The following is a 57,671-nucleotide window of genomic DNA, read 5'->3' as shown; positions in this document are numbered from 1 at the left end:
TTCCATGGTAATGACCGGAACTGCTTGCCCGGCGTCCTGCCGGGCGTGTCCGTGGTTTACTGTTTTGGCAGGGAATTTTCCAGTTCGGCTACCCGCTTCTCGAGTGCGTCCACCTTTTCACGGGTCTTCAGCAGGACCGCCTGCTGGGCGTCGAACTCTTCCCTCGTTACCAACTCCAGGCGGGACAGGACGGACATCACGGTGGCCCGGGCCTGGGTTTCAAAATCTTCCCGTGCAGCGCGGGCCATGTCCGGTACAAACTGGCCAAACTGGCCCTGCAGCTGAGCAAAAATATCCTGTGGACCTTTCACACATCACCTCACACATTTCTGAAATATCCGGCTTCGACTAAAAGAGAGGGCCTGTTACCGGTTTGCAGGAGTGTATCACACCGCAGCCCCTGCCATACTGTAGGCGGTCGGCCCTATAATAGCGGTCGAACGGTCAGGCAGCCCGCTCCAATTTGGCTCACTGGCCGGCTACCCGCTTCATTTTGGTGCACAACTTTGCGCCATTCTGGTACGCGGATATCGTAGCCTGTTGTTTTAAATATATTTTTTTGCGTTGGCATACCCGATGCTAAAGCTCTCGTACGCAATCCGCACGATTGGTGTGCGAGGTGGCAGCATCCCGAGCTCAACAACCGGCCGACGGGCCCTCACTGTTGAGACGGCTTTACCAAGGAGAAAGCAATGAAACTTGTGACAGCGATCATCAAGCCTTTCAAATTGGACGATGTCCGTGAGGCATTATCCGAGATTGGCGTTCAAGGCGTAACCGTCACTGAAGTCAAAGGCTTCGGTCGGCAAAAAGGCCACACAGAACTCTATCGTGGCGCGGAATACGTGGTGGATTTCCTGCCCAAGGTGAAGGTGGAAGTTGCTATCGGCGACAACCTTCTGGACCAAGTTATCGAGTCCATCACCAAGGCGGCCAACACCGGCAAGATCGGTGACGGCAAGATCTTCGTGACTGAACTGGCTCAAGCCATCCGGATCCGGACTGGCGAAACCGGCGAAGAAGCGGTCTGAACCAGCTCTGATTTTTCGATCAGCCAACGCAAAAAAATTTATAACCTGAAAAGCCTCGTGCGGAGGGCTTCATATGGAAAGCAATCTTAATCACATTTTTGAACTCCAGTATGCGCTGGATACCTTTTACTTCCTGATTTGCGGTGCCCTGGTCATGTGGATGGCCGCTGGCTTTGCCATGCTGGAAGCCGGCCTGGTGCGTGCCAAGAACACCACTGAAATCCTGACCAAGAACGTGGCCCTGTTTGCGGTCGCCTGTACCATGTACCTGATTGTCGGCTACGACATCATGTACGACGGCGGTATCTTCCTGAGCGGTGTAACAACCGTTGCCGAGATGGACGACGCAGCGATCGCGGGCGTTATTGCAGCCTCCACTGAAGCCGGCTTCGGCGACATGGGCGAATACAGTGGCGCTTCTGACTTCTTCTTCCAGGTTGTTTTCGTTGCAACCGCCATGTCCATCGTTTCCGGCGCCGTGGCTGAGCGCATGAAGCTCTGGGCCTTCCTGGCTTTCGCCATCGTTATGTGTGGCTTCATCTACCCGATGCAGGGTTCCTGGACCTGGAACGGCGACGCGGTATTCGGCATGTACGAGCTGAGCTACAGCGACTACGCCGGTTCCGGTATCGTTCACATGGCAGGCGCAGCAGCGGCCCTGGCAGGCGTTCTTCTCCTCGGTGCCCGTAAAGGCAAGTACGGCGCCAAAGGCGAAATCCGTGCCTTCCCGGGCGCCAACCTGCCCCTGGCAACGCTTGGTACCTTCATCCTCTGGATGGGCTGGTTCGGCTTTAACGGCGGCTCCACCCTGAAGCTGGGTGGCATCGGTGTCGCCAACGAAGTTGCCAACGTGTTCCTGAACACCAACGCAGCTGCAGCCGGTGGCCTGATTGCCGCCCTGATCGTGGCACGCCTGATGTTCGGCAAAGCGGACCTGACCATGGCCCTGAACGGTGCCCTGGCTGGCCTGGTTGCCATCACTGCAGAGCCGGCGGATCCTTCTCCCCTGCTGGCCACCATCATCGGCGCCATTGGCGGCACCCTGGTTGTCTTCTCCATCGTAACCATGGACAAGCTGCGCATTGACGACCCGGTCGGTGCCATCTCTGTCCACGGCGTGGTGGGTATCTGGGGTATCTTCGCGGTTCTCCTGTCCGACGCAGACGCTACCTTCATGGGTCAGCTGGTCGGCATGCTCACCATCTTCATCTGGGTGTTCGTCACCAGCCTGATCGTCTGGGGCATCCTGAAAGCCGTCATGGGCATCAGGGTTTCCGAGGAAGACGAGTACGAAGGTGTGGATCTGTCCGAGTGCGGCATGGAAGCCTATCCGGAGTTTGTCAGCGGCAAGCAGTAATCGTTGACACGAGCAACGAAAAAGGGCGCCATCTGGCGCCCTTTTTTTGTCTGCTTTGTCTGCCCGCTTTCCCCTTAACCTTCTTCCGGACGGACCTCATCTTCCAGTGCATCCACCATGAACTGGGGCATCGCCAGGGCACCGTGATGAACCCCGGAATTATAGTATCGGGTCACGAACGGCCGGTTGTTGGCATCTTCCTCGCGGAAGTATTTGATCGGGTTTTCCTTGCTGGCCATGGTGCAGCTCCACCAGCCGGTGGGGTAGACCGGTTGCGGGAATGGCATGGTCTGCACATGCTCGAATCCGGCCTTACGCATGTCCTCGTGAATGCCCTTGATGATGCTGTCGGTGTGCAGCAGCGGTGATTCGCTCTGCTGGACAATAATGCCGCCTTCTCGAAGCGCCAACATGGCATCCCGGTAAAAATCCAGGGCAAACAGGCCTTCGGCCGGGCCGACAGGATCGGTGCTGTCGATAATAATGAGGTCGACACTGTTCGGCTCAATGTCCCGCATCCACTGGATACCATCTCCGAAGAAGAAATTGGCGCGCGGGTCACTGTTCGCTTCGCAAAGCTCCGGAAAATATTTTTCCGACATGCGGGTTACCCGCTCGTCGATTTCCACCTGCCAGGCTTCCTCAACGCCCGGATGCTTGAGCACCTCTTTCAGGGTGCCACAGTCACCGCCGCCGACAATCACCACCTTTTTGGGGTCCCGGTGGGTGAACAGGGCCGGATGGGTCATCATTTCGTGGTACAGGAAGTTATCGCGGGTGGTCAGCATCACGCAGCCGTCCAGAACCATCAGGTTGCCGAAGGTCTCGGTCTCGTAGATCTCCAGTTTCTGGAACGGTGTCTGCTCCTCGTGGAGCTTCTTTTTCACCTGAAGGGAGAACGCTGTCCCCTGATCCTGGAATACCTCGGTAAACCAGCCGTCATTGAGTGCTGTCATGTCTTGCCTCCCGATGTGGGCCATGGGCTGTGTTAAAAGGGCGTATTGTAGGGACGCCTTACCGTGAGCTAAAGCGATAATCGCGGCAACCGGCCAGATATTTTCCCTGCCCGGTTCTTTTAGCCCGTGGCGGGAATCCATACAATGTCGGCCAGAAGCCGGCTGCCGAACAATTCCCTGCCGGCCAGTGTTTCCTGACAGGATAGCAAGCATGAGCGAAGCCAGCGCCACCCCGGCCCACAAGGTTTACAACATTGCCCACTGGAGCGATGGCTACATAGGTGTCAACGACCAGGGACAGGTACTGATTCGTCCGGATCGGGGCCAGAGCCCGGCACGGATCAACCTACCGGAGCTGACCCGAACACTGACCGACTCCGGGATTCAGTTGCCGGTGCTGGTGCGCTTCGTTGATATCCTCCACGACCGCGTCAACAAACTGTGCAATGCCTTCAACAAGGTCGCAGAAGAACATGCCTACCAGGGCCGTTACACAGCGGTCTACCCGATCAAGGTCAACCAGCAACGCCGCGTGGTCGAGGAACTGCTGGCCGCCGAGCCCGCTGCCTCTAAAGGGCAGATAGGCCTCGAAGCAGGCAGCAAGCCGGAATTGATGGCGGTGCTGGCGATGTCACAGCAACCGGGATCGGTGATCGTCTGCAACGGCTACAAAGACCGGGAGTACATCCGCCTGGCCCTGATCGGCCAGACCCTGGGTCACCGGGTGTTCATCGTGGTGGAGAAAAAATCCGAACTGCCACTTATCCTGGAGGAGGCAAAAAGCCTGGGCGTTTCACCGCTGATCGGAGTTCGGGCCCGGCTGGCCACCATCGGCAAAGGCAACTGGCAGAACACAGGTGGTGAAAAGTCGAAATTCGGACTGTCTGCCAGCCAGGTCCTGGATGTCGTCGACACCCTGCGCGAGGCGGGTGCCCTGGACACCCTGCAACTTTTGCACTTCCATCTTGGCTCCCAGATTGCCAACATCCGTGACATCCAGACCGGTCTCCGGGAATGTGCCCGCTTCTACAGTGAACTGCGCCAGATGGGCGCTCCGGTGGGCACGGTGGATATCGGCGGCGGCCTGGGCGTGGATTACGAGGGCACTCGCTCACGCAGTAGCTGCTCCATGAACTACAGCGTTTACGAATATGCCTACAATGTCGTGCATGTTTTGCAGGCAGAGTGTGATCGCCACGGTACGCCTCACCCGGATCTGATCAGCGAATCCGGCAGAGCCCTGACCGCGCATCACTCCGTGCTTGTGACCAACGTGATCGACCACGAAGCACCGGAAAACCGGACACCGCAACAACCGGGGGCCACCGCCTCTGCGCCGCTGCACGATCTCTGGCGCGACCTTGAAAGCCTGCAGGACACAAACACCCCCCGCTCACTGGCTGAGATCTACCATGACGTACTCCACGCCATGGCCGATGTTCACGCCCAGTTCGCCCACGGCGTTCTGTCGCTCCAGGAGCGGGCGGATGCTGAAACTCTGTACACCCGCTGCTGCCGACTGCTCCGGGATCAGCTGGACAGCAGCAACCGGGCTCACCGGGAAATTATCGACGAACTCAATGAGAAACTGGCGGAAAAACTCTTCGTTAATTTTTCCCTGTTCCAGTCACTGCCCGATGTCTGGGGCATTGATCAGATCTTCCCGGTTATGCCGATCAACGGCCTGGATCGCCCCCTGAACCGGCGGGCAGTTATCCAGGACATTACCTGCGATTCAGACGGGCGTATCGACCGCTACGTCGATGGCCAGGGCACCGAAACAACCCTGCCCTTACCCGAAGAACGGTCGGGCGAGCCTTTGCTGATGGGCTTTTTCATGACCGGCGCGTATCAGGAAATTCTTGGCGATATGCACAACCTGTTCGGCGACACCCATTCCGTGGATGTCCGCCTGACGCCAGAAGGCGGTTACGAGATCAGCGCCCCCATCACCGGGGACACCGTCGCCAAGGTGTTGCGCTATGTGAACTTTGAACCCGAGGCCCTGATGGAGGCCTACAGGGGCAAGTTTGCCGCCTCCGCCCTGGCAGCGGAAACCCAGGCCGCGCTTATGGCAGAGCTGGCCGCCGGCCTGGATGGTTATACCTACCTCGAGGAATAGTTCTCGTCAGAGTTACTGATGCTCCCGACGCCAGGCACTGGGAGAAACGCCTTCCCACTTGCGGAAGGCACGGCCAAAGTTGGAGGGGTCACTGTAGCCCAGAGCGTCGGCCATCTCATCAATGCTCAGCTCATTGCGGCGCAGCAGTTCAAGGGCTCGGCGGTGGCGAATGGAATCCTGCAATTGCTGGAATCGCACCCCTTCGGAGGCCAACTGTCTGCGCAGCGTCCTGGTGGACATTTTCAGGTGTTCCGCCACATCCTCCAGGGCCGGTAACCGCTGGCTTCGCCCCGTCTCGAGCAGGCGCACCACCCGGTCCGAAACCGACGTGGAGCCCTCTATGAATCGCATTTCCTCCTGACACTGGGCTTCGGCAATCCGACGGGTCACCGGATTCGACAGTGACATGGGGGAGTCGAGAAAAACCCGTTTGAACCGCAGCTGGTTCACGCCACTGCCAAACGCAATCTGGCTTCCAAACAGCTGTCTATAGGCCGAGAGATCGTCAGGCTCAGGAAAATCCAGCAGGCATCGCCCGCCATCCAGTAGCCGATGGCCGAAAAGCAGGAGATTCACATCCATCAGTGACGCCATCACCACATCAACATTGAACCGGTACAGGTCCTCAATGCTGTGCGCCAGGTCCAGCTGGATCACGGCCTCATGTTCCTCCACGAAGAACGAAAGGCTCATGTAGACAAAGCGGATCTGGAAATATTTGATCAGTACCGTAAGCGCCTGCTCAAGGGTATCGCAACTAATGGCTGCCTGGGCCAGCGAGCCGTGGGTCGTAAACTTCAGCCGCTTTCCAAACTCAAGCCCGAGGGCTGGATCACCACTCTGGACAAGCGTTTCGCGACACAGGGCACTGAACTGCTCGACAGTAATGAAATTGTCCGGATGACCAAGCATGGATGGGCGAATACCGGAAGCCGACAATAGCCGGGACCGCTGCAGGCCACGGTCCTCCGCCAACTGGCAGAGGATATCCGCATAGTGCGCCCGGATAACGGGCAGGTTTCCGGTAAAGCCGGGAGCATTCATGGAGGTGTTTGTCGTCCGGAGTCGATTTATTGCTCAGACTAGACCGCTCTGCCGATTCCGGCAATCACCTGCGAGACGATCAAAAACCGTCGCTGGTGCCAGCTTTCTGTGTTTTTTTCCACACAGGCTGATCCAACTGATTCACCGATCCGTAAACCTAGACACTGACAAACCCGGGACGAGTGCATAGAATGATGACCAGAACAAGCTCAAATCATGCGACTGTCAAGGAGCGTCCGGTGACCACACTGGATCAAAAGCCAGCAAGTTCCGAGGGCCGCAAGGACCAATGGAGCCAAATGCTGCAGAAAGTGGGCAAGAACCAGGACCGCGAAGCGTACCACGCGCTGTTCGAGCATTTTGGCCCGCAAATCAAGTACTACGCCATGGCGAACGGTCTGGCGAGTCATGCGGAAGAGCTCGTGCAGGAAGTATTCGTGTCGATCTGGAGACGCTCATGCCTCTACGACTGGCGCAAGGCGGCGGCATCAACCTGGATTTTCACCATCGCCCGGAACCAGCGAATCGATATGCTGAGAAAGATGCAGCGTACCAGTGCTGAAATGCCGGTCGAGACAGAAGACCTTTGGCAGATTCCGGGTGAGAACGAAAACGAGCCGGTCACTTCTTTGCACCGTCTCATGTCCGAACGGCGAATCAGGGAATCCCTGAGTCATCTGCCGGAAGAACAGATTACGGTCATTGCCAAAGTGTACATGGAAAACAAGTCGCACCAGATGGTTGCGGACGAGTTGGACATTCCTCTTGGCACCGTGAAAAGCCGGGTTCGCCTGGCATTGAATAAACTGAAAGTGATTTTGCAGGACCAGAACGTATGACACGGCACCATCCCGACAGCCTGAGCCTGATGGAGTACAGCGCAGGTAACCTGAGCGAGCCCCATGCCCTGTGCATCAAGCTCCACCTGGACAAGTGTTCCCACTGCCGCAGCCGTGTGGACACGCTTGATAGCCTTGGGGCTGTGATGATGGAGCAGCAGCCAAAGGTGACTGTCTCTGAAAGCATGTTCGACAGCATTCTTTCAAAGATCGACAGCGAGCCGGCAGCTGAGCCTGCGGCAGCGGCTGTCCCGAGGGTCAGCGCCCTTCAGAAGCTACTGGGTGAAGATCTCAACAGCTTGCCGTGGAAGCGCCAGCTGGGCGATGTGAGCGTCCTGGACATCACCGATCGGTTCCCCGGTCAGAAAGAACAGGTTGTGCTCCAGAAGCTCGCTGCCGGCGGCAAAGCGCCTGCCCACACGCATCGCGGAGAGGAAACGACCATCGTCCTTCAGGGTGCGTTTGCAGACCAGAAAGGCGTGTTTAACCAGTGGGATTTCGTGGTCCTGAACGATGAGGACGAACACAAGCCCGTGGCGGTTGGTTGCGAGGACTGTATAACACTCTCCGTGTTGAGTGCTCCGGTGAAGCTCACGGGTACCTTTACCCGGATGCTCAATCCTTTTATTCGGTAACCTTCCACCGAATGACGGACACAAAAAAGGGGCGATGGAAATCGCCCCTTTTTTGTAGTCGACAACAGGGTTGCCCGAACTACCAGGGCAGCTCTGTACCATCCCAGCTCAGAAACTTTCCGTTATCATCCTCCCCCAGTCCATCGAGCACCTCCAGAAGGTTGGTAGCCGTCTCCTCTGGAGTATGCACGTTAAGCTTGGCGAGAGATTGGCTGAACGGTTCGCTCAACGCCGATTCGGTCGTGCCAGGATGCAGGGATACGCAGGCTAGCGGCTTGCACCGGCGCGGCAACTCAATGGACAGGTTGCGAACGAGCATATTCAGCGCCGCTTTTGAACTACGATAGGCATACCAGCCGCCAAACCCGTTGTCGGTTATCGAGCCAACCTTGGCGGAAATAGCCACCACCCGTTTGAATGCCCGATGTCGCAACCATGGCAATAGCGCCTGGGTCAGCAATCCGAAACCGGTTGCGTTGACAGCAAACGCACGCGCCATACTCTGCGGATCGAGGTCTTCAAGGCGCTTTTCCGGGAACATATCCGGCCCGTGAAGCAGCCCCGCGGCATAAATAAAGCTATCAATCCCTTCCTCCCTGTTTAGCAGCGATTCCAGTGCCTCAGCAATCGCACCGGGCGCGGCACTGCCTTCGGCATCCCAGGGCAGCAAAGTGATGCGCTGATGGCTGCGCAAAGCGTCCGGCGCATTCTCCGGATCACGGCACAACCCGATCACCCTGGTTTGGGAATCACGCTCAAGCAACCGGCTTGCCAAAGCGCCACCGATTGCGCCGGAAACCCCGGCTATCACCACTTGTTTCATTTGATACCTCCTTGGTTCAGGAGGACATACGAAAATTCTATCGTCCAGACTGCCAAAACGGTGAACCAGCGCATTAAAACGGGCGTATGAAACCAGTGTTCAAATTATCTTCGGGTCGCTGCCGAATGCCGCAGCGCTCCCGTTAAAACGGCGCACCTAGGAGAGTATCCATGCAATACCAGGCTCCGGCGAATGACCTTCGCTTTCTGTTGTTTGATGTATTGGGCGCAGACCGGCTGCATGAGCTGGAAAAATACGCCGATGCCACCCCGGATCTGATTTCCGCGGTCATCGATGAGGCTGGCAAACTGGCTGCTGAGGTTATCCAGCCCACCAACCAGGCCGGCGACCGCGAGGGCTGCACCTACGATCCTGAAACCCACTCTGTGAAAACACCCGAGTGCTTCAAGGACGCCTACAAGAAGTTTGTCGAGGGCGGCTGGACCGCGCTGGACGCACCCCTTGAATACGGCGGCCAGGGCCTGCCACACACCCTGAAGTTTGTGGTGGATGAAATGGTCTGCTCCACCAACCTGTCTCTGGGCATGTACCCCGGCCTGACTCACGGTGCCATTAGCGCCCTTTATGCCCACGGATCCGAGGAACTGAAAAAAACCTACCTGGAAAAGCTGATTTCCGGTGAGTGGACCGGCACCATGTGCCTGACCGAGCCCCAGTGCGGCACCGACCTGGGCCTGATTCGCACCCGCGCAACACCGAACGACGACGGCAGCTACGCCCTCGAAGGCACCAAGATCTGGATTACCGGTGGCGAGCACGATCTGGTGGACAACATCGTGCATCTGGTTCTGGCCAAGCTGCCCGGCGCGCCGGATACCACCAAGGGAATTTCCCTGTTTGTGGTACCCAAGTTCCTGCCGGAATCCGGGGAGCGAAACCCGGCCTTCTGTGGCGGCCTTGAGCACAAAATGGGCATCAAGGGTTCTGCAACCTGCGTCATGAACTTCGAGGGCGCCACAGGCTGGCTTGTCGGCGAGCCGAACGATGGTATGCGTGCCATGTTCACCATGATGAACGAGGCGCGCCTGATGGTTGGTATGCAGGGCCTGGGCCTGGCCGAAATGGCCTACCAGGAAAGCCTCGGCTTTGCCCGTGAGCGCCTGCAGAGCCGTTCACTGAGCGGCCCGAAGAACCCCGATGGTCCCGCAGACCCGATCATCGTGCATCCGGATGTACGCCGAATGCTGATGCGCCAGAAAGTTCTGAACGAGGGCATGCGTGCTCTGGCCCTGTTTGCTGGCCACCAACTGGATCTCTCTGTCGCCCATCCAGACGAGACCGTTCGGGAATCCGCGGACGATCTGGTTCAACTGCTTACCCCGGTGGTGAAGTCGTTCCTGACAGACGAAGGCTTCAACAACGCCAACACCGGGCTGCAGGTACTGGGTGGCTCGGGCTTCACCACCGACTGGCCGCTGGAGCAGCTGGTTCGTGACGGCCGGATCGCCAGGATCTACGAGGGCACCAACGGCATTCAGGCCATGGACCTCGTGGGCCGCAAGCTGAGTCTGAAAGGCGGTCAGTTGGTGCGCACCCTCTTTGGCACCCTGAGCGGATATCTGAAGGACAATCCGGAAGCGCCGCACCGTGAAGAGCTGAAAAACGCCATGAAGGCGCTTGAGACAGCCACCATGTGGCTGGCCAGCAACGCACCGAAAGATCCGGAGCAGGCGGGCGCCGCCGCGACACCGTATCTGCGCCTGATGGCGCTGACGGTCATCGGTTACCTCTGGTCCAGGATGGCAAACGTTGCCAACGAACAGCTTGCCGCCGGCGAAGGTAACAAGCCCCTGCTCGAGAGCAAGGTTGTCTCTGCCCGCTTCTACTTTGAAAAGCTGCTTCCGGAAGTCGACTGGCTGCTGGGTGACATTCAGAGTGGCAAGGACAGCCTGATGGCGTTCTCGGACGACCACTGGGCCGCGTGATCCGCTATCCGGCCAGTGCTCCCAAGGCCTGGCCGGAAATGACCGATCAATGACAGCTTGTGACCTTCAGGTGAATGCACTGGCCATTGATAATGATCACGTTGATTAGTGTCTCTGAACTAGTCCCGCCCAGCTCCCCGTCGGACTGGGCACTTTGAAAGCCACGCCCTGCGTGGCTTTTTTTATGGTCCTTTTTTGTCTGTGCGGTCACTGGGTTACAATTGCGATCTTTGATTCTGTCCGGTCTGCGACCGGACCTGCACGGGGACACCATGAACGCCGACGATTACGCTTTCCGCTTTGGTGGCATCGAACGACTCTACGGGCGCCGGGCCCTGGAAGCCTTTCGTCACGCCAATATTGCTGTGGTCGGTCTTGGCGGGGTCGGGTCCTGGGCCGCTGAAGCCCTGGCCCGAAGTGGCGTTGGTACCATCACCCTGATCGACATGGACGATGTCTGTGTGTCCAACACCAACCGCCAGCTCCACGCCCTGGAAGGCCAGTACGGCCGTACCAAAACCGACGCCATGGCAGACCGGTTGCGGGCGATCAACCCGGAAGCCGACATTCGGGTGCATTTCGGCTTCCTGACCACGAAGAACGTCAGCGAGCTGATCACCGAAGACATGACCGGGGTGATCGACGCCATCGACAGCGTCAAAGCCAAGGCCGCCCTGATTGCCCACTGCCAGCGCCGGAAAATTCCTCTGGTCTGTGCCGGCGGCGCAGGCGGACAGATCGACCCCACTCAGATCCAGGTGGCAGACCTCAGCAAAACAACCCAGGACCCACTGCTGGCCAAGGTTCGAAACCTTCTGCGGCGGGAATATGGCTTTTCCCGGAATCCAAAGCGGCGCTTTGGCATTGAGGCCGTATACTCCCTCGAGCAGCTGACGTATCCTGCCGGAGACGGGGAAGTGTGCCTGCAGAAACCGGCCACCGACGGTCCGGTGCGCCTGGATTGCGCCTCCGGCTTTGGCGCCGCCAGCCCGGTGACCGCCAGCTTCGGTTTATTTGCGGCTTCCCGACTCCTGAACCGGATTGCCCGGCGCGCCAACCAATAGATCAACGGAACTGAAACCATTATGCCAGTCAGCACTGTCCTGCTTCTTGCCAGCATTGGCGTTTTATCATTGTTCTGCCAGTGGCTTGCCTGGCGCGTGCGTATGCCCGCCATCCTGTTCCTGCTGGCTGGCGGCATTGCCGCCGGGCCTGTTCTCGGCTTCCTGTCCCCGGAAGTGGTTTTCGGGGACCTGCTGTTCCCGGTCATTTCCCTCGCCGTTGCCATCATCCTGTTCGAAGGCAGCCTGACCCTGCGCTACGAGGAAATCCGCGGCCACGGCAAGATGGTCCGCAACCTCATTCCGGTAGGCTCCATTGTCACCTGCATCATCGGCACCCTTGCCGCCCGGTGGCTGCTGGATGTCTCCTGGGCGGTCGCCCTGCTGTTTGGCGCCATCTCGATTGTCACCGGCCCGACCGTGATTGCACCGCTGCTGCGGTCCGTACGACCGGACTCCAAACTGGCCAACATACTTCGCTGGGAAGGCATCATCATTGACCCGGTCGGGGCACTGCTGGCGGTCCTGGTGTTCGAGGGGATTGTCTCCTGGGGCCAGGGCAACGTGTTTGGCCACTCGCTGTACATATTCGGCAAGACCCTGGCCGTGGGTTTCCTGATGGGCGCTGGAGCCGGTTATCTCAATGGCATCGTGTTGCGCAAACACTGGATTCCCCAGTACCTGCATAACGCCGGCACCCTCACCTTCATGCTCGGCGTGTACGCCATCTCGAACGAACTGGCCCATGAGTCGGGCCTGTTGACGGTGACGGTGATGGGCATCTGGATGGCCAACATGAAGCAGGTGCCTATCGAGAGCATTCTGGAGTTCAAGGAATCCCTGAGTGTTCTCCTGATTTCGGCCCTGTTCATTATTCTGGCGGCGCGGGTTGAGTTTGCGGCGATTGCCGAATTGGGTTGGGGCCTGGTGGCTGTGCTGGCCCTGCTGATGCTGGTAGCCCGCCCCCTGAGTATTTTCCTGTCGGCCATCGGCACCAACCTGAACTTGCGGGAAAAGCTATTTCTGAGCTGGATCGCCCCCCGGGGCATCGTCGCGGCCGCGGTGTCAGCGCTGTTCGCTTTCCAGCTGCAGAAGTTGGGTTATGAGAGTGCCGGCGCCCTGGTACCCCTGGTGTTTATGCTGATTATCGCCACCGTTACTCTGCAGAGCCTCACCGCACGGCCGGTTGCCCGCCTATTGAAGGTCGCGGAACCAGCGGAATACGGCTTCCTGATCCTGGGCGCCAATCCGGTGGCCCGTATGATTGGCATGGCCCTGAAAAAGTATGAGGTGCCCGTGACCCTGGCGGACACCAACTGGGAAAACGTCCGTCAGGCCCGCATGGAGAACCTGCAGGTGTACTTCGGCAACCCGGTTTCCGAGCATGCATCGACCCATCTGGACCTGACAGGCATCGGTAAGCTGCTGGTGATCTCCCCGTACAAGCACATGAACTCACTGGCCACGTACCACTTCCTGGACTGGTTCGGAAACAAGTGCGTGTTCAGCCTGGCCGAAGGTGATCAGGACCAGAAGGCCCGGCATCAGACGGCTGAAAAAATACAGATGACCCGGGGCCTGTTCGATGGCGTCAGCTACGCCAAGCTGGCCAGTCTGGTGAGCCAGGGCTACACCGTAAAGACCACCCAGTTGAGTGAGGAATTCGGTTACGAGGAGTTCCTGAACAAATACCAGAACCAGGCCCTGGTGCTGTTCACGTTCGACAGCAAGGAACACGTCGCCCCGGTTTGCAGCATGAAAGACCTGAAACCGGAAAACGACTGGATCCTGATCAGCCTGGTACCGCCCCAGGCCCGCAAGGAGCGCAAGGAGAAAGAGGGAGGAGAACCATCGGCCAGCCAGGATCAACCGGCCGATCAGGAACCCTCATCGACAATCTAGCACCAGCTTGCCGCGCACGTGCCCGCCTTCCAGCAGTTCGTGGGCCTGCGCGACATCGTCCAGCGCGAACGCCTTTTCGATGTGCACCTTGACGTCGCCGTCCTCAATCAGCTCGGCAATCTCATCCAGGTGAAACACGTCGGGACGCACAGTCATGCCATGGGCGCGTAAACCCATTTCCTCGGCAGCACTGATGATTTCGTCGGCGGTAACCGTCGGGATGGTCACGAGGACTCCATGTTCGCCGAGCGTGTGCAGGGAGCGTTTGCCGGTATCACCGCCAACAAGGTCCAGTACCACGTCCAGACCATAGCACTCTTCGGCGATATCCGTGTTGCGGTAGTCAATCACCTCGTGGACCCCGAGTTCCGCCAGGAAATCCCGGTTACCGGCCGAGGCCGTTGCAATGACATGGGCACCGCGCTCCAATGCAAACTGCACCGCAAAATGCCCCACGCCACCGGCGCCGGCGTGGATCAGGATTTTCTGCCCCGACTCAAGTTTCGCCATCTCGAACAGAGCCTGCCATGCGGTCAGTGCCGCCAGGGGCAAGGCACCTGCAGACACCAGGTCCAGTTCTTCCGGCACGATGGCCAGTTCATCGGCCGCGGCCAGGGCATACTGCGCATAACCGCCACCGCCGGCCGGGAATCCGACCATGCCCATGACCCGGTCACCGGGCGCCAGGGTGGTCACGTTGGCACCTACTCCGACAACCTCTCCGGCGACATCGTAACCGGGCGTCCACGGCAACGAATTCTCGATCTGCCGCGCCGCGAAACCAAGCCCCTTCCGGGTTTTCCAGTCGATCGGATTGAGCCCGGCACCGTGCACCCTGACGAGCACCTGATCGTCTCCGGGGACTGGCACATCGGCCGAGACCACTTGCAGGACGTCACGCTCACCAAAGCGATCGTAGATCACATGGCGCATCGTGGCTTCAGCGTTCTGATCGGCAGTATTTTCCATGAAGATCTCCGGACAACAGGTTAAACGGGATTGGCTTTGAACAAGATTAGCTGAAGTAAAGCACAAAAGACCTCGGGTGACCTACAGCCCTTTGCCTCCGGCTACCACAGCGGAACCGAGAATCTCGGCGAACTCTTTGGGCGCACGGGCAGGCCGCTGGCTTTTCAGATCAACACAGGCGTGAGTGGAAACGGCCCTGACCAGGGTTCTGCCATCCGAGGGACGAACGAGCTGGAACTGCCGTGCAGACCGGAACCGACCATCATAATCGGTGAGCCAGGTCCCCAGAACCAGTTGATCGCCGGCGTTCGCCGAGGCCAGGTAATCGATTTCCGTGCGGGTAATGGCCATCGCCTTGCCGGTTTTCTCGTGCAGCTCCCAGGTCATACCCAGGCTTTCTATGTGGGCCCAGCTGACGTCTTCCAGCCACCGTACGTAAACAACGTTGTTAGCGTGCCCAAGCCGATCGGTATCCTCGGGCCGCACCGCTATTTCGATCGTGAAAGGCGCCGGCAGATCCCAGTCAATATCGTGTTGCAGCATCAGTTGCTGTCCCCCAGACCCGGAATGGCCTGCAACGGTAGCCGACCAATACGATCATTGTGAAGTGAACCAAAGTACAGGTTGCCATCGTGAGGATTCACCGAGGTGATTTCCTGCAGATGGGTCCCCCGAGTGTCGTGGAGACTGGTAATAACCTCACCGTCCCGGTCGAACGCGATCACAAGACCATATTCTTGTGGCGCAGGTTTCAGGCTGCTCGGGAGTTTAGCCACCAGATCCTTGAGCCAGGGCCGGGGGTGCATGGCGTCCATCCTCGAATCTCTGAGGGTAGGAAACGCCACCCAGTAGCGCCCCTGATCATCCACCGCGAGGTTATCGGGAAAACCGGGCAGATTGTCGGCAAAGACTTCCGCCTGGCCGGCTTTGGGCCCGTGAATCCAGTATCGGAGGATGCGGTATTTCCAGGTTTCGTTAACCAGCACATAGTCGCCCTCCGGAGATACCGCAACACCATTGGCAAAATGCAGGTTGGCCAGGAGAACCTCGGCCTTGCCGGTTTTTGGAGAGTAGCGGAGCAGGCGGCCATGGGGACGCATTTCCAGAAGATCCAGCATGTATTCCGGCTGATGGAACTTGGAGCTGGCGTCGGTGAAATAAATGCGCCCGTCATCGGCAATGTCGACGTCATCGGTGAAGCGGAACAGCGTTCCCTCCGCCTCGCGGGCCAGTACGGTGATCTCGCCCTCAGGACTGATAGACAGCAGCCCCCGCCAGGAATCTGCAACGATGAGATTGCCCTGGCTGTCAAACACCACGCCCAGGGGCCGACCATCGGTGGACAACCAGTTTTCAACCCGGCCATCCGGGAACACCCGCACGATGAAGCCATCCTGGGTGCCGGTATAAAGCACACCATCCTCGCTCACGGCTGTATCCTCGGGGCCGTATACCTGGCCCCTGGCGATCAGGTCCGCAAGCCTCAGGCGCTCATTTGGCGCAACCTCACCGGTCAGCGGAGGCGGCGATGGGGGGTTCCAGGCTTTGCTGTCGACGGGCGAGGGAGTCAGCAGGAAACTGCCAAGCAGCAGGAAGACAACCAGCAAACCCACCATCAGCCATTTCATACACTCTGCCCGCCTGTTGTTGTGTCCATTCCGTGTGTCAGCGATTGGCCCACCTTAGCAGACGGGCCGGTGAGCAGGAAAATGCCCTACGCAGGACACCATCATTCATCGGCGCTGAGGAAACGGCGGCACAGGGCAGCAAAGGAGTCGGCTTTCTCAGCGTGCAGCCAGTGGCCGGTCCCCTGGATAATACGCAGCTGTGCCTGCGGGAACAGTCGCTGGATATCATCCCGGTGTTTTTCCTGGATGTAGGCCGAATCCGCGCCCTTCAGAAACAGCACAGGACCATCAAACGGGCCATCACCCTCCGGCGCCCTGGCCAGATGTTCATAGCAGGCATCGATAACCGGCAGATTGAGCCGCCACCGGAACATTGGCCCGCCCTCCTGCTGGTCTTCGCGGGGAATCCGTTCCAGGTTTTTCAGCAGGAACTGGCGAACACCCGGCTCTTCGACAAAATCTGCCATCAGCCTGTCTGCGTCCTGACGGGAACGCACACCGGTCAGATCCATGCTGGTCAACCCGTCCAGAATAGCATCGTGCCGGGGTTTGTAGTTTACCGGGGCAATGTCGGCCACGATCAGTTTTTCCACGCGCTCCGGAGCCTGGAGGGCAACCTGCATCGCCACCTTGCCACCCATGGAATGACCCAGCAGGCTCACCTTGTCCAGCGCCTGGGCGTCCATGTAGGCGATGACGTCGGCGGCCATGGCCGGATAGTCCATGGTATCCGTGTGGGGCGAACTCCCGTGGTTGCGCTCGTCCAGTGCGTGAATCTGCCACTGGTCTTCCAGACGGCGGGCGATACCCCCCAGGTTGTCCAGGGAGCCGAACAGCCCGTGCAGCAGTATCAGGGGCGGGCCTTCGCCGGTAATGCGGTGGTTCAGCGCAACAGTCATGGGCAGTCAGTCTCCGGATTGGTCTGCGTTCTCAGACCGGATACATTACCACTGCCAGTCTTGCGAGCAAGTGCCGGTATTAGCGGTCATTTTCCGTGGACGAAAAAAAGCCGGGCAAAGCCCGGCTTGAAGGTCATAGACGTGACGTCTGAAGGATCAGCAATAGAAGATGCTGTTCAGATACTCGGCAAGCTCAATCACGTTTTTACGCTCAAGCTCGGTATGAGGTACGAAAATTTCCTGTTCCATAAAACACCTCCTGATTGCTTTTCCATTGCTTCAACCTGATACGTTGATGCTATCGTTAAAGCCACGGGTAACCCTTGACAGGCGGTTGCACCCACTTGACATTTTGTATCAGTCATCATGACAGGTCGTTAACTATCAACGTGACATCTGCCCAATCAGACTCCACCAGCGCACCCCTGGTCGCTGCCTCCAGCACGCTGGCGCTGGTTCACTATCTGGAACGCCAGGGTGTTCTCAATGCGCCACGGGTGGAACAGCTGACCGGGCTGGCCATGTCGGAGCTCACCGACCCGGACCGGCGCGTGCCCGCCGATGCCCATTACCGGCTGTGGGAACACGCCGAGCTGGTAACGGGCGATCCGGCTGTCGGGCTGCACGCCGGAAAAGTGGTGGATCCCGAGCGGATGGGACTGGTCGGGCATGTGTTTTTCAACTGTGACACCCTGGGTGAAGCCGTTACCCAGTACGTGCGCCTGCATCGGCTGATCAACGAGTCGGTATTCCTGAGCTTCGAACAGACCGCCGACCAGGCCATTCTCTGCTGGCAACCGGACATGGCCGAACATTACTGCCGGCAGGATATGGACCGGACCCTGGCTGCGGCCATCACCCGCACCCGCCACTTCATTCATCCGGGCATCCGGGCGGAATGGGTAGAGATCGCCCATCCGGCGCCGGTGTACGCCGACGAGTACGAAAAGCTTCTCGGTGGCCCGGTGCGGTTTGATTGCGGTATTACCCGGCTGGCGTTCAACAGCCGGCATCTGGGGCACCCGATACCACGCCGCAATCCCTACGTGTATTCGGCAGTACTGAAGCAGGTCAATACGCTGCTGGCGAGGCTTCAGAGCCGCCGCTCGTTCGGCCGCAGGATTCGCCGACTGATCTCGAAGCAGATGGCGACCGAAAGAATCGATGCCGACAGCCTTGCCCGGCAATGCCATATGAGCCGCCAGACGCTCTACCGCAAGCTCAAGAAGGAAGGCCTGAGCTTCCATGGCCTGGTTGAGCAGGTTCGCCAGGACAAGGCGCTCAGGTATGTTGCGGCCGACCAGTACGCTCTGGGTGAAATTGCTTTTCTGCTGGGTTTTTCAGAGCTCAGCGCCTTCAGCCGGGCGTTCAAGCGCTGGACCGGCACCTCACCGGCAGAGTACCGGGCAAGGCATCTGGCCACATCGGGGCCCTACGGCCACCAGGCAGATGAGGGAGCGCAATGATGGACGAGCTGTCTCTCGTTGCACTGGTGGTCGGGGCCGTTTACCTGGGCGCATTTGCCTGTATTTACCGTATTCTTCTGACCTATCGGACAACACAGGGTGCCATTGCCTGGGTCATTGCCCTGATCGGCCTGCCCTACCTGGCTGTGCCCATGTTCGTGCTGTTCGGGAGGCATCGGTTTGGCGGCTACGTGAAAGCCCGACGGCTTGGCGACGAATCCCTGACCAATCTGCTGAACCGGTTCGAGCAGCAAACAACCTCCATACCCATCCCCGCCAGCGAACGGTTCACCGACGAACTTCAGGTGCTCTGCCGACTGGGCCGGCAGCCGTTCACCGATGGCAACCGATGTACCCTGCTCAGGGACGGTGAGGCCACGTTCGAGGCCCTGTTCGAAGCCATGGAAGACGCCGAGCACTATATCCTGCTGGAATTCTACATCGTGCGGTCAGACCGGGTTGGCCGCCGGATCAAGTCAATTCTCGAGCGCAAACTGGCCCAGGGTGTGGAAGTCTGGTTTCTGTATGACGACATTGGCAGCGTCTGGCTGCCGCGCAAGTACCTGAACCAGCTCGCCGCCGCCGGCGCCCGCGTGGCCTCGTTCGGTAACGGCAACATCCGCCGGAGGCGGTTCCAGATCAATTTCCGGAACCACCGGAAACTGCTGGTCTGCGACGGCAAGATCGGCTTTGTGGGTGGCATCAACCTGGGAGACGAATACCTGGGCACTGCCATGGACCAGGAACCCTGGCGCGATACCCACTGCCGGATTGAGGGTCCGGCCGTCACCGGCCTGCAGCTGGCATGGCTGGAAGACTGGAACTGGGCCAGCAACGATTTTCCCAGCCTCGACTGGGCGCCGGTCGACAACCAGCCCGGCGACGACGAGGTGCTGATGCTGCCAACAGGACCCGCGGACAGCTGGGAAACCTGCACACTGTTTTTCCTCAATTGCATCAATAATGCCCGCACCCGGCTCTGGATCGCCTCGCCCTATTTTGTTCCGGATTTCCAGATCATGAACGCCCTTCAGTTGGCGGCGCTTCGGGGCGTGGACGTACGAATCCTGATTCCGGAGAAATCGGACAGCCGCCTGATTGGCCTGGCGGCTTACTCTTACCTCGTCCAGGCCTGCAAGACCGGCATCGGCATCTATCGCTACCAGCCTGGCTTCATGCATCAGAAAGTGATCCTGGTGGATGATCGATACGCGGCGGTGGGAACCGCCAACATGGACAACCGCTCGATGCGACTGAATTTCGAGATCACCGCCATAACCACCGCAAGGCATTTCATCCGGAGTGTGGAATCCATGCTGGAACACGATCTGGACAATTCCCGCCTGATGATCGAGAGCGACTACAAGGATCGGTCGATCCTGTTCCGCCTGTGTTGCCGGGCCGTCCGCCTGCTGGCGCCACTGCTATAGGCCATCCGCCCACTGGCTCCGGAATAGCCGATGTGCGACTATGCCAGGACGATTCAGCCAGTATGCAGTAGCGACAGATCACCATGAATGCCTTCAAGCCCAGAGAAACACTGACCGAACAGGTCGCACGCCACATCGAAAACCTGATTGCCTTTGGCCAGCTGCGCTCCGGTGAACGGATCTACGAGGGCGCCATGGCGAAACAGATGGACGTCAGTCATGGATCCATACGGGAGGGCTTGCTGCTGCTGGAGAAGCGGCATCTGGTCCGCAACGTACCCCGCAAAGGCGCGTTCGTGACTCCGCTGGATGAATACTTCGTTCGCAGCCTGTACGAGACTCTGGAGCTCTACCTCACCCACACCGGTCGCAAGCTGGTGCGTCACTGGCAGCCCGAGGACATGGCCCGGCTGGAGAGCCTGTATGAGCAGATGCAGGCCTGCTACAGGAAAAACGATCTTATGGCGTTTCTGGAGCTGGGCATTGAGTACACCAAGGCATCGCTGGCCTATGCCGACAACTACTTCATTGTCTCTGCCATTGATGACCTCTGGCCTTCGGCAAAGCGCTGTGCCTTCGTCGCCTTCCAGGAAGGAGGCAATCGTGTCATTGAGGACAACCTGTCCCACATGGAACAGTCAATCAGTGCCATCAAGGATCGGGATGAGGATCGCCTGGCAGACATCCTGCACCGCTATGCCCTGCAACAATGCCAGCAGGTTCTCACTGCCATTGAAAAGACCGGCAGCAGAACGGCCTGACGGCACTCAGTAAAAGAGCTGGGTGAACGAGAAACCAATGTTCAGGTAGGCCGTCCAGTTGTCTTCGTTGTTGTAGGCTGCGGCCACCTGAACCGGGCCGAGGAAGGTATCCACGCCGGCGAATACGCTGGACGATTTCACCGAACTGTCCCAGCTCGCCTCATCCAGAGAGGGCCAGGCATTACCCGCCTCGAACCCGGCGCCAACGAACCAGGGCAGCAGCGGGCCGCCAAAGGTCTGGCTGGCATAGGCTGAAACCATTAACGCGTTGTCTCCGGTAATCTCACCCGGCGCGTATGCCGATAGCCGGCGGAATCCACCCAGGCGGACGGCATTTTCAATTCCGGGAGTGCCCCGGGTTACCGCATGGCCGAAGACCAGTCCGGTCAGGGTCAGGCCTTTCCAGCTTCCGGTTCCCAGCGCCAGGCCGGTTACCGAATCGAACTCCCGGTCGGATCCCAGGCCCTCCCGTTCAAAACGTCCACGGAGGCCGGCAAAGCCACCGTCGCGAGGATAGAAAGTATCGTCCAGAGAGTCGTGTACCAGTTGCACGGCCAGCCCACCCTGGTGCACCGACCCCTCCGGCGCTACCGGTTGCCCGATCTGCTCGTCAACCGTCGCATAGCCCCGCGCATAGATCAGGCGAACTTCGGCATTGCCGCCGATTTCCATGCCCAGTGCCAGATCCGCTTTCCGGAAGGTCACATCCACCTCCGTAACGCGGGTTCCGGCGGCATCAAACAGGCTGAAGGTATCCCGGGAGTACTCGCCACCGAGCACCAGAAAACGCTCATAGCCGTAATCCAGCGGCTGATACCACTGGCTGCGAACCCAGGGCTCGGTGCCCAGCTGAACACCGGTCTGCCACTCCCCGCCCAGGGCATTGAGCTCGGTCATTCGAAGGGAAGAGGCAAGATTGAACCGGGTTTCCCCGTCAAAGTTATCCTCATAACTCAAACCGAAAGACAGGTAGTTCGGCCCCCAGCTCTTCTCCTGGACGCGGATGGTCAGAACGGTTCCCTCGGGCAAAGACGAGGTCGAATAGGACACAATCTCGTAATAGCCAAGCCCGTAGATCCGTTTGAGGTCGGCTTCCAGGCGGGCGGTGTCCAGTGGCTCTCCGATTCTCTGCCGGATTCGTTCCTTGAGGAAGTCCCGGGCCAACCGACGACTGTCTTCGATCTCGATGCGTGACACGATACGCGCACCCGCGTCCTGCGCTGACACGCTGTCGCGCCAATCGGCCCAGGCCTTGCGGGATAATGCCAACGGACGCAGTTCGACGCCGTGTTCCCGGGCCGAGCTGGCGCCCAGCTCAAACAGAACCGGCGCATCGTAAAAATCAGCGGAGGTGTAGCCTTCGAGGTCGGGGCGGATCAGAACATCGTCTTCGGCGAGCAGATCCAGCTGCTGGTCGGTGTTCCGACGGGTCATGATGGTTGTGAGTTGACCGACAACGGAAAACGCGCCCCGCAGCTCGTCGGTTTCCATCAGACTGTCGGTAATATCCACTGCGATGATGATGTCGGCGCCCAAATCCCTGGCAACGCTGATGGGCAGGTTGTTGGCGACGCCCCCATCCACCAGCAACTGGCCATCACGTTCCACCGGCGCGTATACCCCGGGAATACTCATGCTGGCACGGATGGCCTCGGAGAGGTTACCGTCACCGATGACCACCTGCTCACCGGTCTCGAGATCGGTGGCAACCGCCCTGAAGGGAATGGGGAGCCGGTCGAAGTCTTCAACCAGGGCGGCGTTGTGGGTCAGCTCGTTGAGGATAAAACCTAGATTCTGCCCGGCAATCAGCCCGCCGCCGACACGCAGGCCATCGGCGCGAACACCGATGCCCGGGACCACCGGAAACCGCCAGTCATCCTGCTTGCGCCGAACCGGCTTGTAGACCCGGCCGGGATCGTCGCGAAAGCTGGAAAGCCAGTCCATCTCGATAAAGCGCTGCTCGATGTCACTGACCGGCATACCACTGGCATACAGGGCACCGACTGCGGAACCCGCGCTGGTGCCCACCACCAGATCAACAGGAACCCGCATTTCCTCCAGAACCCGCAGCACGCCAACATGGGCCATACCCTTGGCGCCGCCGCCACTCAGAACCAGCCCTACCTTGGGACGCTCCTCAGCCGAAGCCAGTGGTGCCAAGAGAATCATGATGACGGCGATCAGTCGAGGGGCATTCCGGCCCCAGGGGTTGCACTGGCTCACAATTGGGTTATTTCCGCTCGGAGGAGTCGTCCGCCAGTGACAGGTGGGATACGTCAGGTATCATCGGCGGCGGCAGGTCACGCTCGACACCCAGATCACTGCCAGCCGGAGCAAGGCTCCACTCGTCCAGATGCTGAAACATCGGTGGCTCCACTTCGGTCTTCTCTGTCAGGTTGACCCCGACCGGATCCAGACTCAGACCGGAGCCGGAAAGTATCGTATCCACCTTCTCGCCCGCCACCGGCAAACGATCGCCAGGCTCGGTTTCAGGAACCCCACGGCGCTGCCCTTCCGCCGGCGGGGCAGAGGGCGCCGGCTGCGGACGGGGCTGACTTGCGGGGGCCGACGGGGCTGGCTGTGGTGCCGCACTGGCAGCAGGCCGGGCGTCAGCCATCGGCTGGACATAAGCTACCATGCCGTGCTTTTTCAACACCGCCCGGTATTTTTCAGCCTGAACCTCTTCCAGCTTGTTGCGAATAACCACCGGCTGACCACTGAACATGCGATCAACCTGATCAAGAGACGCCTTGAACAGGGTTCTGGCATTGTTGCGCGCCGTTTCCAGATCCGTTCCGGGAACGCATTCCCCTTTAAAGACAAGCTGAAACATGCGTTTTCCTCTCTAAGTCCGTCTTACCCACATCATAGTTGATCGTGCACCGGACCGGGAGCCCGAAAGCCCGGTCGTCACTGTATCGAGACTGCAAACAATTGAAAAATTAATGTCACATATCACGCAAAATGCGACAGACTCTGCAATAATCAACGGTAACCAAACTTTACACTTGGTTACAGATTAACCGGAATGTCACCAGGGAGTGGCCTCCAATGACGATCACACGCTCACTTCGCCTCGCTGCCACAGCCCTTTTGCTGTCGGCACCGCTTGTTCATGCCGAAAATCTTGATGTACTCATGAGCCAGGTGTTTCCGGAAGCCCAGGCGACCTATATCGGGTACGAGAGCGTTGAACGACAGGATATCCCCGCCAGCGCGGCGGTCGAGCGCAAATACCTGATTGTGGATTTCCGCCTGGCTTCTAACGACATGGCATCTGAACAGCTTCAGGCCAGCGTGCACAAGGTCTGCATGACTCTGCTGAAAGACCGCGACCTGATCCGCCAACTCTCGGATTCCGGTTACGACATGGTCTCGGTCGCTTTCGACCGTCGCTCGCAGTTCGATTGTCTGTAACCCACCCGGCTCTTACTCTTCGCGGCCGAGCAACTTCGGGAAAGCCTCAAGAGCACTGTTGACCGCGTCCAGGTTGAATGCCTCGACATCCGCAAGCAGCTTCTCCCCGTAACGGGTAACGGAACGTGACCGGAATCGCTGGCCCCAGGCCAGCACCCGGCGTGCAAAGTCTTTCATCTGCTCCGGATCGCCACTCTCTCTCACAGCTTCCCACTCGTCACCGAAATCCGCCGCGAGCTGTTCCCTGAGCCAGCCCCGCTCCTGCATGCTGAGAGTCTGGGCCAGCAGCCGGTCGGATTCCTTGGGAACGCCCTCGTCTTCCGCCTGTTCCACCGTCGCCTCAACCCGGGGCAAGGTCACCGTAAAGACCGAACCGGAACCTTGCTCACTCTCAACTTCCAGCTCACCGCCCATCATACGGGCCAGCTTCCGGCTGATGGCCAACCCGAGACCGGTTCCACCATAGCGCCGCGTATTCTGCCCCTCCTGCTGCTCAAAGGCATCGAAAATACGCTCCACCTGATCCGGCGGGATACCGATACCGCTATCGCTGACCGTGACGATCAACTTGTAATACTGGCGTTCCGGCGCTTCCGGGTTCTGTTCCGCTTCTGCCGACCGCTTCTTGAGCGGCTTCGCGGTTGCCCGAACTGTGACACCACCGTCGTGGGTGAACTTGATGGCGTTGCCGACCAGGTTGAACAGAACCTGCCGAAGACGGGTTTCATCCAGCATCATGGCGCCGGGCATTCGCGAGTCGACACTCACTTCCAGGGTTATGCCCTGCTCCCGGGCCCGCAGATCGAAAATGTGGCGAACATCATCCAGGAGACGACGGACCGATACGGCGGAATAGTCCAACCGCATTTTCCCCGCCTCGATTCGGGACAGGTCCAGAATGTCGTTGATCAGCATCAGCAGACTTCGACTTCCCGCCCGGATGGCGTCCAGGTAATTGCGCTGCTGCGGGTCGGTAACACTGTTGCTGAGCAGATCGCTATAGCCGATCACCGCGTTCATCGGCGTTCGTATTTCGTGGGACATATTGGCCAGGAACTCACTCTTGGCCAGGCTGGCGGCCTCCGCCTCCCGGGCCAACCTCTCGGCTTCGAGCTTGGCGGCCCGCAACTCGTCTTCGCTCCGGCGCAGGGCATTCTCCGACCGGATACGCTCATCCACCTCCCGCGACAACTTGCGGTTCCAGTACAGAAAGATCAGCACGACCAGGATGGCGATCAGCACCACCCGCCGCACTACGGTGTAATCGGTCTCCTGCTCGATATCCAGATGAATCCACCTGTTGTAGATGGATTCTGTCTCGCTGGCTTCGAGGCTGCCCAGCGCCTTGTTCAGCACCCGGTGCAGCTCAGGGTTGTCCTTGCGTACGGCCAGTCGCAGGTCGTACTGGTAGGGAGTAATGCTGGTAATCCTTAGGTTCGACAGTCCCAGCCGGGCGACTGTGTAACTGACCGCCGGAATATGGGTAACCATGACATCCAGGTCGCCGTTGGATAGTGCCAGAAGCCCCTCCTCCACCGTATCCATCGGGTAAAGATCCAGGTTCGGATGATTGATCAACAGGTAATCGTGGGCCGCATGCCGGTTCACCACACCCACCCGTTCCGTGCGGAGTTCCCGGAGATCGCCGATAAAGCGACCGTCGTCCCGGATGGCAAGGGCGATGGGCACGGTCAGATAGGCCCGGGTAAACAGAAATGCCTCTTCGGTGCGCGGCGTCCGGGACAACCCGGGAAGAATATCCACCTCGCCCGAACGCAGCTTTTCTTCAGCATCCATGCGGCTTCCAGCGACAGTGCGCGTAAACCGCACGTTCAGCTCGGTTTCCAGCCGGGTCAGCAAATCTGGAACCAGGCCGGTGGGCCGGCCGTCCTGGGTGTATTCAAACGGCGGCCAGTCCGCGCGAAACGCGACTTTCAGATCCGGATGCTGTTTGAGCCACTCCATATCCGATCCGGACAATTCCAGGCCACTTCGTTCAAGGGACGGCTGATCGGCCTGCAGCCATGACTGGCGGATGGTGCGGTGTTCGTTATGGCCGATTGCGGCAATGGCCTTGTTCAGCACCTGGTAAAGCAGGTCCCGATCGGTATCCACCCGCAACACCACATCTACCGGGCTGTTATCGAGCAGTACCGACAGACCGATCCCATTCACCATCGCCGACTGGAGGTAATCGGACACCACGGGCACCGGCGCCAGAAACGCATCGGCCTGCCCCGAAAGAATCTGGCCGACGGCTTCGCTGACGTTGCTGACCGGCACCGGCGTAAACTCCTCGACGGGGTCCAGCATGGGATACTGGTTGGGGTCACCGGCAATAACCGCAATCCGGCTGCCCTCAAGATCGGCAAGGGTCCGGATAGCCGCATCGCCGGCGCTGACGAACACGCCATAGGTAAGAGACATCAGGGGATCGGTGAAACGCTTGCCGGGCACCACCGGCATCCCCGGCATTCTTGTGGTCAGAACCGCATCGGTTGCCAGCTCACTCCTGACCGGGCCGCTATCCTGCCCGGTCTCGAGGACGATTGGCTCCATGGCGACGCCCAGTTTGTCGGAGAGCCGGGCAAGGTAGTCAATGTAGGTGCCCGCAAGCACGCCATTGCCGGTATCGAAAACCAGCGGCACCTGATCGCTGCGGAGACCGATACGAAACCGGTCCTGCCCTTCCAGCCAGGTCAACTCCTCTTTGCCTAGCACGGGGGCCGGCGATGCTTGCGGCGGTTCCGCCCGCAGGGGGGATTGAAACAGCGCCAACAGGCAGCATAGTAGAAAGGCAAGGGTAACCTTCACTGGATATCCTTAAGGGTTCCGCTACATTTCAGGGAACAATACCTGCAAACGCCATTGATTTCATTCAGGCAAACGGCCAACGGGAGACGAATGTCCATGGACACCAGCAAACACACCCTCAGTACTCTGTTCGAGCAGCTAGGCCTGGCGTCCGACGCCAAAAGCATTGAGGATTTTGTCGCCAGGTACTCGCCCCTGCCGAGCGAAGTTGCGATCCAGGATGCTCCCATCTGGTCCGAAAGCCAGTCTCACTTCCTGGAAGAAGGCCTGGAGGAAGACAGCGACTGGGCGGAGGTGATCGACGAGCTGGACGCAATGATGCGTCACTGAACGTCGGCACTGTCGCTGATCATCACCTGGTCCCGGCCGGCGTCCTTGGCCTGATAGAGGGCCCGGTCGGCCCGGTCGAACACCGACTCCTCGGTGTCGCCGGCAATGAATCCCGCGAGGCCGGCTGAGAAGGTCACAGTGACCGGCTCGCCGCGGAAGTGGAACGGCAGCTTGCCGACATGTTCCCGCAACTTGTCCACCACTGCTCGCGCGTCCGAAGGTTCGGTTTCCGGGAACAACACCACGAATTCCTCGCCGCCAAAACGAGCCACAAAGTCCGTGGTGCGCAAGCGATCCCTGAACTCTCTCGCAACCAGCTGCAACACCCTGTCGCCGGCCTTGTGACCATAGGAGTCGTTGATCCGTTTGAAAAGATCGATATCCAGCACACCGATGGTCAACGGATGGCTGTAGCGTTGCCAGCGGTTGTACTCGAATGACAGTCGCTCCTGCCAGGCTTCACGGTTGGGCAACTCGGTAAGCAGGTCGGTCATGGCCCGGAGCCTCTCCTTACGGACCTGTTCCTGCATCTGCTCGGAGTGGGCCTCCATGGCCGCCACTTTCTCCTGCATGGCCTCAAGCTGCTCGGAGAGCGCACGCTCGCGCTCGGATTCCTGGGTACGGAAACGGCCTACCGCCTGACCAATGGACTCAAGATGACGACTGACCGACTGTTTGAGATCCTGAAGGTCATCGCTCTCCTGCAAACGTTGCCCGACCCGCTCAATTTCCTCGCGGATCTCGCGATCAAGGTGCTCTGAGGCATCCAGCCGGCCGCACTGGGCCGAGGACTGGGCCGAGAAGTGTTCCTTCAACAGCTCCAGACGTTCATCAAGGCGTTTGAGAAAGGCTTCGAATTCTCGCTTGCTCCGGGTAACTGCAGCGATGACCAGCTCAGCCACGTGGTTCAGGCCTTCGCGCAATTCGTTCCAGTCGTTACTGGCAAGCAGAGATTGCTGCAGCGCCCGTGCCCGGGCCTCGGCGGCGGGCTCAAGGGAGACCTGGGTAAGCATCTGACCCAACAGCTGGCCCACACGGCGGGCAATGCGCAACCGCTGGACGTTGTCCTCGATATCCTGTTCATTGCCCGGGAGGGACTCCGGCTGCTCGCTGCTTTCCGGTAAAGGTTCCGCGCTGACCTGTTGCTGCTGTTGCTGGGACTCTTGCTCTGGCTCTCGCGCCAGACGGGAGAAAAAGGAAGGCTTCCTGTCGTTGGCCGACTGGCGCTCATCGAGCAAGGCGACCTGGCGATCAATCTGATCCTGCAAGTCCTTCCAGGCGTCCACATCTACCCGGTTCTTCCGCAGGTCCTTCCGGATGCGAGCCAGCAACCGATCCAGCTCCGGGGTCTGGCCTTCGGAGGCGAGACTGGTGCGCACCAGCATGCGTTCAAGGGTATTCCGCTCCGCCTTCCACTGCTTTTCCCGATTGTCTGCAGACTCGAGTTCCTGAAGGTATTTTTCCTTCCAGGACTGATCCGATGCCATGGAGCGCTCCCGCCTATCCTTGCTGTACTGTTGATGTGTGAAAAACCCCTAGATGACCCGTGCTGGTCTCAGGAACTCTCGTCACTGGTTTTACCATGATACCGATCGCGTCGTGCTCTGGGGTGACTCTGGTCATAAACCCGGGCCAAATGTTGAAAATCAAGATGAGTATAGACCTGGGTCGTGGCAATGTCGGCATGGCCCAGAAGTTCCTGTACGGCACGAAGGTCACCACTGGATTCAAGCATGTGGCTGGCAAACGAGTGTCGCAGCAGGTGCGGATGGAGCTTCTGGTCGGCACCGCGGCTGATTCCCCAGCGGCTCAGGCGGGCCTGGATACTTCGGTGGCTGAGTCGTTCGCCCCGCTGGCTGACGAACAGAGCAGCCTCACCGTCATTGGCCAGCGCCGCTCTGTACGGTAGCCAGGCCTGTATGGCTGCAATGGCTTTTCGTCCGACGGGCAGCAGCCGTTCCTTGCCACCCTTACCCATCACGCGAACCTCACCACTGCGCAGATCGACGGTATCCAGATCCAGGCTTGCCAGCTCCGCCAGCCGCAGCCCGGAAGAATACATCAGCTCGAACATACATAGATCCCGCACTTCCAGGGGATCGTCCGGCTGTCCGTCCAGTAGATGATTCAGTTGATCCACATCTGCAACGCGAGGCAGACGGCGGCCACTCTTGGGGGCCCGGATATCCAGCGCCGGATTATCCGATGCCAGCTTCTCCCTGAGCAGGAACTGGTAGAAACGGCGGGTCGCCGAGAGATGTCTGGCAATGCTCCGGCCTGACAACCCCTCCCGGCTGAGCGTCGCGACGTAGCGGCGCAGGTCGTGGTTGGTCACCCGTTGCCAGGCAACGAATCCACTGCGGCCCAGCCAGTCCGCCAGACGCAGCAGGTCGCGCTGGTAGCTGTCGCAGGTTCTTGGAGAATGGCGTTTCTCAGAAGCCAGGTGCCGGATAAATTCCGCCAGCGGCCCGGTCAGCTCATTGGGCACTGCCGGACTCTCCGGGGCTTCTGACACGTTAGCGGGACTCCGTCGCCATGTCGGTGACCGGAGCAGCCGCTGTGTGGCGCTGCACCATGGGCGGCAGCAGGCGGCTGAGTGTGTCGCTGATGTAGCTCAGGAACAGGGAACCCATGCTCTGGTCGAAATAGCCGGGCTGGCAGCTACCGACCGCAAACACGCCCGCCAGCTCGTCATGCCTCAGCGGCACCAGGGCGACCGAGGCAATGGGTTCTTCACGGTCCGGGAACAGAAACTCCCGTTCGCTCTCCCGGAACTGGCCGCACACGGCACGCTCACCTTCCAGCAGGCTGCCCAGGCGCTCACGGGCCGCAGAAGGACTGACCACATGCAGGGCGCCTTGAGAGGCCTCAGGCAGCTCAACATCGGTAAACAACAACACGGAAGCGGCGTCGAGACCGAAATCACCACGGATACTGTCATCAATGGCAGCAGCCATATCGTTGAGCGTCCGCGCTTCAATCACCTGCATCAGCAAACGCTTGCTCTTCTCGAACAACCGGTCGTTATGGCGGGCGATGGATACAAGCTCTACCAACTCCCTGCGCAGGGTGTCCCGCTGCTCCCGGAACAGATGCACCTGGCGTTCGACCAGCGAAATGGCCCGGCCACTGTCGTGGGGCAGGGTCAGGCTGCGCAGCAGCTCGTCCTGGTCGATGAAGAAATCGGGGTTGGCGCGCAGGTAATCCGCCACCTCTTCCCGGGTGAGCTCACCGGCCTTCTGGCGGGCCGTTTGTTCTGTCATGGAGTACTCCTGGCTGTCAGGATCGTTGTTTATGGGGGCGAGCGCTCCTGCGTCGACGACCACCAGAATCACCCGGCAGCCTCAACTGCCCCTCAAATACGCTGGTTGCAGGCCCTTCCATCATAACAGGGGTCCCTTCACCCTGCCATTCAATGACCAGAGGGCCACCCCGCAATTCCACTTCCACGCGGGCATCCAGCAGGCCTCGCAGGCAGCCGGCCACCACGGCGGCACAGGCACCACTACCGCAGGCGAGGGTCTCGCCCGAGCCACGCTCAAACACCCGCAGGCGGACATGGGTACGATCCAGAATCTGGAGAAACCCGATGTTGGCCCGTGCCGGGAAGCGGGGATGCCGCTCGAGCTTGGGCCCCAGCGTTTCCACCGGCGCCTGGTCTACATCCTCAACCAGCAGCACACCATGGGGGTTACCCATGGACAAGGCGCTCAGTTCCACTGTCTGGCCGTCCACATCCACGGTGTAGACATCCTTTCGACGGTCGGCGGCGAACGGAATGGCCGGCGGATTGAACTCGGGCACGCCCATATTGACCATCACCATGCCTTCCCGGCCGACACGGAGCTCGATCACGCCCTTGGCGGTCTGGACGCGGATGACCTTTTTGTTGGTCAGTCGCTGGTCCCGGACAAACCGGGCGAAGCAGCGGGCACCGTTGCCGCACTGCTCCACCTCGGACCCGTCCGCATTGAAAATGCGGTAGCGGAAATCGACATCCGGCAGCCCGGGCGGCTCCACCACCAGCAACTGATCGAAGCCAATTCCGAAATTCCTGTTGGCCAGTTCGCGGATCATCTCGGGGCGCAGACGAAAAGGCTGGCTGATGGCATCCACCACCATAAAATCATTACCCAGCCCATGCATCTTGGTGAATCGAAGCATGGGGCCCTGGGTCCGGCGTTGCTGTGTCATCTCCTCGCTCCCGCTCATTCCGGAAGGCAGCTCTCGGGTGCGAGCTGGTCTTCGAGAGTTTCACGGCGGCGGACCACATGCACCTGGTCGCCATCGACCATGAGTTCCGGCGGCCGGTTCCGCGTGTTGTAGTTTGAGCTCATGACAAAGCCATAGGCTCCCGCAGAGCGAACCGCCAGCAGATCCCCGGCCTGCAGGCGCAGGTGACGGTCCTTGCCCAGGAAATCGCCGGTTTCACAGACCGGACCAACCAGATCCCAGGCCTTTTCCTCACCATCCTGGTGTGGCTTGACCGGGATAATCGCCTGCCAGGCGCTGTACAGGGCCGGCCGGATCAGATCATTCATGGCGGCATCAATGATGGCAAAATTCCGGTGCTCGGTGCACTTCAGGAATTCGACTCTGGTAACCAGGATGCCAGCGTTGGCGGCAATGGATCGGCCGGGCTCCAGAATCAGCTCCAGTTTGCGGTCACCCAGGCGCTCGGCCAGCGCTTTCACGTAATCCGACGGCTGTGGTGGCTGCTCCTGGTTGTAGGTGACGCCCAGGCCACCGCCCATATCCAGGTGATGAATGTGGATGCCCTGGTCCGCCAGGGAATCAATCAGGGCCAGCACTCGGTCCAGTGCGTCGAGGAACGGTGACACGCTCGTCAGCTGTGAGCCGATGTGACAATCCACACCCTTCACGTCGAGATTCGGCATACCTGCCGCACGGGCATAGACCTGCGACGCTTCGGCAATATCAATCCCGAACTTGTTCTCTTTCAGACCCGTGGAAATATAGGGATGGGTACCGGCATCAACATCCGGGTTCACCCGCAGAGAGATCGGCGCCTTTACGCCGAGTTCTCCCGCCACCGCATTGAGCCTGTCCAGTTCGGTATCGGATTCGACGTTGAAGCAGCGCACGCCCACTTCAAGGGCCCGCTTCATTTCCCATTCCTGCTTGCCAACGCCGGAGAAGACCACCCGCGACGGATCACCACCGGCCCGCAGTACCCGCTCCAGCTCACCGGCCGACACGATATCAAAGCCGGCACCGAGCCGCGCGAGAACGTTCAGCACCGCCAGATTGCTATTGGCTTTAACGGCGTAGCACACCAGGTGCGGGTGATCCCGAAGAGCGTCATCATAGGCCCGGTAATGTCGCTCAAGCGTGGCGCGCGAATACACGTAGGCCGGTGTGCCAAAACGATCGGCAATGGCAGAGACAGGGATATCCTCGGCGTACAGCTCGCCGTCGCGGTAGTTGAAATGATCCATGAGTTTCCTGATTCGTTTAACGGGGCCGGGAGGCCATGGCGCTAGTCGCGGGTTTCTTCGCGATCGGGCTGCTCCTGGGCCGAATCCGGCCCGGACGTTATCGAAGCGGCCTGACTGTCACGGTACAACGGACCTTTCTGACCGCAACCGCTCACAACCAGAGCCAGCATCAACGTCATGATCGACAGAGTCCACGCTCGCATATCGGCTACCTACCCCTGAGTTCACTATGGGCGCAGTATACCTGACACCCGCCCCGGGCCGCGAGGTCAGCGAGTCCTCGCGAGGTGGCGGTTCAGGGAATCTTCCAGCACAGACCGGTAATACAGGTATTGGCTGGTCTGGATATCCTGCTGATACACCCGGGGGTCGAGGTCGTGGGGCAGGTGGATATCGGTCAGGTACACCGGGTAGACCTCATCGCTATGTCGGAGGGAGCGGATGTAGTGGGCCACTGCCGGAATCAACTGGTCGCCGTACTCCTGGACGCTGAATTCCTGGTCACCACAGAAAATGTCAAAGCGCAGGCGACTGTCGCCCTCGTGGATGCCCACGGCCTGCACCTCAAATCCGGGCAGAGGCACTCCCGAATCCGACTCCGGCCGGTACTCGGCCCGCCAGGCCCCGTCCCGCCGGACAATCTCGTAGCACTGGACGCCGGCCACAACGCCGGCGGAATCGGTATGGCGCAGCAATCGCCGCTCGATCAGGTTATCCAGGAAACGCAGTACCGGCACCAGCAAATGCCGTCGACTGGTCACCGCCTGTTCCCAGCTGAACACAGAACCCAGTTCGTCAACGACCCAGAGCCGGGCCTGATCGCCGAGAATACGATAAAACACCTGGATGTTGTCCGGTTCGCTGGCCAGGCAAACCGCCCGCAAGGCCGGCTCGTCCTGCAACGCGTAACGATCGAACACCACCGGCAGGTACCGCTCCTGGGGCAGCGCCAGATGCTCCATCAGCGCCTCAAAGCTGTCGAGTGCCACAAACCCCGGTTCCAGGCCGTTGAACTGGAGCAGGAAGTAGCGACGATCCATTTCAATCACATAGCGCAGCGGATGCGGGCCGGTACCTCCGGCAAAAAAGGGCCGGAGGACATCGGCAAACAGCTCCTGAACCCGGCGGGCAATGGCAGAGCCATGACCACGGTTGTGGCAGTGAACCTGAACGGCCGGCAATTCGTCGGGATTGGCTGCCACCGAGGCGAGAACATTCTTCAGGCACTGGATCAGTGTATCGCCCGCTGCGTAATGCTGGAGACTGACTTCATGCCAGCTGTTGAAGGTAATCTGGTCGATGCTGATGACCAGATTCTCCCGCCCGCCGCTAAAGCCCAGGGAATCGTGCCGGGAACTGAGCTTGTGAAGGCCCTTTTCCGTGAGGTGGGCCTGAGGGTCAATGCCGACGTTCACCAACAGCAGATTCCTCAATGGCCGGACGCCCCGGGACAACGCTTCCCGTTCCGCCGGGGCAATCGGAAATGGCAGGAACGCAGACAGGGCATCAAGCATTTCACGCAACTCGCTGACGGACGCAATACTGTTGCCCGACCGCACATTCAGCCGAGTCGAGCGGGTCAGCAGACCGTTGCAATAGCACCAGACCATCAGTTCCGCCAGATTGCCAGAGCGACGGATAACCGGCTGCCAGAAAGCGTCTGCCGGGTCTTCGAGGTCCCGGTAAAGCAGCCAGCCGTCGGCGTCGCCGCCCTGCTCCGACTGATGATGAAATGCCAGGTTTTCCTCCGCCAGCGACGGGGCCAGCCCGGGATTGATCTGCTCGATCTTGCCCGCCTTGCGCTGAAACGCGGCATAAAGCTTGCGGCCGAGGAGATTGATATCGTTGGCGCTGATGGCGGCGCGTTGGCCATGCTCCCTGGCCATTTTCGACAGCAGGCGGTAACCGTGGGTCAATTCGTTGACGATGGTGCGACGCAGGGTGGTGACATCCTCTGCCCGCCAGCGTTGACGATCATCCAGCTCCGCCAGCGTGTTTTCACTCCAGCCCCAACCTGTCACCAGCTGGCGCAGCAGGCGGGCACGCCACTGCTCACCGGAGACCTCGGACCGTGTCAGTGGCAAACCGGCTTTCAGATACAGGCTCCGGCGAATCAGGTCCAGCCTCGACGCCACTTCCGGCCCGGTCAGCCAGCCCTCCAGCCGATTGTAGAGCATGACGTAAGGGTCCAGACGGTCGGCATCGGTTTCGCCGCGGAAAACGGCCCGCTTGAACTGGCTGGACAACAGAGCCTCACCGGTGGTCCGCGCATAACATTCGATCAGAAGGAGTTTCAGAATCGACTTCCAGGGCGCATCAATCCCCTTGTACAACTGCCAGACGCCCGCACCAAGGAATTCTTCCTCCGGAATCGCCGGCACCGGGCCAAAATCGATATAGTCCTCGGCGCGCACAAACCGGTAATCTACCAGCCTGCGCATGCAGTCATCGTAGGTTTCCTCCCGCTCCGCAGGAATCAGCCACCACATGGGCCAGGCACCGGCCAGATGGATGCTGGTCCGGTAGAACTCGTCCAGCAGCAGGAAATGCTGGGCGCTGCCACAGTTCTCGCCGGTCACCTCTACCCGTTGCCGACCGGCACGCCAATCCGAAGCACAGAAGACGAATACGTGCAGTTCGACACCGAAAGATTCCGCCCAGCGGGCCAGCTTCGCGGCTTTGCGCTCAAGACAGCGGATACCCCGCTCGGGCAGGTCACTGCGGTGACAGAGCCAGACATCGAGGTCACTGGCCACGGAATGGCCAAGGGTTCCCGGGCTGCCCATCAGGAACATGGCGTCCAGATCCGGTTTGCGCTTGCCTTCATCCTTCAGCGAAAAAGTCCGGGCCAGTCGACGAGCGGCATTGATGGTGGCCGGTGACGGCTGATAGTTGCTCAGGCCATAGGGGCAATCGCTGTCCAGGTAACCGGGCAGGGCCGGATGATTGAGATGAAAAACCAGTGGCAGAATCTCCAGCACCATTTGCTGGCGATAGGACAGGGCCGAGTGGGCACGATTCCAGCGCTGCTGATTGACCAGCAGAAACCGGTCCCTCAGGCGACGGAGGGTCTTGCGATCTATTCCCTCCTCAAAGTCGAGGGAAATCGGGGCAACGTGGGCGGTCAAGGCGGCTCCGCAGAGAGGTTCTTTTCAGCATCAGTATGAGTATGATGTCGGCATCGTGGCAAAACCTTTAAAAAAATAAAAGCTGCAGGACACGCGAGGCTTACCCGCTGTGAAAGAATTCATCATTCGCCGCTACCGTTCGGACCAGTCCGCGACCTCCGGGCGCCAGACCGTTTTACGCATCGACGATGAAGGAAAAGTACTGTTCGCTGACCACCAGGCCGAGGCAGTGCTCGGTTATGAGAGTAGTGAACTGGAAGGCCAACCGGTGCACCGGATCCTGGCATCTCGCCAGGATGATCCTTTTGCACCGGCAAACCGCCACCGGATCGAGCGTGGCCAGAACGTCCTGGTGACCTTCCGGCACAAGGAAGGTTTCTTCTACACCGCCTGCCTGAGCCTGCGACTCGACGTTCGGGATTCCGACAAGGCGGCGAGTGCCACGATTGCCCTGTGCGACAGCTCAAGCAGGGATTCCCGCCTGTTGCGAGCAGCGGAGAGCATTGCCGGTTTCGGGATCTGGGAACTGGACACCCGCACGAATGAAATGACCTGGACCGAGGGAATGTTCCAGCTTCTTGAGCTGAGACCGGGCGCCGAAATCACGCCCGAACAGGCGCTTTTCTACTGCCAGACCGGCCAGGCCAGGGTCCGGGCCATGTTCCGCCGTTGCCTCCGAACCGGAGACGCATTCTCCCTCAACCTCGATATCGTTACCTCGCAACAGAACCATCGGCGGGTGACGCTCAGTTGTCGGGCTCTGAAACAGGGCGGCCGGATTACCGGGCTCGGCGGCACCCTGGTAGACCGGACCGCCGATATGAAACTCGACAGGGCTCGCCAGCACGCAAACACCATGCTCGCAGCGGTCACCAGCGCCACCTCCGATCTGGTTGTGGCGGTCGATCTCTCGTTCAACCTGCTCCACTTCAATGACGCCTGGGCCAGACAGTTTGCCGAAACCTTTGGCGGGCGCCCGGAGGCAGGCGACAACCTGAGCGACTTGCTTCAGGAGTTCCCGAACGAACGCAGGCTGATGGAACGGCTCTGGCACCGGGCCTTCGAACGTGACAACTTCGTGGTCGAGATGCCCATGGCCCAGCAGTCGCGCCAGCTACCAGTGCATGAATTCCATTACCAGCGCCTGACCAACGACCAGGGCGAAATCACCGGCGCGGTGCACGTGGCCCGTCGCATTGAGCCCAGGCTGAATCACGCCTCCAGTGAGGAATACCGGATACGTCACGATCCGGTTACCGGCCTGATGAACAGAAAGGCATTCATCGCTCGGGTATTAAGAACCCTGGAGCAGAAAACCCATCGGGAATCCTGCGACAGCCTGCTCTACCTGGATCTGGATGAATTCGAACGCTTTAACGATCTTGCTGGCAGCGGCACCTGTGATCGCTACCTCAGGGAGCTGGCCGGCAACCTCGGCGTGCGCGTCCGGCAGCGTGACGCCCTCGCCCGCCTCGCTGGCGACACCTTCGCCCTTCTGATCGAGAACTGCCCGGAAGCGCGGGCCCGCAAGATTGCCCAGGAAACCCTTGATTTGATCGGCGACTTTGTCTTCGACTGGCAGGGTCACAGCCTCCAGACCACCGCATCGGGCGGCCTGTTGATTCTGGACAACGACGTCCCTGCGGATCCGGAGCAGCTTCTGGTCCAGGCTGCGGACCTGTGCCACACCGCCAAAACCTCCGGACGCAACCGGGTTCACGCGGCCAGCGCTATTGCCAACCAGACGGACGATTCAGTGGCCAGCAAACGGGTCGAGCAGATCCGCGACGCGCTGGACAAACAGTCGCTGATTCTGGAATACCAGGCCATGAGGCCGGTGGCCAGCCCCACCTGGGGCGATCACATCGAAATCCTCTGTCGGATTCCAACAACGTCGGATGATGAGACGACACTCCTGCCCGACGATTTCCTGCCCATTGCGGAACGGTTTGACCTGGCAAAGCGCCTGGATCGCCAGGTGATCCGGCAAACCCTGGAATGGCTCGGTAACCAGCCCTTGCTGGAACCCCGATTGAAGTACTGTGGATTTAACCTGTCACTGGCAACTGTGTTGGATGACACCTTCGCCGACTTCATGGCCGATGCCCTGAACCAATCCCCGTTTGCCCCGGACTGTTTCTGCCTGGAAATCCGTGAGGCCCACGCCACCCAGTATCCCGACGACGTGGCCGTGCTTTGCGACGCCCTGCATCGGGCAGGCTTCCGCGTCGCCCTGGACGGTGCCGGCGCATCGGTGGAAAGCTACAGCCTGGCGGCGAGATTACCCGTGGATATCATCAAACTGGACCGGAGAATGGTTCAGCAGCTGGAGGAGGACCCGGTGCAGCAGGTGATGCTGGAAGCACTGCACCGGATTGCCGAGGCCGCCGGCAAAGTGACGGTGGCCACGTTTATCGAAAGCGACGATGCCCTTCGCAAGGTACGGACTCTGGGCATTCACTACGGACAGGGCTACCGGCTATGCCGACCTGAGCCACTGGACGAACTCACGCCGGCGGCGGTAGACCTCGCTACAGGGCGAATCGGCGGTTAACCGTTTCGCCCCGCTGAGTGCGCCGGCTCAACCCAGCTGGTTGCGGGCCCGACCGACCGCCGCACGCACCTGATCCGGCGCTGTGCCACCGAGATGATCACGGGCCTGGACCGAACCTTCCAGGGTCAGCACATCGAAAACATCGGCGCCGATATGATCGGAGAACTGCTGCAGCTCTTCGAGGGTCATATCAGACAGGTCACGACCTTCAGCCACACCGAACGCCACGGACTTGCCCACGATCTCGTGGGCGTCCCGGAAAGGCACGCCTTTCTTGACCAGGTAATCCGCCAGATCGGTGGCGGTCGAGAAACCGCGCTTGGCCGCCACCCGCATGTTGTCGGCCTTGGAGCGAATGGCCGGAATCATGTCAGCGTAGGCTTTCAGGCAGCCCTTGATGGTATCGACGGTATCGAACAGGGGCTCCTTGTCTTCCTGATTGTCCTTGTTGTAGGCCAGCGGCTGGCTCTTCATCAGGGTCAGCAGGCTTATCAGGTGGCCGTTGACGCGACCGGTCTTGCCCCGCACCAGCTCCGGCACATCCGGATTCTTTTTCTGCGGCATGATGGACGAGCCGGTGCAGAAGCGATCCGGCAGATCAATGAAATCGAACTGGGCGGAGGTCCAGAGCACCAGCTCCTCGCTGAACCGGGACAGATGCGTCATCAGCAGCGCCCCAAAGCTACAGAATTCAATGGCAAAGTCCCGGTCGCTGACGGAGTCCAGGCTGTTCTCGCTGGGCCTATCAAAGCCCAGCAGCCTGGCGGTCATCGCGCGATCGATGGGGTAGGTGGTGCCCGCCAGGGCCGCGGCACCCAGGGGCATCACGTTGACCCGCTTGCGACAATCCTGCAGGCGCTCGCCATCCCGTACCAGCATTTCGTACCAGGCCAGCAGGTGGTGCCCGAAGGTGACCGGCTGGGCGGTTTGCAGATGGGTGAAGCCGGGCATGATGGTCTCCGCCTCGCGCTCGGCCAGGTCCAGCAGGCCCGCTTGCAGGCGTTTCAGTTCCTCGGCGATGACATCGATTTCGTCCCGCAGGTACAGACGGATATCCGTAGCCACCTGATCGTTGCGGCTACGACCGGTGTGCAGTTTCTTGCCGGTGATGCCGATACGGTCAGTCAGGCGTGCCTCGATATTCATGTGCACGTCTTCAAGGCTGACCGACCACTGGAAGTTGCCGGCCTCGATGTCTGCCTTGACGCCTTTCAGGCCCTCAATGATCTGGTCCCGCTCGTCGGCGGTAAGCACGCCAACCTCGGCCAGCATGGTGGCATGGGCAATGGAACCGGTGATGTCGTGATGGTACAGGCGCTGGTCAAATCCCACAGATGCAGTAAATTTTTCAACAAAGGCATCGGTGGGTTCACTGAAGCGCCCGCCCCAGGGTTTTTCAGAGCTTGTGGTCTGGTCAGACTTTTTCTGATCCGTCATTGCTTTAGTCCTATAGTAACATGTAACTTTTGCTTAAGCGTCTGTTTTCACGTGGAATTGTAAAAGTGACACTTTTTGCTATTTTTCGGGTAATTTTGTCCTCATTGTAACGCTTCAAGATTCTGGAATCGCGCTAAATATCGTAGGACGGCTGGGGGTTGCCAAACATATCTTGGGTGGTTGCTGTTCGAACTCGGCATGGGGAAAATTTTCCTAAAGCCTAAAATCGTTCGTAAAGGTCGCAAAGCGGACATTCAGATGGTGCGATAAGGCCGCAAACACCGCCGGCGTTTGCGTCTGAGTGCTTTGACTTGTTGGGCTATTCTTTCGTCAGGAATAAAAACTCGCCAACGAGGTCATTCCGTTTAATTCCTTGAGGGATGAATCTATTAGATTTTCCATAGGGGATGTACTTGCCAGTTACTGTTATTTTAGATCCCCCACTAACCGGTATTTCAATGTGCTGAGATTTTTCAAGAGTTATGTTGGAAGCATATACAGTCTTGTCCACCATAATGGAGTGAAGTTCTGTAGTCTCGTCCTCTATCTCAGCAATTATTACGGCCCGCACATCTTCAGGAACAAAAAACCTTTCTTCACCTTTCTTGTTTTCGCAGTGAGATAAGAGTTCTTTAACATATACGACCTTATCGCTAACAAAGAATAGATGAGGACAAGACCCACATTGCCAATGACGCTCTATAGAATACATATTTGATAAATCAAATGTATGGAACTCCTGAGAAATCCTATTTCCATTCTTTATAAAATGCAGTTTTTCCGGAAGCTTTCTTCCGCCGAACGTATAAACTTCACTCACATTATTTTCTGTTATATTTCCGTGCGAAACTATCTGCACCTGTTCTTCCCAACCCCCGCTGCTAGATGATGACCATTTTTGTCTCGATAGTGAGTGTAGAGGCGGAAGCAACAAAGCCATTGGGAATAATACTGTTGCTCCAGCCTGTATAGGCATCTTTGGCAAGGGGATATTCTCAAGAGAATCGACCGGCTGATCAAATTTAGTAAAACCATCATAAACCTGATTCTGTGCATCAATAGAATCTAACGATAAGGGCTGGTCAGAAATATTTGTAATAGCTGCAAAAGAGCACCAGAGCTTCCTAAATATGTATTCTTCCTGAAACTCGATTCCCCCGCATGCATTTTCATAGCAGCCAATAATGGCTGATACATTATCAATGGGCATCCCAGCTTTTAGCATTAGCTTCAGCAAACCATCTTTTTCAGAGTACTTTTTTAATTCCTCAATTGTTGGGGTTCTCACAACTTCAAAATATGAATACTCATCCTGACCTTCCTTTGTCACTACAGCATCAGGATGCCGATCTAAATAGTCCTTTTTGCTTTTATAGCGCTCACCCCACGCATTAGCATGCCTGTATGATTCCGGATGATTTTGAATGACTTTTTCAAGGTATTGAATTATTTCATTTTTTACCAAAAGAGGCTTGTTGACAGGAAATTTAGAAAGGTCACCTTTTGCTATTTCTTCAAGATTTTCATAATTTTCGCAAACAAAATATTGACATAAAAAAGAATCGGGCTCAGATGGCACTTTGATGTTGTTCGTGCGTACGATCTCTAACCACTGCGCCTTTGCTTTTTTCAGTTCTCCAGGTGAGAACTTGGTTCCTCTAGGGTGTTTAGGGTTGTAATGACCAGCATCAGCATGGCAATCGAAACAAAGCGCTATGGCATTTTCATATTTGTTTGAGCCGCCCAAGGCCTCCTGCTCAATGTGATGAACTTCTACTTTAACGCCCTTATACCGGTGGCAGACGCAACAATGCCTTGCAGTATCCGCAAGTATTTGATCTTTAATCTTCCTTGGAAATCCCAATTAGTTGTCTCCGTTCTATCTTAAAGTACAAGGGCTTAATGCTATGCGCAGCGGCCAATTTGGAGGCACAAATGCGCCGGAAAACTAGTCTGACTGTAGCTACTGGTTAACTTTATGACGCTTAATTTTTATTGGTTTCACTGCTTCCATGATGTTTTCTAACTTCCGGATATTGCTTTTCAACCTATTTTCTGGAGAGAACAGGACACAGAAGAAAATAAAATCCGTAAATTGTACAAAGCCCGTGTATTCTGGCGATGGATATTGACTTACATAAGCAACCCGAAGCTTCGTTTCTGCGTCTTTTCGTTTGATCGTTGGTATAAAATCAATCACGCATTCCTGATCGACTTTCAGCAGATTTTCCTTTTGAAGCTTCAGCAAATCCTCTAGATCATGGCCGTCCTTTCGTCGATTCCAAAAGTGAACGTACATGAATTCAGCATCTTTCATGGCTTCGTCTAACGTGCGGCCTTGCTGATAGAGCGTCGCCAGCCAAGCTGGTGTGGTTTGAATGTCGACAACCCAGCCAAATGGAGCAGGAATTAAAGCACCGCAATCACCAGCATAGGGGATCGCACCATACGCTTGGAAGCGTTTAAGTTCTTCGAAGTTAAGGATGTCTAATTCAATCTCGGTAGGCCCGAAATGCGCTCTGTTGTATGCTGCCTCCGAAAAACCCTCTTTCGAGACTAGCAACCCTTTGTGGGCTCCAATGTCCTCCAGCATGCCTATATAACTTTCGACTGCTTTAACATCGACCTTCTTATTTAGGTATTTCCCGTCAATAGCGATAACGATTCGGTTTCCCGCTACATACTGCTCAATCAAAATGTCAATTTGGCGCTCAGTCTTTGAATATAGTCCTGTTTTCCGAGCATCCAACGTGATTTCGGCAGCAGGGTACTGCCCCTTAAAATGCTCGAAAATCTCCTTTTCGTATTCTTTCCAGTCCATCTCTCACCTAGTTTTAAAAAAGTTAACGCTTTCAGCGGAAAGGCGAGATAGGAGCGACCTTCCCTGCGCGCGGCCATAACACGTTCAGTCAAAGGCTGACTGAAAACGGTTAGTAAATTGATTCATTTCTTTGCTTACTTTGTAGGACGCGCACGCCATAATTTTTCCAAAGCTACGGGCTAAGTAGAAATTGGCAACCCGCAGCCAGACCGCAACCATATCTTGGTTTTTCTTGGTATTGCTATAGAGTTTTTTCTCGTCACCAAACCATAGTTGTACAGGTAGGGAGTGCACGAAAGAAGATAGATCAGTAAGAACAGCAAGAACAAAATCGGTATTTCCGCCACAAGCGAGTTCAACTCGCTCTCTGCGGCTTCTATAAAAAATTTGTTCACCGTCTTTTAACCGCGACATTTTTTTGTTGAACAACGAAGATGATCTAATTCGATTCCAGTACCAACTTTTGGTATGCGGAAATAATTTTTGAGCCTCTTCGGGTGTTATTAAATTTTGTACCTTATGGATTCTGCTGCTGATATATAGGCCAAGAATATCTCGGTGAAGAGTCCACTCTTCTTCACTGTTTGATGTGACAAGCATCTCTACCACATCATGCGTATCCACGAGATTGCGCACAAGACTTGCAATAGAGCGTTTATCTAACATCTCCGATGGGTTATCCAAAGGAGGCAATACTTTGAATAAAGAAACCGCGGATGCTTGCAAAGTTGTGGCGAGAACCACTGTTGGCCAATCTTTAAATGCACCAGCGTCGAAATCTTGATGCATCTTATAGATGTATGGTTCGAACGCGTTTATCCCCATTAACAGGCCGGTGCCTTGAGATTCTAGGTGGTTTTTCATTTGTAACACTGTCCAGTAGTTTTCTAGCGCCTGGGATCGACGGCCGTTTTGGAGGCGCACCGCGCCGAAAAGCGGTCCGCTCCGCTGCACCACCTAGTTAAAAATCATTGCCCGCTAGCTTCGAGAACAATGAGTGATTCCCAATACCCGCAAACTGGTCATAACCTATCCAAAGCTTTTGCCTTCCAGCGGCGTAGCTGTCAATTTGATACTCATCAAAAATAAACTGGACACCGTTTTTTTCTAAAACAAAGTTGGAAAAATTATCGCCTTTCGGCTCGGTGCCTTTGATAACCCAATTTTCACTATATTGTCGATTCGATAGCAGTCTGCTTCGAACCAATTCTGAAAGGTCACCTAGCGACGAGTTTTCAGCGAGAAGATCCCTAGCGGTTATAGGTTGAAAAGGGCTGATCAAGAAATTCTGAACGCGCGTATTACGGCCACCGTGCGCAGAGCCGGTGAAAAACCTATCTAGTGTGTACTCCAGACTGATAACCACATCATCATTACGAATTATTTGGTAACTGCCACGCAAACTACTAGGGACTTTATAAAAACTCTCAGTATCTGGATTGCCTTCTTCTTTAACAGGCATGACTGTTTCCTGATGATGCCTGAAATCCGCCAAAAGCTCATATCCCCACGCCTCTACATTTTTAGAAACAATGCGTTGTACTAGACCTTCAAAGTCCGGAAAGTCGAACTGGAATGTAAAACCTGGCACGTCCGTGTTCCTTTCAAATATTCGCCGCCGAATCTCAACAATTGGCGCCTCAAAATTCGCTTGCATTCCTGGCCCACTACCTGCGGTGAGTGCAGCTTTGTATTGAAGCAAAGCCTTACGATCAATCTCACCTTTATGAGCTCTGCGATGGCAGATCGGACAGAGCGCAATCAAGTTTGAATACTCATGGTTTTTGCAAGCTTCCCAGGGAACGATGTGGTGCACATCAAGCTCTGTTTCACCACATCGAGGAATAGCACAACGGTGGCCGGCTTCGACCAAAACGGCTCTCCTAATCTCCGCTGGAATTGAAGGTCTTGCCATAGTTTTTCCTGATTTTTAACGCCGCGCTCTGGGGCGAACCGAAGCGCAGCGTAGCTTTGTTCCGAGCAGCGCCTCGTTTCTATTCTCCGCTGGACGGAAATTCCAGCTCCTCGTAGAGGCTTTGTAAGCAGCTGTCTATATTTCTTATCGCTGATTCATAGACTGGAATAGTGCTTTTTGCCATCTTGGAACCAGCCTCCTCACCAAACACCGCAAGCTCCATACTGCACATCATGGAACAATTATGATGCAACTCAGCTAAAATGCTTCTCGACTTCTTCGAGAGAAATATAAAGTCCTCCTGCTCCATTTGATGTAGAGCAGTAATATGCTGTAAAGCTGCTTTGTCGATGCCTTCTGCCAGCACATTCAAATTTGGATGTAACTCTCCTCGATCATCATATGACCCTAAGGCTGCTTCACAGTATTTTTTAAAATCGACCAGTCTTTTTTGCAACCGCTTGAAAACACGTATTTTTTCATCAAGGAGGATGTTGTTTTTTCTCGACAATAATGAAAGATCAACTTTCAAACGCTCAATCTCGGTAATGTATCCAGTTTTTACGTCTTCAACTTTTCGAGTGATGTCACCTATATCTTCCTTTGTTGCAAGGTTCTTTCCTTTTTCCGAAGAGTACGAAAATAGGTATTTCCTAAACAGAAAAAGGCTGCCTATTCCAAGCAAAATCAAGACCTGCAATCCTATCAAAATATAATTCATAATTTTGCTCAGAACTCCAAAGAAGGATCACGCCCGCAGCATGCACGGTTTTGGAATGGAGGCGCCGCTGCAATTGAAAAGCTGTCGCCGTGCTTGCAAAGGTTAAGCAATCTTCGTTCACGAAAGACGTTGGTGCGAGGCAGGGGACTCGAAGCCCTCTGCGCTTCTCTTGGCAGGATAAATATTCCGCAACTGATAACCTCTCGGCTGGATTGGAAGTGTCCCACCATGGCCGCGCAGAAACGCCACACCGCACCAAACGCATGATGTTACGAACGAATTTTCCATAAGCATCCCCTTCATCACTTGAAGTGAAGCGAAGACCCAAACTTCCAATCCAAACAAGACACTCACTGTTTCTTCAATATTTACCTGAATGTCCAAGCTTTTAGATCTGTTGTCCGTCAGGAGTCTCTGTAACTGGCGCAAGACCCGCATTCATCTCCAGCCATTCCCATAGCACTTTCGACACATTCGACAAGTTCATCCCTACTGTTGAACCCGTCCATCGCATCGGGAACCTCATTAACGATCTTGTCAGCCAGTTCCTCGTAGTCAAAAAACTCCATGGAATCTAAGTAAGTTCCCGGGTGAAACTCACACTCCTCTGCCGCACCAACTTGCACACAGAGGGCGAGTGCATGGTCGACTTTTCCTTCCTGCTCCATTTGGTGATGCTTTGCACGTCCCATTTTTCCCTCCAAATACACCGCGATTGACCAGTTTTTCGTACTACTCTAGGTTGTAAAAGGTAGTACAGTTATACATATTGGGACAGTGCACTGTTGTTAAAGTCATGATTATCAGATTCTGAAGCCACCCTGCTTAAGGCCGAAGCTCTCCGGTGCTCTGGCAAGGACATAGACTTGCCCCGATCGATCTAGTGGACCGGGGCAAGTCCAGGTAAGGGCCGAAAAGATCACCATACACTTATGCGAGGCAACTTGAGAGAGGACATGGAGCGGCAAATTGCCCATTCACGAGTAGTACATGAGTCCGACCTGGCCGATGGATTTGGGCTCACTTCGGCTCTGACTTCTCTGCATAAGAAGTACGGACCGATCATGAAAGACTTTGGTTGACAGTATCTATTCCCATCTTAAACACGATGCATTTACCCCATTACACGCTATGTTTGCCGATATCACCTTCATCGTTCAACATACGCGCTGCAATTGAGGCAGGTCGTGAACGCGAGCGGAATCATCAAACAGGTGGCGGGACATCCTTTTCCGCCACGCTTTTACCACTGAGCTGCCTAGATCGGGAAGTGATAGCAGAGCGTTTCAGGCATCCTCGGCCACAGCGATAATCTAAAGGCTGAAATCTAGACCCACATTATTGGCGATCGACGAGCTGGAACAGTTAGTCCATTTGATCGTTTGCCGGGTTCTTGAGAAACGACCAAGCGCTCAACTGGGGCAGAAAACACCAAGAATATGAGGCGCTGCGAATGTTCGCTTTTGTTTAACGACTGGAGAAGCCTGATCGAAACCCGAGGGTGATCATCGACCGGGGCTGGCAGCGTCTGCGGCATCCACAGTGACCAAGGAAACAAGTTACGCAGCTAGATCTCAATACTCTCAGCTATCTCCAGAGCATCCTCGACCTCGACACCAAGGTACCGCACGGTGCTCGACATATTTGTGCGTCCCAACAGCAACTGGACGGCTCGAAGATTCTTGGTCTTCTTGTAGATCAATGTCGCTTTGCTACGTCTCATTGAATGAGTTGCGTAGACTGAAGGATCAAGTCCAATGCTGGTAATCCACTTTTTGACAAGACGGGCGTATTGATGAGTGGTGATATGGTCATACTTTCGCATCCGGCTCGGCCACAAATAATCCATACCCGACAGTCCGCGCAACTCGATCCATGCTTCGACCGATTCGCGAGTCTTTTTGGTTATCTCAAACTGAACAGGCTGACTAGTCTTCTGCTGGATGACTTGCGCCCGATCCAGAACCTCACCGTTTCTGGAAATATCTCGAACCAAAAGCTTTACCAGATCGCAGGATCGAAGTTTGCAGTCAATAGCCATGTTAAACATCGCCAGCTCGCGGATGTTCTTCGCTATCTCTAGACGAATACGGACAGCCCATATTTGTTCGAGTTTGAGCGGTAGCTTCTGGCCGACGAGCTTCCCTTTGTTCCAGGGAGCTTTGCTGGTAGGAACCGTCATGACGTGGCCCTCTTCGGAGGGTAAGGGCCTTTAAGTATGGTTCAGAAAATTGTTCCCTGCTGGCCAGCCTGGTCGCAAAGCGGACATTTAGAATGGGCGGACAACGACCGGCACAGCCAAGCTAATGCCCCACAACTAAAAGCCGGATACACCTGACAAACTGTAATGCCCAGGCGCTTACTCGCTGAAAAGAGCGGCGCGTTTTATCCCCTCATGAGAAATTCGGGCTAGTCCACGAATTACCTCGAAGGCCAAAATGTTTAATTTTCCGATAGAGAGTGGCTCGTGTTATTCCTAATTCTCGAGCCGCGGCACTGACGTTGTGATTGTGTTTCTCGAGCACACATCGCACCGCTTGGCGCTCCGCGGCGGCGAGTGTGCCGCCCTCGCCAACGTCCACCTCCGCAGCGCCAGTTTGGCTCCTAATGTCGTCGGGTAAGTGCTCAACATCGATAACCCCCTGAGTAGAAAGCGCCTGGCCAAGATTCAGAGCCTGTTGGAGCTCCCTGATATTACCTTTCCAAGAATGGTGCCTTAAAAGATTACGGGCCTCAGCTGTCAGTATTGGCGGGGATCCTTCCTGTGACATAAGGGCCAGCAAGTGATCAATCAAAGCATCAAGGTCTTCACGCTCTCGCAGAGCTGGGAGCTGCACCCTGAGGCCATTGATTCGGTAGTAAAGATCGCTCCGAAAGTCCCCACTCTCCATAAGCTCATCAAGGTTCCGATGTGTCGCACAGACCAGAGAAAACGAGACGGGCCGAGACTTCTCTTCTCCAAGCCTGGTGACAATGCGTTCTTGCAAAACACGTAACAACCGTGCTTGAAATTCTACCGGCATATCGCCTATTTCATCCAGGAAGAGCGTACCGCCGTTCGCTTCCTCAAATTTCCCCTTGGCACCCCCACGTCGGGCACCAGTAAAAGCGCCGTCTGCATAGCCAAACAACTCTGATTCTATCAGGCCGGCAGGAATAGCCGAGCAGTTCACGGCAACAAACGCGCCTTTTGAAGAAGGCCCATTGGCATGTAGCGAGCGCGCTAAAACCTCTTTGCCTGTTCCGGTTTCCCCAGTCACCAGAACCGGAACTCCAAACTGAAAGGCCCGATGCGCCTTGTCAAAAAGTGGTTTTGTTGGCTCGCCCACATAAAAAGACTGACTGATGTCCGGCCGTCTTTGCGGTGGCGTCGATTTGACGCTCACGAGCCCTTTCCGAAGACTTTCAACCTTAAGAAAAAGCCTTGCCCCATTGTGACATTCCACCTCAACAGGGCTTTGTTGTGATCCCTCAATCTCGGCAGCGCGGCATGAAAACAAGTCTTTGAAACAGACATGACTCTGCATCTTCTCGAGAGAATCGATATCCAGCATCTGCCTGGCCGAGGGGTTTGCACCTAAAACTTCACCATCCTCGCCGAAATGTATCAAACCACGCATAGGTGACTGCGTAAGCTCCGGACGATAGTGAAGCGCGAGGACTAAGGCGCCACGCAAATCGTCGACCATTCGATTCTCAACAGACCGAGTTGCGAGCGCAACTGCTTCAAGAATCCCGACCGGTCGGCCATCATAAGGTTTTGAAGCATTCAAAGCCCCGACCAGCGACCCTGCAGGGTCAAAAATGGGCACTGCCACGCAGGATAGATCGCGGAAAGAATGCAAGAAATGCTCACTTCCACACACAAGCGAAGGCCTGCCTTCTATCAAAGCGCAACCGGGGGCATTGGTTCCAGCTATATCCTCTGAAAGGTCCACACCAGGATTCAAAGCGGCTCCCAGCAATTCGTAGCAGGGACTGTCATTGCCGAAATATTTAATGCTGCGGCCTTCTCTTTCCACACAGGCCAAAACCCAACCTGCAGAACTGATTGCACGAAACAACCGATGCATTTCAGGCTCGGCAAATGTCATGAGACGCTGATGTTGATTGCGGATATGAGAAAACTGGTCGAATTGCGCTGCCTCGAGTAAGAACTGATCAGAGGGGGACACGCCATGTTTTCTGCACCTTAACCAAGAGCGCAAAACCTCATCCCGCACCCACTGGGACGGTACAACACGCCCTTCGTCAAACAACTCACGGGCTTGCTGGACCTGAGTGTTCGGATCAACGATCTTTTTATGCATAAGGACACCCACCACTCTGTATTTTTTTTATTCAACCATCCAATTTTAGTGTATTGAAACGATCCACTTTTTTCCAAAAACTAAAACATAGATGCTATAAAGCCGCATAAGCAATTGTTTCATAATAATTTCCTAAGGATCAATCGATCTGGCATATTGATTGCTTCACGTCGAGTGCAATACCAACAAAACTAATAAGAGGCTGCACTATGTCATCTGTATCAAACTATAAGCAAAAAAGTTTTCTCGGTTCCAGAAAGGGGAATTTCAGCGTCGCTTCTGTTGGATTAACCACCATGTTGCTGACTTCCGGTAATGCAGTAGCTATTGACGTTGATGCCGGGGATTACACGGCACTGCCCGCCGGAACCAATCTTGGAATGGTCTACTATCAATACGCCACTGCAGATTCACTCTATTCGGATGGCGACAAAGCGCCCATTAATGCTGGATTAGACTCACAGGTAGGAATCCTGCGTGGGGTGCATTTCACTGAAATTGGCGGTTACACAGTAGACCCTCAATTTCTCCTCCCATTTGGCAAGGTGGAAGGAAAAGACGATACCTCTTCCCTTGGTGACACAAGTGGCATCGGCGACCTGATACTTGCGGCGACAGTTTGGCTGGTAAACGAGCCCGAAAGTAACACCTATTTCGGCATTACTCCGTTCCTGTATGTTCCGGTAGGGAGTTACGATCGAAATGACACATTAAATCTTGGCGAAAACCGGTGGAAACATACATTACAGGCGGGTTACATAACTGGTCTCACTTCTAACATCTCATTAGACCTGGTTGGTGACGTCACTTTTTTCGGCAAGAATGACGAACTCGGTGCCTCCAAGGCCACTTTGGAACAGGACCCCTTGTATCAGTTCCAGGGCTTCCTGCGTTATAACGTAACGCCGCAATTGGACCTTCGCACCGGCATTTCTCATTCGTTCGGTGGTGAAACACAGATAAACGATGTTAATCAGGACAATGACCTTGCGACCACGAAGATGACAATCGGTACGGCATGGTTCGCGAATCCGGGGCTGCAACTAATCGCAAATTATGGAAGAGATTTGTCCGTAGAAAATGGATTCAAAGAGCAACATCGACTCAACTTTCGTATTCTAAAAGCATTTTAAAACCCCATAAAAGAGCAATAACAACAAAAGGATATAATAATGAAACTGACTAATAGTCACTATAGAAAACGTTTCACAAATAAAGTAACAAGTAGTGCATTAGTTCCATTTTTAGTAATCGGAGCCAGCACTGTTATTGCGGCTGATCAGGTAAATCAAAGCTATATCATTGAAAATGCCAAAACGGGCAAGGACTGGCCAACCCATGGTTTTGATTATGCGGAGACGCGCTTTAGTCCTCTCTCACAGATTTCGGCCGATAATGTCGAAAACCTCGGGCTTGCATGGTCCTACAACCTCGGGTCTACCCGAGGAGTCGAGGCCACTCCACTTGTTGTGGATGGCGTGATGTATGTCTCTGCCTCTTGGAGCATCGTACATGCACTTGATGCAAAAACCGGCAAAAAACTCTGGACCTACGACCCTGAAGTGCCTGGTGAGGCAGGCTCAAGGGGTTGTTGTGATGTTGTAAACCGCGGTGTGGCAGTGCACTACGGAAATGTCTACGTTGCATCCTATGATGGTCGATTGATCGCCCTTGATGCAAAAACCGGCGAAAAAGTCTGGGAAATGAATACTCTGCCCGACAACGACATGAGCTACACGATTACCGGTGCACCTCGGGTTGTTAACGGCAACGTGATCATAGGCAATGGTGGGGCCGAATTTGGAGTCAGGGGCTACATCACAGCTTACGACGCCAAAACCGGGGCGCAGAAATGGCGTTGGTATACCGTGCCGGGAAATCCGAACGAACCGTTTGAAAACGAAGCCATGGCTCGGGCTGCAAAAACCTGGGACCCAAGTGGTAAATACTGGGAGGCCGGTGGAGGTGGCACTGTATGGGACTCCATCGTTTTTGATCCGGACCTGAATCTCTTGTATATCGGCACAGGCAACGGCTCTCCATGGTCACACAAGAAGCGTAGCCCGAATGGTGGGGATAACCTCTATCTATCCTCAATCGTTGCTCTCAATGCAGACACTGGTGAGTACGTGTGGCATTACCAAGCCACGCCCGGGGATAACTGGGACTACACGTCGACGCAAGACCTGATTCTCAGCGAGCTCATGATTGATGGAGAGCGTCGCAAAGTTATCATGCAAGCTCCCAAAAACGGCTTCTTCTTTGTTCTCGACCGGACAAACGGTGAATTCATATCGGCCGATAATTATGTCGATGTTAACTGGGCCACGGGATACGACAGCAACGGTCGTCCAATAGAAGTTCCTGAAGCACGATCCATGGACGAACCCTTCGATATTATCCCGGGGCCTTTCGGGGGACATAATTGGCACTCAATGTCTTTTAACCACCAAACCGGCCTGGCTTACTTCCCCACTCAGCACATCCCTATCACAATGGTTGAGGACCCGTCCTGGGAAAGCATAGAAAGCAATGAGCCAGGACAACCCATGAGTGGCGTAGGCTGGAACACCGCTTTCAAATTCAACGTGGCGGCACCATCAAGCAAGCCGTTCGGACGACTTACAGCCTGGGATCCCGTTACGCAGCAGGAAGCATGGCGTTACGAACATGTCTCTCCCTGGAACGGCGGAACCCTGACAACGGCCGGTAATCTGGTATTTCAGGGAACCGCAGACGCTCGCTTTATGGCATTCAACGCGCGAACGGGTGACCCCCTATGGGAATCCCCAATGGGTACCGGCGTCATTGCAGCGCCCATCACTTATGAAATAGACGGCACTCAGTATGTTTCTATTGCCGCGGGCTGGGGCGGAGTTTTTGGACAATCCCAGAGAGCCTCCGACCTCAAGACCGCCGGTACTGTTTATACGTTTGTCCTGAACGGTGATGCCGAGATGCCTGAGTTCACCAAGTATCAGCTGAACTCACTGGTTTCCGGCGTTGACTATAATCCCGACTTTATTGGAGAAGGCACGGCTCTCTACGTCAGTAATTGCGTGTTCTGTCATGGTGTTCCTGGTGTAGACAAGGGCGGTAATATTCCAAACCTGGGCTACTCAAAGAAATCAGTTATTGAAAACCTGGACGCCTTCCTGTTTCACGGTCCATTCGTTTCCCGTGGCATGCCTGATTTTACCGAAACGCTGAATGAGATAGATGTCGAGAAAATAAAAGCGTTTATTCAGGGTACTGCAGATGCTATCCGTCCGAAAAGTCAGTGATTTGAGGGAAACCAATGAATACGTTCACAAAACATCCACATGATTTAGAGAATAAAACCCGGGCGTTCCTGGCTCGTCAAAATCACCGTATGCTGATAGGCGGACAATGGGTTGATGCTCTGGAAAACAAAAGTATAGAGGTAGAAAACCCAGCTGAAGAAACGGTTATAGGAAGCATACCCCTTGCACATCCTGATGACGTTAACAAAGCCGTTAGCTGTGCAAAAAGTGCGTTCAATGGTGATGACTGGGGCCGAATGAGACCCTCCGCCCGTCAGAACATGCTTCTCAAACTTGCAGATCTGATTGAGCGAGATGCCAGAATCATTGCTGAGCTGGAAGCTATCGACAACGGCAAGTCTGCTGCTATTGCCGAAGCTGTTGACATAAGCCTGGGTCTGGAATTCTTTCGCTACATGGCCGGGTGGGCAACAAAAATTGAGGGCTCGACTCTTGATGTGTCCATGCCCTTTGCCCCGGCTGACTCTGACTTTTCTGCATATACCCGACGCGAACCCGTCGGTGTTGTTGCCGCAATCATACCGTGGAACTTTCCTTTTCTGATGGCCTGCTGGAAGCTGGCTCCGGCACTTGCAGCGGGTTGCACGGTTGTGTTGAAGCCTGCGGAACAAACTTCCCTTTCTGCCCTCTATCTGGGCGAGCTGATCGGAGAGGCAAATTTTCCTGACGGGGTTGTCAATATCATTACTGGCGAGGGCCAGAGCACTGGGTCGGCACTGATAACTCATCCTGACATCAACAAGATTAGTTTTACGGGATCCACTGAGGTGGGTCAGATCATAGGCCGTGCTGCGATGGATAATATGGCGCGAGTTACCTTAGAGCTGGGGGGCAAGTCTCCAATGATTGTCCTGGCTGACTGTGATCCGGAGAAGGCTGCGCAAGGGGCAGCGGCAGCAATCTTTTTCAACCATGGACAAACCTGCAGTGCAGGCTCGCGACTTTACGTTCACCGAAGCATTTCTGACAAGGTCCTGGATCGGCTCGCCGAGTTAGCAGAGGCAATCCCCCTGGGGCCTGGCCTGGATCCAGCTGCGCAAATGGGACCACTCGTGTCCAGGGTTCAGCTAGACCGGGTCTGTCGCTACATTGAGACGGGCCGCCAGGAAGGTGCCCGCCTGGTTACCGGTGGCGAACGTGCTGACCGCAAAGGTTATTACGTCAAGCCCACCATATTTGCGACCGAAGACGACTCTATGGTCATAGCCAAAGACGAGATCTTTGGTCCCGTTCTGGTGGTCATCCCGTTTGATGATATCGAGGATGTCGTAGACCGGGCCAATGATAGTCGCTATGGCCTGGCAGCGAGTATCTGGTCAAACAATCTTTCTCAAGTGCAACGCTTAATCCCGAAATTAAAGGCAGGCACTGTGTGGGTAAACGGGCACAACATGCTTGATGCAAACATCCCATTCGGGGGCTATAAACTCTCCGGGGTTGGACGTGATATGGGTAAACAGTCACTCGATTCATATCTTGAAACAAAGTCGGTTGTCATTGCCCTCTAGGACGAATGCTAAACCCCAGCTCTGAGAAGCAGGGGTTTAGCCTAGATAGGTCAACCATTCAATTTCCGAGAGTCGAATAACACCTTCCTCACAGGTGAGCCACAAAGCTTCACCGATATGGGGATGAAGAGAATGACGCAGGTCTGCTTTAAGGCTCCTTGCGCGATGCCGCTCGAAATAGTCAATCCATGCGGCGAGGAGTGCGGGCGGAGCACCGGTCAATGTATGTACAGTTTGGCGAGGAATAACAAATGCTAAAAGAAGCCAATAACTTCAGAAGCTTGGCAAAGAGCCAAGCTACGCTGCACTCGCTTCCAGTTCCTGACATTGGGCAGGACGAAGTTGAAATGGCGCGATTGCCCAAGGTCATGATTGCTGATCATCAGCCGCTTTTTCGCGACGCCATACGCGACATTATTTTAGTAAATCATCTTTGTGAACATGTCTTCGAGGTATCCAGCTTGAAAGATGCCATGGAAATCGTGAGTGAGCATGGCAGCCTTGGTCTCATCTTCTTCGATCTCGACATGCCGGAAATGCAGGGGCTTGGCGGTCTCGCTAGCTTAAATGAGATCGCACCTTCGCTACCCATCATAGTTATGTCGGTTAGAGTAAATAGGTATATCACTTCTCAGGCGATTGGCCGGGGGGCCATGGGAGTCGTAGCGAAAAATGCATCAAAAAATGAAATTGTCGACGCTATTCGACAGGTTTTGGATGGCAAGATTTGCATTTGTGCAGGCTCTGACGAATTCGAAAGTGGTAATGGTCTTGCTGCTGGCCGGGCCGGATCAGAAGCAGAGATAGATCGCAGCCAGTTTCAATCTTTAACAAAGCGCCAGTTGATAGTTTTAGAGAGAATAACACTTGGAGAGTCCAACAAACAGATTGCGTACAACTTACACCTGGCCGAAACGACCGTGAAGGCTCATGTTTCGGCTGTTTTACGTAAGCTAAATGTTCAGAACCGCGCGCAGGCGATCCTTGCAGCGAGTTGTCTCGACCTAGTTTCCCGAATGCGCAAATAGCCGGGTGTTTCGCTTCAGGGCAAACCTAAAACGGGGCCGGAGTCGAAAACTGACTGAAAAATCAAATCAGCCGGTGGGTGCTGAGAGAGTTCCAACTGACAGTTTTCGGAACGAATGTCAGGAACATTCGGAGCTTATGTAAACATCCCTGTTTTAGTTGCACCGCGGATTAGGGTTCTCCGCACGGTTGTGTTTTGCCAAACATTCCAATGTCGGAGGGTCTTTCGGTGACTCGTGGGGGGGAAGGCAACCAGGTCACGCGGCCGAAGAAAAGGTCCGCTTTATTGTTCAATTCGGTCGTTTCTGAATGTCCGCTTTTGTTTAGAAGCGGGAGAAAAAGGTTCTGGCCAAAATCTGCGTAGCGCTACTCACCCGATTTCCCCCTAAAAACTCTAACGTTTTTACTTTCCAAGATTGCCGAGAGCCGGCGATTTTCGAGTTCAAGAGTCGCGTTTTTCGAAGCAAGTTCGTTGCGCTGCTCGGTCAAATCTACGATTTTTTCCCGTAACTGACGATTCTTGAAACGCTCTTCCTTGAGTTTCTCGTGCTTCTCGTCACGCTGTCTCTGGATCGCCTTGTTGGAATTGCCCCGGATGCGTTCCAGCATGTCTGGGTAGTCTTTGTGGATCAAGGCACGACTGACTCCGGCCTCTTCGGCAACAGCGGCCACCGAGACTTTCCTGCCCTTCTCAACGACCTTAGGCTGGCCTTTTTCCAATCGAACAATGGCCAGCCGAATACGCTTGTGGGTCTCGGATTCAGATGACGTCGACATCGGTCAGTTGCTCCTTGAGACGGTTGATGTCCACGCCGAGATCGGTCAACACCCTCTCGCAGCGTTCCATGGTGCGCTCGACCGTCTTTGATCCCGAGTCATCCAGATCATCGATCTGTCGAAGCTCAATCTGTTGCAGGTAAAGTCCTTCCCAGAACGGCTTTTGGCTATCGTCAATACAACCGTGCTCGCAATCCTCGCATTGGCCGCCTGCACAGTCCACGCCGGTATCGTTGGTACACCAGGCGATGCCGGTGGACCGCAGGTACACCAGCTCGCTGATGGCCTCAATCATCTCTTTCCGATCTTTATAGGTACGGACTTCTTCCGAGCGGCTTCGCATTTGGCGGATATGGCCGGCCATGCCACCGGAAAGCCGAGTATCAGGCTCCAACCAATGACCGACAATCGCCTGACGTTTGCCGTCAAAAGCGGCGTAGATTTCGTCATAGAGCTCCAGATCCTGCGCCTCGTTCATTGCATACAGGATGGTCATATCCAGGCTCCAGTGCTTGAAGTGATCTCGCAGATACCGCAAGTCACCCAGCTTGTGATGCACCACGTAGTTAGCAAAAGTACGCCGGAATTGGTGTGAAGCAAGCTTCCAATCTATCCCGAGGTCCTTCGCAAACTTCCCGAGCCTTCGGTGCAGAGCGAGGCCACTCAGCAGAGAAATACTGTTTCTCTTTTGCGTTAACTTGGTCAGACCGATGCAACCTGAGCACTTTTCAAGACAAGTCACTTTGTTCAGGTCTCCCACTACTTTGGCTTCTTTCAGCGCCTGCTCAAGTTCAGCCTGCAAGGGCTCTACCAGCCGCTCCAGCACCTTTACCGCCTCAATCGCAATCTCCGGGCACAGCCATGATGTTTCGCCCGCATGAGTTTTGTCCGAACGTGAGCCGAGGAAGTAGAACCGCTCGCCATCTCGAACTTCGCTGTACCACTGATCCCTCCGGATGTTTCCGAGTTCATGGGCCCGGATACCGGTCGTCGCCAGAATGATCACGAAACAACCGTCACGCAGGTCGCGCAGTGTCGTACCCAGTGCACCTAGCCCCTGATCCCAACCTCGGGTTTTCAAAAACTCGACCCGCTCCTCCCATTGATCGTTATGGTTTTTAGAACAGGGTTGGAAGTCAGCTAGTGTCCCGTCTGGGTAATCCGTTTATTTATTATCAATAACACTCAGCTTTGCTCGCGTCACTGAAGTCATAATCGATTCTGCACTCTTGTGCCAGCGGAACGGCTTTGCCAGTTTCTCATTATGAGTTTGGATAAAG

The 57,671-nt window shown here is 56.2% G+C and carries 47 protein-coding genes and 1 pseudogene; 18 read left to right on the top strand and 30 right to left on the bottom strand.

Translation table 11 applies throughout. The features are described 5' to 3' along the window. Window positions 1–56: 56 nt before the first annotated feature. Complete coding sequence (locus AC13DD_RS12155) at window positions 57–311, bottom strand: accessory factor UbiK family protein (RefSeq protein WP_008173270.1); 255 nt, start codon at window positions 309–311, stop codon at window positions 57–59. A 381-nt stretch (window positions 312–692) separates the two neighbouring features. Here AC13DD_RS12155 and glnK point away from each other — a divergent pair, with 381 nt between their 5' ends. Then, window positions 693–1,031: a P-II family nitrogen regulator gene (glnK, locus tag AC13DD_RS12150; RefSeq protein WP_008173268.1), complete on the top strand. Its 339-nt coding sequence runs from the start codon at window positions 693–695 to the stop codon at window positions 1,029–1,031. 73 nt (window positions 1,032–1,104) lie between these two features. Continuing rightward, on the top strand, window positions 1,105–2,388 hold the full coding sequence (locus tag AC13DD_RS12145) for an ammonium transporter (RefSeq protein ID WP_008173267.1): 1,284 nt from the start codon (window positions 1,105–1,107) through the stop codon (window positions 2,386–2,388). Between the two features lie 74 nt (window positions 2,389–2,462). Here the strand turns inward: AC13DD_RS12145 and speE are convergent, their stop codons facing one another. Next, window positions 2,463–3,344, bottom strand: coding sequence for a polyamine aminopropyltransferase (gene speE / locus AC13DD_RS12140; RefSeq protein ID WP_008173265.1), 882 nt, complete (start codon window positions 3,342–3,344; stop codon window positions 2,463–2,465). A gap of 211 nt (window positions 3,345–3,555) precedes the next feature. Here speE and speA point away from each other — a divergent pair, with 211 nt between their 5' ends. Further along, entirely contained in the window at window positions 3,556–5,466 is a 1,911-nt protein-coding gene (gene speA, locus AC13DD_RS12135; protein WP_482931221.1) for a biosynthetic arginine decarboxylase, read from the top strand. A 12-nt stretch (window positions 5,467–5,478) separates the two neighbouring features. On the opposite strand, the gene AC13DD_RS12130 is transcribed toward speA, so the two are convergent. After that, entirely contained in the window at window positions 5,479–6,510 is a 1,032-nt protein-coding gene (locus AC13DD_RS12130; RefSeq protein WP_008173262.1) for an AraC family transcriptional regulator, read from the bottom strand. Between the two features lie 239 nt (window positions 6,511–6,749). Here AC13DD_RS12130 and AC13DD_RS12125 point away from each other — a divergent pair, with 239 nt between their 5' ends. Further along, complete coding sequence (locus tag AC13DD_RS12125) at window positions 6,750–7,349, top strand: sigma-70 family RNA polymerase sigma factor (protein ID WP_039881993.1); 600 nt, start codon at window positions 6,750–6,752, stop codon at window positions 7,347–7,349. Further along, the gene (locus AC13DD_RS12120) at window positions 7,346–7,984 is read left to right on the top strand and encodes a ChrR family anti-sigma-E factor (RefSeq protein ID WP_014575874.1); all 639 of its coding nucleotides are present in this window, start codon (window positions 7,346–7,348) and stop codon (window positions 7,982–7,984) included. The genes AC13DD_RS12125 and AC13DD_RS12120 overlap by 4 nt, the downstream gene beginning before the upstream one ends. Window positions 7,985–8,063: 79 nt before the next feature. Here the strand turns inward: AC13DD_RS12120 and AC13DD_RS12115 are convergent, their stop codons facing one another. After that, the gene (locus AC13DD_RS12115; protein WP_482931220.1) at window positions 8,064–8,807 is read right to left on the bottom strand and encodes an SDR family oxidoreductase; all 744 of its coding nucleotides are present in this window, start codon (window positions 8,805–8,807) and stop codon (window positions 8,064–8,066) included. A 170-nt stretch (window positions 8,808–8,977) separates the two neighbouring features. On the opposite strand from AC13DD_RS12115, the gene AC13DD_RS12110 reads away from it, so the two are divergent. The 3 genes from AC13DD_RS12110 to AC13DD_RS12100 all read left to right on the top strand — a co-directional run bounded on the left by AC13DD_RS12110 (window position 8,978) and on the right by AC13DD_RS12100 (window position 13,716). Further along, complete coding sequence (locus AC13DD_RS12110) at window positions 8,978–10,753, top strand: acyl-CoA dehydrogenase C-terminal domain-containing protein (protein ID WP_482931219.1); 1,776 nt, start codon at window positions 8,978–8,980, stop codon at window positions 10,751–10,753. A 272-nt stretch (window positions 10,754–11,025) separates the two neighbouring features. Further along, complete coding sequence (tcdA, locus tag AC13DD_RS12105) at window positions 11,026–11,817, top strand: tRNA cyclic N6-threonylcarbamoyladenosine(37) synthase TcdA (RefSeq protein ID WP_169702126.1); 792 nt, start codon at window positions 11,026–11,028, stop codon at window positions 11,815–11,817. A 21-nt stretch (window positions 11,818–11,838) separates the two neighbouring features. Then, entirely contained in the window at window positions 11,839–13,716 is a 1,878-nt protein-coding gene (locus AC13DD_RS12100; RefSeq protein WP_092033151.1) for a cation:proton antiporter, read from the top strand. On the opposite strand, the gene AC13DD_RS12095 is transcribed toward AC13DD_RS12100, so the two are convergent. From AC13DD_RS12095 to AC13DD_RS12080, 4 genes are all read right to left on the bottom strand, one after another. Then, window positions 13,702–14,685 carry an NADP-dependent oxidoreductase gene (locus AC13DD_RS12095; RefSeq protein ID WP_008173247.1) on the bottom strand — a complete coding sequence of 328 codons (984 nt, stop codon included), beginning with the start codon at window positions 14,683–14,685 and terminating at the stop codon, window positions 13,702–13,704. The genes AC13DD_RS12100 and AC13DD_RS12095 overlap by 15 nt on opposite strands. A gap of 81 nt (window positions 14,686–14,766) precedes the next feature. Beyond that, window positions 14,767–15,228, bottom strand: coding sequence for an acyl-CoA thioesterase (locus AC13DD_RS12090; protein ID WP_288367059.1), 462 nt, complete (start codon window positions 15,226–15,228; stop codon window positions 14,767–14,769). After that, window positions 15,228–16,313, bottom strand: a complete 1,086-nt coding sequence (locus AC13DD_RS12085; RefSeq protein ID WP_008173243.1) for an SMP-30/gluconolactonase/LRE family protein — start codon at window positions 16,311–16,313, stop codon at window positions 15,228–15,230. The genes AC13DD_RS12090 and AC13DD_RS12085 overlap by 1 nt, the downstream gene beginning before the upstream one ends. Before the next feature lie 101 nt (window positions 16,314–16,414). Continuing rightward, a complete protein-coding gene (locus tag AC13DD_RS12080; protein WP_008173240.1) occupies window positions 16,415–17,212 on the bottom strand; it encodes an alpha/beta fold hydrolase in 798 nt (265 codons plus the stop codon). 389 nt (window positions 17,213–17,601) lie between these two features. Here AC13DD_RS12080 and AC13DD_RS12075 point away from each other — a divergent pair, with 389 nt between their 5' ends. The 3 genes from AC13DD_RS12075 to AC13DD_RS12065 all read left to right on the top strand — a co-directional run bounded on the left by AC13DD_RS12075 (window position 17,602) and on the right by AC13DD_RS12065 (window position 20,869). Then, the gene (locus AC13DD_RS12075) at window positions 17,602–18,678 is read left to right on the top strand and encodes an AraC family transcriptional regulator (protein WP_008173236.1); all 1,077 of its coding nucleotides are present in this window, start codon (window positions 17,602–17,604) and stop codon (window positions 18,676–18,678) included. After that, the gene (gene cls, locus AC13DD_RS12070; protein WP_014575864.1) at window positions 18,678–20,108 is read left to right on the top strand and encodes a cardiolipin synthase; all 1,431 of its coding nucleotides are present in this window, start codon (window positions 18,678–18,680) and stop codon (window positions 20,106–20,108) included. Before AC13DD_RS12075 ends, cls begins: the two co-directional genes overlap by 1 nt. 83 nt (window positions 20,109–20,191) lie before the next feature. After that, window positions 20,192–20,869, top strand: coding sequence for a GntR family transcriptional regulator (locus tag AC13DD_RS12065; RefSeq protein ID WP_008173234.1), 678 nt, complete (start codon window positions 20,192–20,194; stop codon window positions 20,867–20,869). A 6-nt stretch (window positions 20,870–20,875) separates the two neighbouring features. On the opposite strand, the gene AC13DD_RS12060 is transcribed toward AC13DD_RS12065, so the two are convergent. Together AC13DD_RS12060 and AC13DD_RS12055 are read right to left on the bottom strand one after the other, a co-directional pair. After that, entirely contained in the window at window positions 20,876–23,092 is a 2,217-nt protein-coding gene (locus tag AC13DD_RS12060; RefSeq protein ID WP_053114170.1) for a patatin-like phospholipase family protein, read from the bottom strand. A gap of 7 nt (window positions 23,093–23,099) precedes the next feature. Further along, entirely contained in the window at window positions 23,100–23,702 is a 603-nt protein-coding gene (locus AC13DD_RS12055; protein ID WP_008173230.1) for a hypothetical protein, read from the bottom strand. Window positions 23,703–23,920: 218 nt separating this feature from the next. On the opposite strand from AC13DD_RS12055, the gene AC13DD_RS12050 reads away from it, so the two are divergent. Beyond that, a complete protein-coding gene (locus tag AC13DD_RS12050) occupies window positions 23,921–24,286 on the top strand; it encodes a hypothetical protein (protein WP_008173227.1) in 366 nt (121 codons plus the stop codon). Window positions 24,287–24,298: 12 nt separating this feature from the next. Here AC13DD_RS12050 and AC13DD_RS12045 read toward each other — a convergent pair whose 3' ends face one another. After that, window positions 24,299–27,100 (bottom strand): ATP-binding protein, encoded by a 2,802-nt coding sequence (locus AC13DD_RS12045; protein WP_008173225.1) that lies wholly within the window; start codon window positions 27,098–27,100, stop codon window positions 24,299–24,301. Window positions 27,101–27,196: 96 nt separating this feature from the next. Here AC13DD_RS12045 and AC13DD_RS12040 point away from each other — a divergent pair, with 96 nt between their 5' ends. After that, window positions 27,197–27,430, top strand: a complete 234-nt coding sequence (locus tag AC13DD_RS12040; RefSeq protein WP_008173223.1) for a DUF2789 domain-containing protein — start codon at window positions 27,197–27,199, stop codon at window positions 27,428–27,430. Here AC13DD_RS12040 and AC13DD_RS12035 read toward each other — a convergent pair. From AC13DD_RS12035 to AC13DD_RS12005, 7 genes are all read right to left on the bottom strand, one after another. Next, window positions 27,424–28,917: a GGDEF domain-containing protein gene (locus tag AC13DD_RS12035; protein ID WP_008173222.1), complete on the bottom strand. Its 1,494-nt coding sequence runs from the start codon at window positions 28,915–28,917 to the stop codon at window positions 27,424–27,426. The two genes, AC13DD_RS12040 and AC13DD_RS12035, sit on opposite strands and share 7 nt — an antisense overlap. Window positions 28,918–28,985: 68 nt before the next feature. After that, window positions 28,986–29,918: a tyrosine recombinase XerC gene (xerC, locus tag AC13DD_RS12030; RefSeq protein WP_062783982.1), complete on the bottom strand. Its 933-nt coding sequence runs from the start codon at window positions 29,916–29,918 to the stop codon at window positions 28,986–28,988. 28 nt (window positions 29,919–29,946) lie between these two features. Next, the gene (locus AC13DD_RS12025) at window positions 29,947–30,693 is read right to left on the bottom strand and encodes a DUF484 family protein (RefSeq protein WP_053114167.1); all 747 of its coding nucleotides are present in this window, start codon (window positions 30,691–30,693) and stop codon (window positions 29,947–29,949) included. 16 nt (window positions 30,694–30,709) lie between these two features. After that, window positions 30,710–31,624 carry a diaminopimelate epimerase gene (gene dapF / locus AC13DD_RS12020; RefSeq protein WP_008173211.1) on the bottom strand — a complete coding sequence of 305 codons (915 nt, stop codon included), beginning with the start codon at window positions 31,622–31,624 and terminating at the stop codon, window positions 30,710–30,712. A 14-nt stretch (window positions 31,625–31,638) separates the two neighbouring features. After that, a complete protein-coding gene (lysA, locus tag AC13DD_RS12015; RefSeq protein ID WP_014575857.1) occupies window positions 31,639–32,889 on the bottom strand; it encodes a diaminopimelate decarboxylase in 1,251 nt (416 codons plus the stop codon). Between the two features lie 41 nt (window positions 32,890–32,930). Beyond that, complete coding sequence (gene lptM, locus AC13DD_RS12010) at window positions 32,931–33,092, bottom strand: LPS translocon maturation chaperone LptM (RefSeq protein WP_227497818.1); 162 nt, start codon at window positions 33,090–33,092, stop codon at window positions 32,931–32,933. A 66-nt stretch (window positions 33,093–33,158) separates the two neighbouring features. Next, window positions 33,159–36,017: a class I adenylate cyclase gene (locus AC13DD_RS12005; RefSeq protein WP_053114166.1), complete on the bottom strand. Its 2,859-nt coding sequence runs from the start codon at window positions 36,015–36,017 to the stop codon at window positions 33,159–33,161. Window positions 36,018–36,126: 109 nt separating this feature from the next. Here AC13DD_RS12005 and AC13DD_RS12000 point away from each other — a divergent pair, with 109 nt between their 5' ends. Next, window positions 36,127–38,571, top strand: coding sequence for an EAL domain-containing protein (locus AC13DD_RS12000; RefSeq protein ID WP_273043976.1), 2,445 nt, complete (start codon window positions 36,127–36,129; stop codon window positions 38,569–38,571). 27 nt (window positions 38,572–38,598) lie between these two features. Here the strand turns inward: AC13DD_RS12000 and argH are convergent, their stop codons facing one another. The 9 genes from argH to AC13DD_RS11955 form a co-directional block, all read right to left on the bottom strand. After that, complete coding sequence (gene argH / locus AC13DD_RS11995; protein ID WP_482931218.1) at window positions 38,599–40,008, bottom strand: argininosuccinate lyase; 1,410 nt, start codon at window positions 40,006–40,008, stop codon at window positions 38,599–38,601. A gap of 319 nt (window positions 40,009–40,327) precedes the next feature. Beyond that, window positions 40,328–41,872 carry an HNH endonuclease gene (locus AC13DD_RS11990; protein WP_449287800.1) on the bottom strand — a complete coding sequence of 515 codons (1,545 nt, stop codon included), beginning with the start codon at window positions 41,870–41,872 and terminating at the stop codon, window positions 40,328–40,330. 99 nt (window positions 41,873–41,971) lie between these two features. After that, complete coding sequence (locus AC13DD_RS11985; RefSeq protein WP_449287801.1) at window positions 41,972–42,829, bottom strand: restriction endonuclease; 858 nt, start codon at window positions 42,827–42,829, stop codon at window positions 41,972–41,974. Between the two features lie 84 nt (window positions 42,830–42,913). Further along, the gene (locus AC13DD_RS11980; RefSeq protein ID WP_449287802.1) at window positions 42,914–43,693 is read right to left on the bottom strand and encodes a hypothetical protein; all 780 of its coding nucleotides are present in this window, start codon (window positions 43,691–43,693) and stop codon (window positions 42,914–42,916) included. Window positions 43,694–43,790: 97 nt separating this feature from the next. Further along, complete coding sequence (locus AC13DD_RS11975; RefSeq protein ID WP_449287803.1) at window positions 43,791–44,744, bottom strand: HNH endonuclease; 954 nt, start codon at window positions 44,742–44,744, stop codon at window positions 43,791–43,793. Between the two features lie 79 nt (window positions 44,745–44,823). Continuing rightward, window positions 44,824–45,465, bottom strand: coding sequence for a hypothetical protein (locus AC13DD_RS11970; protein WP_449287804.1), 642 nt, complete (start codon window positions 45,463–45,465; stop codon window positions 44,824–44,826). A 404-nt stretch (window positions 45,466–45,869) separates the two neighbouring features. Further along, a complete protein-coding gene (locus tag AC13DD_RS11965) occupies window positions 45,870–46,157 on the bottom strand; it encodes a hypothetical protein (RefSeq protein WP_421911538.1) in 288 nt (95 codons plus the stop codon). A gap of 875 nt (window positions 46,158–47,032) precedes the next feature. Next, window positions 47,033–47,647: a tyrosine-type recombinase/integrase gene (locus tag AC13DD_RS11960; RefSeq protein WP_138437831.1), complete on the bottom strand. Its 615-nt coding sequence runs from the start codon at window positions 47,645–47,647 to the stop codon at window positions 47,033–47,035. Between the two features lie 211 nt (window positions 47,648–47,858). Beyond that, window positions 47,859–49,775, bottom strand: coding sequence for a sigma-54-dependent Fis family transcriptional regulator (locus AC13DD_RS11955; RefSeq protein WP_449287805.1), 1,917 nt, complete (start codon window positions 49,773–49,775; stop codon window positions 47,859–47,861). A gap of 209 nt (window positions 49,776–49,984) precedes the next feature. Between AC13DD_RS11955 and AC13DD_RS11950 the strand changes: the two genes are divergently transcribed. From AC13DD_RS11950 to AC13DD_RS11935, 4 genes are all read left to right on the top strand, one after another. Then, window positions 49,985–50,908 (top strand): transporter, encoded by a 924-nt coding sequence (locus tag AC13DD_RS11950; protein ID WP_449287806.1) that lies wholly within the window; start codon window positions 49,985–49,987, stop codon window positions 50,906–50,908. A gap of 39 nt (window positions 50,909–50,947) precedes the next feature. Beyond that, window positions 50,948–53,059 (top strand): PQQ-dependent dehydrogenase, methanol/ethanol family, encoded by a 2,112-nt coding sequence (locus tag AC13DD_RS11945; RefSeq protein WP_449287807.1) that lies wholly within the window; start codon window positions 50,948–50,950, stop codon window positions 53,057–53,059. 14 nt (window positions 53,060–53,073) lie between these two features. After that, on the top strand, window positions 53,074–54,588 hold the full coding sequence (locus AC13DD_RS11940; RefSeq protein WP_482931217.1) for an aldehyde dehydrogenase family protein: 1,515 nt from the start codon (window positions 53,074–53,076) through the stop codon (window positions 54,586–54,588). A 251-nt stretch (window positions 54,589–54,839) separates the two neighbouring features. Next, window positions 54,840–55,616: a LuxR C-terminal-related transcriptional regulator gene (locus AC13DD_RS11935; RefSeq protein WP_083231811.1), complete on the top strand. Its 777-nt coding sequence runs from the start codon at window positions 54,840–54,842 to the stop codon at window positions 55,614–55,616. Window positions 55,617–55,980: 364 nt separating this feature from the next. On the opposite strand, the gene AC13DD_RS11930 is transcribed toward AC13DD_RS11935, so the two are convergent. The 3 genes and pseudogenes from AC13DD_RS11930 to AC13DD_RS11920 all read right to left on the bottom strand — a co-directional run. Next, entirely contained in the window at window positions 55,981–56,391 is a 411-nt protein-coding gene (locus AC13DD_RS11930; protein WP_008169873.1) for a hypothetical protein, read from the bottom strand. Beyond that, entirely contained in the window at window positions 56,375–57,472 is a 1,098-nt protein-coding gene (locus tag AC13DD_RS11925; RefSeq protein ID WP_482931216.1) for a site-specific integrase, read from the bottom strand. The genes AC13DD_RS11930 and AC13DD_RS11925 overlap by 17 nt, the downstream gene beginning before the upstream one ends. A gap of 84 nt (window positions 57,473–57,556) precedes the next feature. Further along, window positions 57,557–57,671 (bottom strand): annotated as a pseudogene (locus AC13DD_RS11920) (IS630 family transposase); the annotation flags it as partial.

Source organism: Marinobacter sp. L-13, from assembly GCF_056857715.1.
Note: the sequence above shows the minus strand (reverse complement) of the source record. Positions and strands in the feature narration are given on the sequence as shown.

Coding starts and splice junctions, on each gene's coding strand:
- AC13DD_RS11945 (WP_449287807.1), top strand. CDS start 50,948: ATGAAACTGACTAATAGTCACTATAGAAAACGTTTCACAAATAAAGTA.
- AC13DD_RS11955 (WP_449287805.1), bottom strand. CDS start 49,775: ATGCATAAAAAGATCGTTGATCCGAACACTCAGGTCCAGCAAGCCCGT.
- AC13DD_RS11950 (WP_449287806.1), top strand. CDS start 49,985: ATGTCATCTGTATCAAACTATAAGCAAAAAAGTTTTCTCGGTTCCAGA.
- AC13DD_RS11960 (WP_138437831.1), bottom strand. CDS start 47,647: ATGACGGTTCCTACCAGCAAAGCTCCCTGGAACAAAGGGAAGCTCGTC.
- speA (WP_482931221.1), top strand. CDS start 3,556: ATGAGCGAAGCCAGCGCCACCCCGGCCCACAAGGTTTACAACATTGCC.
- AC13DD_RS12050 (WP_008173227.1), top strand. CDS start 23,921: ATGACGATCACACGCTCACTTCGCCTCGCTGCCACAGCCCTTTTGCTG.
- AC13DD_RS12025 (WP_053114167.1), bottom strand. CDS start 30,693: ATGACAGAACAAACGGCCCGCCAGAAGGCCGGTGAGCTCACCCGGGAA.
- speE (WP_008173265.1), bottom strand. CDS start 3,344: ATGACAGCACTCAATGACGGCTGGTTTACCGAGGTATTCCAGGATCAG.
- AC13DD_RS12055 (WP_008173230.1), bottom strand. CDS start 23,702: ATGTTTCAGCTTGTCTTTAAAGGGGAATGCGTTCCCGGAACGGATCTG.
- AC13DD_RS11940 (WP_482931217.1), top strand. CDS start 53,074: ATGAATACGTTCACAAAACATCCACATGATTTAGAGAATAAAACCCGG.
- AC13DD_RS12085 (WP_008173243.1), bottom strand. CDS start 16,313: ATGAAATGGCTGATGGTGGGTTTGCTGGTTGTCTTCCTGCTGCTTGGC.
- tcdA (WP_169702126.1), top strand. CDS start 11,026: ATGAACGCCGACGATTACGCTTTCCGCTTTGGTGGCATCGAACGACTC.
- AC13DD_RS12145 (WP_008173267.1), top strand. CDS start 1,105: ATGGAAAGCAATCTTAATCACATTTTTGAACTCCAGTATGCGCTGGAT.
- AC13DD_RS12090 (WP_288367059.1), bottom strand. CDS start 15,228: ATGCTGCAACACGATATTGACTGGGATCTGCCGGCGCCTTTCACGATC.
- AC13DD_RS12065 (WP_008173234.1), top strand. CDS start 20,192: ATGAATGCCTTCAAGCCCAGAGAAACACTGACCGAACAGGTCGCACGC.
- AC13DD_RS11985 (WP_449287801.1), bottom strand. CDS start 42,829: ATGGACTGGAAAGAATACGAAAAGGAGATTTTCGAGCATTTTAAGGGG.
- AC13DD_RS11930 (WP_008169873.1), bottom strand. CDS start 56,391: ATGTCGACGTCATCTGAATCCGAGACCCACAAGCGTATTCGGCTGGCC.
- AC13DD_RS12095 (WP_008173247.1), bottom strand. CDS start 14,685: ATGGAAAATACTGCCGATCAGAACGCTGAAGCCACGATGCGCCATGTG.
- AC13DD_RS11980 (WP_449287802.1), bottom strand. CDS start 43,693: ATGAAAAACCACCTAGAATCTCAAGGCACCGGCCTGTTAATGGGGATA.
- argH (WP_482931218.1), bottom strand. CDS start 40,008: ATGACGGATCAGAAAAAGTCTGACCAGACCACAAGCTCTGAAAAACCC.
- AC13DD_RS12130 (WP_008173262.1), bottom strand. CDS start 6,510: ATGAATGCTCCCGGCTTTACCGGAAACCTGCCCGTTATCCGGGCGCAC.
- AC13DD_RS11975 (WP_449287803.1), bottom strand. CDS start 44,744: ATGGCAAGACCTTCAATTCCAGCGGAGATTAGGAGAGCCGTTTTGGTC.
- lysA (WP_014575857.1), bottom strand. CDS start 32,889: ATGGATCATTTCAACTACCGCGACGGCGAGCTGTACGCCGAGGATATC.
- lptM (WP_227497818.1), bottom strand. CDS start 33,092: ATGCGAGCGTGGACTCTGTCGATCATGACGTTGATGCTGGCTCTGGTT.
- AC13DD_RS11970 (WP_449287804.1), bottom strand. CDS start 45,465: ATGAATTATATTTTGATAGGATTGCAGGTCTTGATTTTGCTTGGAATA.
- AC13DD_RS11965 (WP_421911538.1), bottom strand. CDS start 46,157: ATGGGACGTGCAAAGCATCACCAAATGGAGCAGGAAGGAAAAGTCGAC.
- AC13DD_RS12115 (WP_482931220.1), bottom strand. CDS start 8,807: ATGAAACAAGTGGTGATAGCCGGGGTTTCCGGCGCAATCGGTGGCGCT.
- AC13DD_RS12100 (WP_092033151.1), top strand. CDS start 11,839: ATGCCAGTCAGCACTGTCCTGCTTCTTGCCAGCATTGGCGTTTTATCA.
- glnK (WP_008173268.1), top strand. CDS start 693: ATGAAACTTGTGACAGCGATCATCAAGCCTTTCAAATTGGACGATGTC.
- AC13DD_RS11935 (WP_083231811.1), top strand. CDS start 54,840: ATGCTAAAAGAAGCCAATAACTTCAGAAGCTTGGCAAAGAGCCAAGCT.
- AC13DD_RS12035 (WP_008173222.1), bottom strand. CDS start 28,917: ATGGCATCGGATCAGTCCTGGAAGGAAAAATACCTTCAGGAACTCGAG.
- AC13DD_RS12120 (WP_014575874.1), top strand. CDS start 7,346: ATGACACGGCACCATCCCGACAGCCTGAGCCTGATGGAGTACAGCGCA.
- AC13DD_RS12080 (WP_008173240.1), bottom strand. CDS start 17,212: ATGACTGTTGCGCTGAACCACCGCATTACCGGCGAAGGCCCGCCCCTG.
- cls (WP_014575864.1), top strand. CDS start 18,678: ATGGACGAGCTGTCTCTCGTTGCACTGGTGGTCGGGGCCGTTTACCTG.
- AC13DD_RS12040 (WP_008173223.1), top strand. CDS start 27,197: ATGGACACCAGCAAACACACCCTCAGTACTCTGTTCGAGCAGCTAGGC.
- dapF (WP_008173211.1), bottom strand. CDS start 31,624: ATGACACAGCAACGCCGGACCCAGGGCCCCATGCTTCGATTCACCAAG.
- AC13DD_RS12110 (WP_482931219.1), top strand. CDS start 8,978: ATGCAATACCAGGCTCCGGCGAATGACCTTCGCTTTCTGTTGTTTGAT.